Genomic DNA, 57,345 nt, shown 5'->3' with positions numbered 1-57,345 from the left:
AAAGATTTCAAGGGCATTGCCATGCGAGCCGGGAAGACCGACCACAACTTCGCCGCTATGCTGCATCTCTGCATGAGCGTCATCAATTCGAAATGAATATCAACAGGCCCTAGAGGCCAGCCGGCCAAGCGCCGCACAGAAAAGCCGCCGCACCCAGAGAGTGCGACGGCTTGCATCGGGCTTTTGACCGATCAGCTCGACGCGCCGCCCGCCAGAAGGCTGGCATTGCCGCCGGCGGCCGTCGTGTCGACGCAGAGATGGCGCTCATACATCACATGGCCCGTGTCTGGCCGGCCGGTGACCAGCGGCACGATCGGCCCGTCGCGATCGGCGAGCGCCTTGGCATAGGCACGGGCCGTCGCCTCGTCGCCCCACCAGATCGCCGCCCCGAAGAGCGGCAGACTCGCCAGCGCTTCCGGGGTCAGCTTGTCTTCCACCGCAATGGCGCGCCCGCCGAGCGTCTCGACCTCGGCCACCTGCTCGCGCACCGCCGCAACGCCTGGGCCCAGGCAGAGCACCGGCGGGCGCGGATGGAAGAACAGGCGGTTGAGCTCGCCGGTCGGTCCCGGCATCAGCCGCGAACGGGCCGCGGGGCGCGGACTTGCGGCCGAGAGCGCGCTGGCGATGCGGGCCGGGTCGATCGGTTTGGCCTTTTCCTCGCCATGGGACGAGACGGCGCGCCTGGTGAAGCGGGTGAGATAGTTCGGCCCGCCCGCCTTCGGCCCCGTGCCCGACAGGCCCTCGCCGCCAAAGGGCTGGGAGCCGACGATCGCGCCGATCTGATTGCGGTTGGCATAGATGTTTCCGGCCTTGACCTTGTCGGCCATGGACTGGACGCGGTCGTCGATGCGGGTGTGGAGGCCGAAGGTCAGGCCATAGCCGGTGGCGTTCACCTGATCGATGACCTTGTCCAGATCCTTGGCCTTGAAAGTCGCCATATGAAGGACCGGGCCAAAGACCTCGCGTTCGAGATCCTTGATGCCGGACACCTCGATCAGCGCGGGCGCCACATAGCTGCCGGTCGTCGGCGCCTCGACCCTGTGGATCAGCTTGCCCTTCTTCTTGGCCGCATCCACATGGCCCGAAATATCGGCCTGAGCGGCCCGCGTGATGACAGGGCCGACATCGGTCGACAGATCCCACGGATCGCCGAGGGTCAGTTCGTTCATCGCCCCGACGATCATCTCGCGCATCGTCTTGGCGATGTCTTCCTGGACATAGAGGCAGCGCAGGGCCGAGCAGCGCTGGCCGGCCGACTGGAAGGACGAGGCGACGATGTCGCGCACGGCCTGTTCGGGCAGCGCGGTCGAATCGACGATCATGGCGTTGAGCCCGCCGGTCTCGGCGATCAGGGGCGTGCCGGGCTCGAGATTGTCGGCGATGGCGCGCTGAATGCGCCGGGCCGTCGCGGTCGAGCCGGTGAAGGCGACGCCCTTAATGCGCGGATCGGAGGTGAGCGCCGCCCCGACGACGGAGCCGGCGCCGGGGAGAAGCTGCAGCGCCGTCTTCGGGACACCCGCCTCGTGCAGGCGCCGGACCGCCCATGCGGCGATTGCAGGCGTGGCTTCCGCCGGCTTGGCGAGAACGCCATTGCCGGTGGCAAGCGCCGCCGCCACCTGGCCGGTGAAGATCGCCAGCGGGAAGTTCCAGGGGCTGATGCAGGTGAAGAGCCCCCGCGCCGGCTCCGACAGTTTTTCCGCTTCATTGGCGTAATAGCGCAGGAAGTCGACCGCCTCGCGCAACTCGGCGACGGCGTCGGGCAGGCCCTTGCCGGCCTCGGTACCGAGCAGGGCGAAGATCTCGCCGAAATCGCGCTCGAAGAGGTCGGAGGCCTTGCGTAGGATATCGGCACGCTCGTCGACGCGGGCATCCCAGGCTTTCGCCGCCGATAGCGCCGTCTCGACATCGGCCTCGCTGGCGGTCACGACCTCGCCGATCGCCTCGCCCGTCGCCGGATTGATGGCTTTTTCCACTTCACCGCTCTTCACCTCGCCGGCGATGATCGGCTCGACGCGGAAGGGCTCGGGGCGGGAGCGGACTTTCGCAATGCGTTCGAGCTCGGTCACATCGTGAAGGTCGAAGCCCATCGAATTGCGACGACCCTGGCCGAAAAGCTCAGGACCGGTGCGCACCACCGGCTCGAAGCGGCCCGGCTCGCCTTCCAGCATCTCGAAAGGACAGGCCGCGACGGCCCGCGCCGGAACGGACTTGTCGACGATGCGATTGACGAAGGAGGAGTTGGCACCGTTTTCCAGAAGGCGGCGCACCAGATAGGCGAGAAGGTCGCGATGGGCGCCGACCGGCGCATAGATGCGGCAGCGCGTGTTCTGGTCTTGATGGACGATGTCGTGCAGGCTCTCGCCCATGCCGTGAAGGCGCTGGAACTCGAAGGCTGAGCGATCGAGCCCCTTGGCCATTTCCAGAATGGCGGCCACCGTATGGGCGTTGTGGGTGGCAAATTGCGGATAGAGCCGGTCGGTCATGCCGAGCAGCTTTCGGGCATTGCCGAGGTAGCTGACATCGGTCGCGGCCTTGCGCGTGAAGACGGGGAAATCCGTCAGCCCTTCCACTTGGGCATGTTTGATCTCGGTGTCCCAATAGGCGCCCTTGACGAGGCGTACCATGATCCGGCGGTCGTAGCGCTTGGCCATTTCATAGACGCCGTCGATAACGTCGGGCGCCCGGCGGCCATAGGCCTGGACCACGACACCGAAGCCGTCCCAGCCGGCCAGCTCAGGATCCTGAAGAACAGCTTCGATCACCTTGAGCGACAAAGCGAGCCGATCGGCCTCCTCGGCATCGATATTGAGGCCCATATTGCCGCGCGCGGCCTGCCGGGTCAGATCGCGCAGAACCGGAACGAGCTCGGCCATGACCCGATCGGTCTTGGCCACCTCGTAACGCGGATGGAGCGCGGACAGCTTCACCGAAATGCCCGGATTGGCGCCGATATCATTCGCGCGGCAGGCCTTGGAGATGGCGTCGATCGCGTTGGAATAGGACTTGGCGTAGCGCTCGGCGTCACGCGCCGTCATCGCGGCTTCGCCCAGCATGTCGTAGGAATAGGTGAAGCCCTTTTCCTCTTTGATCCGGGCCCGCTCCATCGCAGCGTCGATGTCCTGGCCGAGGACGAATTGCCGACCCATCTCGCGCATTGCCCGGCCGACGGCCGTGCGGATCACCGGTTCGCCGAGGCGGCGCACCATGGATCGCAGCGTGCCGGCAACGCCCGGCCGATCGGCATCGAGCACCTTGCCCGTGAGAAGAAGGCCCCAGGTCGACGCGTTGACGAGGGGCGAGGAGGAGGCCCCCACATGGGTACTCCAATCCGAGGGCGCGATCTTGTCCTCGATCAGCGCATCGATCGTTTCCGCGTCGGGGACGCGAAGAAGCGCCTCGGCAAGACACATCAGCGCGACGCCCTCGTCGGTCGACAGGCCGTATTCGGCAAGGAACACGTCCATCATACCCGGCCGCGCTGCGCTGCGAATACGCTCGACGAGCCCCGCGCCGCGTTCAACGATCTGGGCTCTGGCGCCCGCATCGAGATCCGCCATCGCCGTTAAGGCGTTCAACGCCTTGGCCTCGTCCAATCGCTTATTCGCGTCCCAGCGCGGGTCGAGATCGATCATGCACGTCATCCTGTCAATCGATGCGATGAAGCCGCAAGCGCACTCATAAAGCGCGCCGCAAGCATTCGTTGTCTCCCCGCTTTACCTCTCATTGCGAAAGGGTTGACGCAAGGGTGGCGGCTGAATTCGCCCCTCTTCCGTCGCGGCGAGCGATTGGAAGCAGCGTTCGTCTGCACATTTGATATGAGGCGCGTTCACACGGAATTGACGATACGCAAGGCCGATACTTCCTGTCGGAGGATTTCATGGCCGATGCTTGCAATTTGACCGATCTCCTTGACGGCTCGGACACGGGCGAAGCGCACACTTTCCTCATGTCAAGACCAGAAGGGGGAAATGAGATGCAAAAGATCGTGAAAAGCCGGGGCGAACTCGCCGAGATGCGCTTCGTGATGGAGCAGCGCTGCGACTTCGCCACGCGGACCAAGGCCGACCGGCATGTCGGGCGTTGGGCCGCCTCTCGCCTCGGTCTCGATGAGAACGAGGGCGAGCGCTACGCCCAGACCATCGTCGATACCAGCATCCGCTCGAAAGATGGGCGCGGCGGCTTCAACCGGGTCGTCGCCGATCTGGCGCCTCTCGGCACCCATATCGAGATGGTCCGCACCCAATACAGTATCGCCATTTCCGCGCTGACGCAGTCTTCGGCGATCTCTCTTGCCCAAAACTACGACGCATCGCGTCTCGATGCTTAAGCTGGGACCTAGAGGGCTCGTTATCCACAGAGAAACCTTTGACGGCCGCTCCGGCGCAACCTGATCTTCATGAATTCGGCGTTTCTTCAAGCCTGAACAAATGACAGTCGTGCGGAGGGTTCCATGCCGCTCAAAGATACGCTCGAACGCATTGTGGCCGACCGGGAGCGCCGCGATTTTAGGCCCGAAAAGGCCGAGGCCGCTCCTGCGGCTTCGGCAGCAGCCTCACTCGCCGATATCCAGCGCAAGCTCGATACGCTCATGAAGGACAAGGCGATCTCGGCCTATGTGGATCTGCATGCCCGGATCGATCGCGAGCGAAGGGGCGGCAATGTCGCCCATATCCGGACTCGTGGCCGCATGGCCTACGTGGTCACGCCGTTTCGCGACGACTTCCTTCTCGATGAGAAGCGGGGCGTCGAATTTCCCGAATCCGTCGAGCTGACCATGGCGGAAGTGCGCCGAGCGCTTGGCAGCCAACCGGTCGCCGATCGTCTCCGCGCGCTCGACAAGGCCGGCATGGGTTTTCAGCTCCTGAGCGATCCGGACGACCGTCCGATCCTAGGCTTCGACTATGACCGTCTGCTGTCGCCCCGCGCGCGCTCAAACCGCGCCGGCGAGCTACGTCGTTGGACTCGAAGCGACAGCTGATACGAAATCCGTTGGATCGCTTCGTGATACGGATTTCGAAAGCCGTTCAAGCGCCGTGCGGGCTTTGATACGGAGCCCGCCTGAACCAGTCGGACCCCGTTTGACGGGAGGCAGAAGGCGTTCGCCTTCTGAAGATCTGGAGCACTGACCGGCTTAAGAGGTGCAAATCCCGAACGATTGAAACCGCTGGCCCCCGATGCGCGGGGGCCAGCGGTTTTTCTTTCACTTTGATATGGCAGGCGCGCACCCGCCGTCTGGCGCGCCTGTCGTCACATCGCCTCTTTGCCGCGAGACAGGGCTGCCACCCCCGTCCGACATACCTCGACGAGGCCCAGCGGAGCCATGATCGAGACGAAGCGATCGATCTTCGTCGGTTTGCCGGTTATCTCGAAGACGAAGTGCTCGATCGAGGAATCGACGACCTTCGCGCGGAAGATATCGGCAAGCCGCAAGGCTTCGACGCGCTTGTCGCCCTGCCCCGCCACCTTGACGATCGCGAGCTCGCGCTCGATCGGCCCGCCCTCGGGATGGTCATGGGCGGTCTGAGTGAGATCGACGACCCGATGGACCGGCACAATGCGATCAAGCTGGCTCTTCAGCTGTTCGATGACATGGGGAAAACCGCGCGTGACGATGGTGATCCGCGACAGATGCTTCTCATGCTCGGTTTCGGAGACGGTCAGGCTTTCGATATTGTAGCCACGACCCGAAAAAAGACCGATGACCCGCGCCAGCACGCCAGGCTCGTTGTCGACGAGAACCGAAAGCGTGCGCGCCTGGGTCTCCTCCTTCTCCGGAGTAATGAAATAGGCCGATGCGGGCGGCTGGACCGAGGTATTCATGACAGGGCTCTAAGCTCGAAATGCAAGGCTGCGCACCATAGCCGGGACGCCTCAAAAGAAAAGCCGCCTTCGCGCATTCTCTGGACGAGCGTCACCGATACGGCATCTAAGTCCCTTAACCTCGCCGCATGACGGCTGAAACCTGAGCAAGGGGAACGATGATGAGGACGAAAACCCATGCCATCGTGGCCGGCGGCGCTTTGGCGTTGCTCTCGCCGGTGACCGCCGCGACGGCCCAGCAATGCGCGAATGTGCCGAACGCCGCCGGAATCGAGTTGATGATCACGGTCGAAGGCGTTCCGGGGCAGCATCGCCTCACCTGCCGCGACGGAGCGCTCGTCGCCGTGCCCAACGAGGCCTCCGAGCTCGGCGGCACGCCGACCATGGGCCAGCGTATGAGCGAGAGCGTCGCCCGGACCGCCGAGGAAATCGTTGACGCACCAAAGACCGGCGCCGACGCCAGCTCCGAGACGAGGACCTCCCAGGACGATGCCGGCGCCGAGCCAGCGGTCGAGGCTGCAATCGAGGAGACGGCCAAGACTGCCGCCCAAGCGATCAAGGACGAAGTCGATCTCGATACGGTCCCCGATGCCCTCGAGAGCGAAGGCGGCGCGAGCAAACCGGCCGGTCCAACCGGCGCCGAAGCGAGCGCGGCGACACAGGATCATGGATCGACCTCCGCCGAGGGCGCGATCGAAGACAGCGCTTCAGAGGCCGCGTCTGAAATCAAGTCGGGCAGCGACCTCGACAGCGTGCCTGAGCCTTTGAAGGACGGTGAAGAGAGCAGCCAAAGCTCGCCGAAATCGGCACCAAAGGCGGCGGCGAACAATGCCGCAGAGGTGATCGAGAAGAGTGCCGCCGAAGCAGCCGGCGATCTCCAAGGTGAAACCCGGCTGGAAAGCGTCCCAGAGAGTTTGTCGCAAGAGGATGCTCGCAGCGACGGACAGGCTGGGACACGCCCAAGCGCTCAGACGAAGGATGAGACCGACCCCGCCGAGACGGCCGCCAATCTCGCAGGCGTTTCCGGCCAGTCACCCTCGAATGCCAAGGGCGACACCGCTTCGCCCGAGATGCCGAACGACGCGCCTGAGGTCGCCACGGTCGACAGAGCCACCGGCACCACGGACGAGCCACCGGTCGTCTCTCCGAACATGGTGGGCGAAGCCCCGATGACGGGTGAGCCGGGCGGCAATCGCGAAGATCAGAGAAGCAGCACGCAAAGTTCCGACGATCGGCCAGACCAGCCGGTCACGCCGGACCGCCAGGCTCAGACGGATGCGCAGGCCGACATGGTCGCCGTCCCTCTGGCCGTCATCGCCAGTGCGGAACTCGCCCTTCCCGGCGCCGACTTCGAGGCCGTGTCCATTCGCGGAGACGATGCCGATCGCGTTTACGCGCTTCGAGGAACGACCTGGGACGGAACGCCGGTCTCCGTCACCGTCCAGGCCGACGGACGGGTGACCCGTGTCGATCGCCGCGTCGATCCAGGCGCCGTGCCCGGCCCCATCCGACGCATCGCCGAAGCGCTTCTGCCGGGTGCGGCGATCGAGCGGGTGCTTCTCTCCAGCCGCGACAATTACTCGAGCTATTTCGTCTATGAGGGAACGGACGAGCGGTCTCAGCCCTTCGCGCTGGAAATCCGCTCGGACGGACGAAGCGTCCAATTCAAGCGCGCCAGCTGATCACGGGCCAAAGCCGGTGGAGCCGCGTCAGGACGTCGAACGCTCCGGCGACGGGCCGATCCGCTCGATCGAGCCGGTGAGATTGCCGGCAAGGCGCAGGGCGGCGCCGAGCCCGACACACATTTGGGGCAGGAGCAGCCATTCGAGCGTCCAGGCCGCGCCCGAGCGCTCTTGTTCATGAATCAGCGATTGGTGCATGCCGGCGAGCAGAGTGGCCTCGAACCGGGCGAGCGAGACGAGCACCTCGGCCTTCACGGGATTCGGCTTGTGCGGCATGGCTGAGGAGCCGCCGCCCCCTGTCAGGCCGATCTCCGCGATCTCGTTCTGGGCCATCAAGGCGATGTCCTGACCGAATTTGCCGAGACTGCCGGCCGTCAGCGAGATCCAGGCGGCGAATTCCGCGATCCGGTCGCGCTGGGCCTGCCATTGGCCTTCCGGACGCCCGAGCCCCAATTCGCGCGCGAGGGCCTCGGCGACCTTCGGCCCCCGCTCGCCAAGGACATGAAGATTGCCGGCCGGCCCGCCAAATTGAAGGACCAGCAACCTTGGTTCAAAATCGGCGAGACGTTCGAGTGCCCTCTCCAAAGGGGACAGCCATGCGGTGATCCGATCGGCGGCGCTGATGCGCACGGCAAGCTGCATCCGCGTGCGCCCTGGCATCATGGTCGCTCCAAAACGGAGGCGCAAATCCTCCAGCCCCGCAATGAGCCGCTCCAGATCCTCGCGGTAAAGGCCGATCAACGCGCGAAGACGCAAAATGAGGCTCGTATCGACCACATCCTGGCTGGTCGAGCCGTAATGGACATGGCGCCCATGGGGCGCGCCCACATGGAGCTTGAGTTGGCGGACGAATTCGGGAATCGCGACCCCGTCGCGCTCGACGCCTGCCCCGATCGCCGCGACATCGGGTTGAAAGACATCGGCCGCCCGCTCGATCGCCGACGCCGCTTCCGGATCGATCACCCCGCAGCTGCTCTCGGCCCTGGCCAGCGCGACTTCGAAGGCCAGCATGGCATCGAGATCGGCGCGAACCGAGAACAGCGAGGCCGCGCGCGCATCGCCTAAGAGCGGCGCAAGCAGCGGTGCCTGAAACGGCGTGAAGGACATGGCGCGGCCTCAAAGGTCATGGCTCCGACAGAGCATGGCCATTGGATGCGGTTCGCCCAGAACGCTCAAACAGCCATGCGGCAGGACCCGACCCAATGCGGATCGAGGCTGAGAGCCAGATCAGGGCGCGTCCTTGACGAAAGGGAATAGCCTTTCGACGTCGCGCCTAGCTGACCTTTCGCATCGCCGCTAGCGCAAAGCATCATTCGAGAGACGTTGCCGTCTCGCCACTGCCGAGAAGACGTGTCGCCTCGGACAGATCGACGATCACCGAACGGGGGATCGGCGGCAGAATGGCATTGCCCTCCGCATCCTCGGGAAGCGCGAAGACATCGCCGCTCTTCAGCCCCACCCGAAGCGCCGCTTGAATCGTTGGGTCGCGCTCCATGTCATAAACCGGGCTTCGCCGAACGGGCTTCGCAAGGGCGGTGGCATCCTCGCCGGTCACGGCCGGGATGGCGTCCGCTGGCGGAAGGGCCGCCTGCGTTGGCGTTTGGACGCGCGAAGACCTGTCCGCCGCGGGGTCGGCGATGGAGCGCAGCGCGGGTGTCGCAGCAGCTCTCAGCCCCGGCTCGGAGAGGGCTTGGCTTTGTACGGGGAGACTCGCCTGCAAGGACGGATAACCATAGGCACTCTCGCGCCGGATCTCGGCCATATCGGCGCCGCCGCCGCAGCCGGACATGACCAAAGCAGCAATCACGAGCGCCGAGAGACCGATGACACGCACACCGCCCAACCGTTTGAAATGAAGTCGTTTATCCAAGACACTCTCCGCCGCTCGTCGCGGGAAGTCGATTAAACGAGATTCAAGGCGTCTTCGAGGAGATTGGCGCCACAAGCTCGAAATTATTGAAAATGCGTTAAAATCCCACACAGCGGCGATCAATCTATTTTTGCGTGCGAAGAGTTGCGAGGACACGCAAAGGCCTTGCTGCACTGCCACCCCACTGACGCGAAGGGTGTAGCCGGATATATGCCCGTCTCGAACGCCGATCTTCGGCGAGAGGGCCGGCGACCAGTGTTGCAAGACCTTAATCGAAGCGCAGGGAGCGGTCGGACCAGAGCATGATCGTCGACATCTATCTCATCATCCTTGTCGGCACGGTCCTGATCCTTTTCGCCGCCTTTTCGAGCCTTTTGGCCTTTCGGTTCGGCGCCCCCCTCCTTCTCATCTTCTTGTCTGTCGGGTTGCTCGCCGGCACGGACGGCTTAGGGCTCGAATTCGACAATGCGCCACTCGCCTATTTCGTCGGCACCGTGGCGCTCGCCATCATCCTTTTCGACTCCGGCTTTCAGACGAAGCTCTCGACCTTCAAACAGGCTGCCGCCCCGGCGCTGACGCTCGCGACGGTCGGCGTCGTCGGAACAGCGGCCCTCTTCGGCTGGGCGGCAAGCCTGCTTCTCGGGGTCAGCTTCCTCGAAGGGTTCCTTCTTGGCTCCATCGTCGGCTCGACGGATGCGGCGGCGGTGTTCTTCCTTCTGAAGACCGGCGGCATCACGATCAGAGACCGGGTCCGGTCCCTCCTCGAGATCGAATCTGGGACCAACGACCCAATGGCGATCTTTTTGACGATCACGCTGGTCGAACTCGTCTCCTCGGGCGTCAGCCTTTCCGATCTCGGCGGCGACGTCGTTCTCGGCTTCCTTCAACAGATGGGTCTCGGCCTTGGCTTCGGACTGGCCGGCGGCTGGCTGATCGCATGGCTCGTCGCCCGCCTGGCGCTCGATCGTGGCCTTCTGCCGATCGTGACCCTGGCGCTCGCCTTTCTGATTTTCGCCCTGACCGGGGCGATCGGCGGTTCGGGCTTTCTCGCCGTCTATGTGGCGGGGCTTTATGCCGGCAATGCGAGGCTGAAATCGGCCGCGACGCTCAAGCGGTTTCAGGACGGCATGACTTGGCTTGCCCAGATGGCGATGTTCCTGATCCTCGGGCTTTTGGCGACACCACGCGAATTCGACGCGATCGTCTGGCAGGCCATTTTGTTGGCTGGCTTCCTGATCTTCGTCGCCCGACCCGTTGCGGTGTGGCTGTGCCTCCTGCCCTTCAATTTTCAGCGGCGCGAAACGGCCTTCGTCTCCTGGGTCGGCTTACGCGGTGCGGTCTCGATCCTTCTGGCGATTCTGCCGCTGATCGAAGGGCTCGATGCCTCGCGCACCCTGTTCAACACCGCCTTCATCATCGTTCTCGCATCGCTTCTCGTTCAGGGCTGGACGCTGGCGAGCGTTGCCAAACGCCTGCGCCTTACGGTGCCGCCCAAGATCGGGCCGATCGAGAAGTTCGAACTGGAATTGCCCGGCTCGCCCGACCACGAGCTTCTGTCCTACCGGGTGGTCGAGAACAGCCCCGTCGCCAAGGGCGTCAGGGTTCCGCGCTGGGCCCGGCCCTCGCTCGTCATTCGTGAAGGGCGCTCGATGCGCTACCAATATGCCGGACGGCTGCGGCCGGGCGACTATGTGTTCCTGTTCATCTCACCGCGCTTTCCGCCCCTTCTCGACCGGCTCTTCGCCAGTCCCGCGCCGGTCGAGGAGGACGATCGGGAGTTCTTCGGCGACTTCGCCGTCGATCCAACGCGCGACGCCGGCTCCCTTGCCGATGCCTATGATGTTCCCTTGAGCGAGGACGACCGGGCGCTGACCATTGCCGAATTGATGACGCGCCGTCTGGGTGGCCAGGCCGAATATGGTGACCGGGCGATCATCGGTCCCGTCGAGCTCATTGTCCGCGAGACCGATCCGAATGGAACGATTACGAGCGCCGGCCTCTCGCTCTCGCCCGATCCGTCCTCATCGGGTCAGATTCCCTTCTTCTTCAACCGCCGCGACCTTGCATCGGCATTGCGGAAATTGCGCGCGCGAAAGCCATCGAAATCATGATGAGCCCATGCCTTACGCCGATCGTCCGTTTCAAAGGAGACGTCAGCGATGGGCGTTCGCTTCCAAGGCTTGAAGCTTGCGGCTTGCCGTTGCAGGGGAACGGGCCCTAAACAGGGCGCCAATGATCGATCCGCGAACAGCGCGGGCGGCAGACGAGGCAGGAGACCAAGAGAGCGATGAGCACGAAGTTCAAGACACTCGACGATGCCGATGTGACGGGAAAGCGCGTTCTCCTGAGGGTCGATCTCAACGTCCCGATGAAGGATGGGAAGGTCTCCGACAAGACGCGGCTGGAGCGGATTATTCCGACCATCCGGGAATTGTCGGATCGGCATGCGCGGGTCATCCTGCTTGCCCATTTCGGGCGCCCGAAGGGACAACCCAATCCCGAAATGAGCCTTGCGCCCGTTGCGCCGGTCCTGTCCGAGCTTCTGAACAAGCCCGTCGGCTTTTCCGATCATACGATCGGCCCGGTCGCCGCCGGCATCGTCGAAGCGCTTCGCGACGGCGACGTGGTGCTTCTGGAAAACACGCGCTTCCATGCCGGCGAAGAAGCCAATGAGGAAGGCTTCGTCGAAAGTCTCGCCTCGCTGGGCGATGTCTTCGTCAATGATGCCTTCTCCGCCGCCCATCGGGCCCATGCCTCGACCGAGGGCCTGGCACGCCTCCTGCCCTCCTATGCCGGCCGGACTATGCAGGCCGAACTGGAAGCGCTCGAAAAAGGTCTGGGCGATCCCAAGCGCCCGGTCGTCGCCGTTGTCGGCGGCGCCAAGGTCTCCACCAAGATCGACCTCCTGAAGAACCTCGTCTCCCGCGTCGACGCCCTGGTGATCGGCGGCGGCATGGCCAACACCTTTCTTGCCGCGCGCGGGATCGATGTGGGCAAGTCGCTCTGCGAGCATGACTTGGCCGAGACAGCCAAGGCGATCGAGGCGGCCGCCAAGGCGAGCGGCTGCGCGATCGTCCTGCCGGTCGACGCGGTGATCGCGCGCGAATTCAAGGCCGGCGCCGCGAGCGAGACGGTCGCCGTCGAGGCCGTTCCGTCTGATGCGATGATCCTCGACACCGGGCCGGACTCGGTCGAGGCGGTGAATGCGTGGCTCGACAAGGCCAAGACCCTTGTCTGGAACGGGCCACTCGGCGCCTTCGAGATCGAGCCCTTCGACAAGGCGACGATGACAGCAGCCCGTCACGCCGCCGAATTGACCAAGGCCGGCAAGCTGACCTCCGTCGCAGGTGGGGGCGACACCGTGGCTGCCCTCAATCAGGCTGACGTCGCCGATGATTTCACTTATGTTTCCACCGCGGGCGGCGCATTCCTCGAATGGATGGAAGGCAAGGCCCTTCCCGGTGTGGAGGTTCTGAAGGCATGAGTGCGACCGAGACCCGTTTCGACGCTTTGACGCCGATCTTCGGCGATAGCGACCCCGGCGGACTTCGGGCCTCGTTCAAGACCGCTATTCTGTCCTGGCTGCTCTTTCCGGTCTATGTCTGGCAGGGCCTTGCTGCTCGGCGGCGGATCGAACGGATGCGCCCGCCAGCTGGACCGTCTTGCGGCCTGGTCGGCGCGGACCAAATTCGCGAGGCGGCGGTCCGCCTTCTCGTCATCGGCGACTCCTCGGCCGCTGGCGTAGGCGTCGACCATACGAGCGACGCGCTCGGATCGAAACTCGCCGAGCGCATTCATGCGATGACCGGCCGTTCCGTGTTCTGGCGTCTGGCCGGGTCGAATTCCGCGGTCTCCGCCGATGTGCGTGATCATGTTGTGCCCAATCTCGCTCGTGAGGCCTTCACCCATATCGTCCTGATGATCGGCACCAACGACGCCAAGAATTTTCACGGTGCGGTGAGATTCAAGAAGAGCTTCGGCACGCTGCTTTATGCGCTTCGCGCGAAATGGCCCGAGGCGCGCATTGTCTGGTCACCCCCGGTCGATCTGAAGCGCGTGCCGGCCCTCCCCCGTGGCCTTGCCCATGTGCTGGAGCTTCGAGCTCGGATCATTCGGAGAATGGGCGCCCGCCTGTGCATCGAACGTGGGGCGGTGGTCTCTCTGACCCTGCCCCGGGTCGAGCCTGCGGGCTTTTCCCGCGACGGGTTCCACGCTTCGATCGAAGGCTACGCCTATTATGCTAACCATCTGATGGACTATGTCCTGCCAGATCGTCGGCAAAGCGAAATGACTGCGGCTTGAAGGACTTGCCGATGTTGCGTCCGCAACATGGCCGTGGCATGACCGACCGGGCCCCAGTGGCCACCCTGCAACAGTCGCTCCGCTGAATCGGAGCCGCTCATCTTAACGATTCGACTCTGCTCGGGGAGAGACATTTACTCCCTGACAGGGAACGAGCGTCCATTCACTCGCCGCAAGAAACGACGGTGAGGATGGTCGCAATGGAGAGGCGACATGACACAGACGGATTGGGAAGGCCGAACCGACAGCGTATCGTCTGACATCTTCTCCGGGTTTGGAGAGTGGGCTGAAAAGGTTACTCGAAACTTACCGGGTGTCGAATTTCTTCGGCTCGCTCTGGTGTGTGGAGTCGCCATCGGAGCCTATTCCCTCTTCGAGACCAATTTCGCGGATGCCGGCATCGAGCCCTTATCGAAAGCCGACTTTGCGCAGCTCACGCATTCCGCCAACGATCTGGCCGTCAAAGGCGACAGGCCGAAGGCAACAGCCAATTTCGCCGAGCGCTGGATGGTGCCGGCGAGCTTCTCCCCCGCCGCCGGCCCGAAGGAGACGGGCGCCGATCCGAGCCTCGCGCTTCCCGCCGCCGCGCTTTGCAAGGCCTTGGGAGGCGATCGCGCCTCCGAGTGGAAGCCGAGCCCCCTCTTCCCAGGCGAGAGCGAATGTCTCTCCCGCGAAAGCGAGGACGGATATTCGATCGCCCAGGTGGCGCGCGGCCCAGCCGCCCGGCGTGTCGATCTCGTTCGCCTGACGCTCGACGTCTCTGAGACGGCCGATCGGGAGGAAGGGGCGAAGGCCCTTTCCGAGCGCTTCGCAACGGCTGTTAAGGGTCTCGGTCTCGGCAGCGAGGACGAGCTCCAAACGCGGGTTTCGGCCCTCGAGAGCTTCGACGCTGATCTCGGGCCGTTCGAGGTCAGCCTTTATGTCGACATCGCCGACCCGGATCGCTTCCATCTGGTTCTCGACCGCGAGCAGAACCCCTTCATGATGAGCGCTGTCCAGCAGTAACGCATGCGGCCGGGCGCCCGCTCCGGCTGAGACATGCTCGCAGCGTTGGGGTGCCTTGCCCCTATCGATCCTAAGCGGACCATGATACCGGGCCCTGTTTCGTCAGCTCCAAGGCGGCCATGTATCCCATTCTCGTCGTCGGCGGCGCTGGCTATATCGGCGCCCATACCTGCCTCGATCTCGCAAGCCGGGGCTTTCTGCCCGTTACCTACGACAATCTGTCGACCGGTCATGATGATTTCGTCCGCTGGGGTCCTTTGGAGATCGGCGACATTCGCGACGGTGCGCGGCTCGACGCGGTGTTTCGGCGACATCGACCCATCGCGATCGTGCATTTTGCGGCGCAGAGCGAGATCGGTCGCTCGGTCGCCGATCCGCTCGGCACTTTTGACATCAATGTGGGAGGCACTGTGTCGCTTCTCGCGGCAGCCGAGCGCGCAGGCATCGACAAGCTCGTCTTCTCCTCGACCTGCGCGGTCTATGGCCGGCCACAGGCCTCGATCCTTTCCGAGAACCATGTTCGCGAGCCCATCAATCCCTATGGCCGCTCCAAGCTGATGATCGAGGAGATCATCGACGATCTCGGACGCCTGAAGGGGCTCCAAGCCGTCGTTCTGAGATATTTCAATGCGGCGGGCGCCGATCCGGAATGCCGCATCGGAGAGCGCCATGATCCGGAGACCCATGCGATCCCGCTCGCCATTGCCACAGCGCTCGGTCGGCGCGAGGGTTTCACGATCTTCGGCACGGACTACGACACGCCGGACGGAACGGCGATCCGGGACTATGTCCATGTCCTCGATCTGGCGGCCGCCCATGGCCTTGCCGTAGAGCATCTGATCGCTGGCCGGAAAGGTCTTGCGGTCAATCTCGGCACCGGCACCGGCACCAGCGTTCGCGAGCTCGTCGAGACGGTCGGGCGCATCAGCGGCCGAGGCCTCAGCGTCGTCGAGGGTCCTCGTCGAGCCGGCGATCCCTCCATGCTCGTCGCCAACAATCAGCTCGCCCGAGACGCCCTTGGATGGACGCCGCGTCACGACCTGTCCGCCATGGTCGAGACCGCTTATCGATGGCACGCAAGCCAGAACCGGTGACAATCGCTCGTCTGCTCACCTCCCGAACCGGCGCAACTGCGAGCCTGCCGGCCCTGCTACCTTTGGCCTCACCCCGGCTTGATCGCTCTCATGCAACAACCGGTATGGGTTCCTCGTTGCTCGTCCGACATCAAACGATAACAACAAAGGAGACCGTCTTTGGCCGAGAAACTGAACGAAACGGAAGCGCGCCAGGGAAGCCGCGGACGTCCCGTCCTCCTCGTTCTCATCGCGGGCGTCGCCCTCATCGTCATCGGCTATTTCGTGGTCGGTCTAATTGGCTATTCGACCTCGCCTGACGGCACCTTGATGGAACCTCAGACCCTCGAAGCGCCGAGCGGCGAGCAGACCGAGACTCAGGGCGACGTCGTCACACCGAACGAATCCGAGCCACAAACCAATGACGGCGTGCAGGTTCCGGGCTGATCTCAGCCGCGCCGAACAGCACGATCTGAAAGGGTTCGACCTCTTGAGACGCCGGGAGCCAATGGTTTCCGGCGTTTGTCATAGTTGACGGACGAGGGCGACAGGGCAGCCTTTCCTACTCGTCATACAAAACCCGTTTGATCGCGTCGCGATAGGGCTTTTTAAAGCTGCTCAAGCGCCGCGCGGGCTTTGATACGGCGTCGACTGAATCAGTTGGACACCGTATCTCGCAACAACCTATTCGGCCTCGTCCTCATAGCCGACGAGATGCAAGGGGCGCGCCCGACGACCTGACATCTCGCACCAACGCACCAGTGCTTCCTCCCGCCCGTGGGTGACCCAGACCTCTTCGGGACCAACATCCGCGATCGTTTGGGTGAGTTCGTCCCAATCGGCATGGTCGGATAGGATCAGAGGCAATTCCACACCCCGTTGCCGCGCTCTTTGGCGCACGCGCATCCAACCGGAGGCAAAGCTTGCGACGGGATCGGGAAAACGCCGTGCCCAGCGATCGGCGAAGGCCGAGGGAGTGCCGACGATCAGCGCGCCGGCGAAATCGCCTTTGCGCCCGCCTTCGATCGTCGCCGGCCGCAGCTCGCCGAGATCGATGCCCTTGTCCTGATAATAGCCGCAGAGCTTGGCAAGAGCGCCGTGAATATAGATCGGCTCGTCATAGCCAGCGATGCGAACCTCCCGAATGACCCGCTGTGCCTTGCCCAGAGCGTAAGCGCCGACGAGATGCGCGCGCTCCGGAAAGCGCTTCATCGAGGCGAGGAGCTTCTGGATCTCCGCACCCGTATCGGGATGGCGGAAGACCGGCAGAGCAAAGGTCGCCTCGGTAATGAAGACATTTGCGGAAACCGGCTCGAAGGTTTCGGCAGTCGGATCGCGCCGACGCTTGTAGTCGCCGCTCGCGACGATGACGAAGCCTTTCCAGGCCACGCGAATTTGCGCCGAACCGAGAACATGCCCGGCCGGATGAAAGCTCACATCCACCTCGCCGATGCGGACCCTTTCGCCGAAGGTCGCCACCTGCCGCGTCTCGGCGAAATCCTCGCCATAGCGCAAAGCCATGATGTCAAGCGTTTCGCGCGTCGCCATCACAGACCGATTGCCGGGCCGGGCATGATCGGCATGGCCATGGGTAACCAGCGCCCGATCCACCTTTGCGACCGGGTCGATATAGAAGTCGCCGGGCGGGCAGTAGAGGCCGCTAGGCGTCGGGCGCAGGAGATCGTCAGGCTTCATGAGAGGCAAAGATAGGTCGGCGGCGGCCAGCCGCGAGGCCTCGCCTTTTCAAACTCTTCGCCTGGGCATAGGATTTGCTGCAGCGCAGCGGCGAAGGGCTCGCTCAACGGCCGTACCGCTTTCGCGAAAGAAGGATTGCAAGGAATGAACAGGACGGGTGCAGGCATGGCTTCGAGCGACGAAACGCCTGAGAATACGCCCTCGCCCGCCGGTTCGACGTCGCCAGAAACGGAGCTGCGTCCAATCCGCTGGCGCTTCGGGGATTGGCACGCCACATCAACACACCACACCCCGCTCGAAGATGCACAGGCCATCGTTACCGGTACGGTTCTGGCAACGCTCGGGATTGCGATCCTGTCGCATCTCGGCTTTCTGACGAGCGGCGTCGCCGGTCTTGCCCTCATCACCTCCTATGCCTTCGGCATCAATGTGGGCCTCGCCTTCTTCCTGATCAATCTCCCCTTTTACGCGCTCGCCATTACGCGGATGGGCCGGGCCTTCACCATCAAGACATTCATCGCCATCGCCCTTCTTTCAGTGATGACGGCCGTGCAGCCGGATTTCCTAACGTTTGCCGACATTCATCCTCTCATTGGCGCAGTGACGGCGGGGCTTCTCATCGGCTTTGCGCTCCTTGCCCTCTTCCGCCATCGCGCGAGCCTCGGCGGCGCCGGCATTCTGGCGATCTTCCTCCAAGACAAGCTAGGTTGGCGGGCCGGACTGACGCAGCTTGCCATCGATCTCTGCATTCTTGGTCTCGCCTTCACCGTGGTCGACAGACGGGCAGTTCTTTATTCCATCCTGGGCGCCGTTTGTCTGAACGGATTCCTCGCGATCAACCACCGAACCGACCGCTACATCGCAAAATAGCCAAGCCCGCACCGAGCCCCTCGTTTCGAGGCCCCCGCGCCCCAATCATTCGCGCCCATGTGAAGCGATTTTCAATCTGTCGAGCCAGTCCGTCGCAGGTCTTACGAAGCAGAAAAACGTATTTCGTATATCGTCTTAAGAGTTTTTCAGCCTGACCCGTCTATCGTTCGGCTAGTGCCACAACGTCTCGGCAGCATCGCTGATGGGGCGGTTCTGGGGAGACCACCCTTGACGACGAGGACAGTTCGATGAAACGCCACGCAGGATGGACGGCGCTTCTGGCGACCGCTTTCGCTGCCGTCACGCTTCAATCGAGCGAGGCGGCGGGCCTTTGCCGCGGCTATGGCCCTCAGGCGCCCCGAGACATTTCGATGAAGCGCGGTGCGAACGCGCAGTTTTTCAATATCGCGCCACCGGCCGAAAAGCTCAATCTGTGCAACATCCACGCCCATGCTAATGCCGAACATAGGGGACCTGGCTTCGAGATCTACGCGCCGAGCAGCGGCCCCAGCGGCTATCAATGCAACACGACCGGAACCTTGTCGTTGAAGGAGTTGGAAGACCCGGCTCACGGGCATGGGGCCTTTCATGGCGCCAAGCCGGGCGACACGGTGGAGGTCCACTGGGTCTATACGTCTTGCAACGTCACGCCGGGCCCAGGTCTCGGCGCCTGCCTTTCGGAAAGCTGCGCCAATCCGCAATTGCGGGTTGAATCCCAAGTCTTTCTTCTGGCGAACAACCCGGAAGAGGGCCTCGATTTCAACGATTTCATCTATGAAGGCCCTTCGCCCGATGGGCATCACCAGCCCAAAGCTCTGCCGAGCGGCACCGGCGAGCCGGTCGTCTTCGCTGGCTCGACGACGGGTCCGAAATACAGCCAGTCGGTCTGCTCACCGCTTCAGGTGACCTGGAGCGTCAGACCCAATTGCGCCAAGCTCGACATTCAGTCGCTGCATGAATGGGCCGCCGAAGGCAATATCTTCGAAGAGAACCACGCCCATGGCGTGCGCCCACTTGTGACAGCGCCCGAACTTCTCTCCGCGATCGAATAGATCAAGGCACAAAGAGAGGCGGCGGCCCTTCGGCCCCGCCTCCGCTTCGATCAGCCATGGCATGCCTGTGACGGCGTCGGCCATCACCCGCCATATTCGGGGAGCGTCTCGATCTGCTCTTTCGTCAACTGAGTGCGAAGCTTGCCCATATCGAGGGAAACATCGTTCAACATGAGGATGACGTTCTTTTCGCCGACGCCGAGAAAGCCGCCGACCTCGACGACGACCGCCTTGGGCTGACCGGTCTGATCGCCCAGGACGTCCTCGACCTCGCCAATGGCCTTACCGTCGGCACCGATCACATCGAGATCCTCGACCTGATCCACCATCAGATTGAGCGAATTGACTGGAACATCGTCCTTCTCGATCGGCACGAGGACATTGGCCGATGCCGACGGCGTGGCCGTTCCGCTGGTCTGATCCTGCGCGGCGGCCTGCTGCGCGCTGGCCATGGTCAGGCCAAAAAGGGCGATTGCGACAGTCATACGCTTCATAGAAGCTATCTCCATTCCGTTGGAAAACGATCCTTTCATCTCCAACGGTTTCGGACAAAAAACGCTCCGTATCGCGAACCGGAATCGGAAAAATCCGCGAGTGCAGGCGATTCATACCGCCAGCCAAATGTATTGCCCCTTCCGGTCGATCCTCGTCCGGTGACTTGCGCAAACGACGCTCAAGCTGCCTGCGGATCTTTGAACGTCTCGGCGGCTCAATGCGTCAGCGTCTTTAGCCGCCGTTTTCTCGGCACGTTCCCGATTTGCTGGAATCCCTTCGCCCCATCTCGCAATGAAGACCATGGAGCCGGAAATTGCCGTCGGGCCTTGGCAGATCAGCCGGTGAACGCTGCCTGAAGGCGCTGACGGAGAATCCGCACCCGGTTCTGAGTGCGTTTGCGGCTCGCAAGGCCTTTCGCCGCCCGATCGACCGCATCATGGAGGCCCGGTTGGAGGCCGACGACCAGCGTGCCAATGTCGATGCGATCCTGCCAGAACCGATTCATGACGAAATGATCGGGAACGGCGCAGGAATCGGCGCGCTGCACCGTCGGATCGGCGATCAGCGCGCGGGTTGCCTCGGCCATGATCAGATGGCCCGGCGATACCTTGGCGAAGCGCTCGTCATAGGCGCTCTTCCAGGCATAGGCCTCCCCGTCGTCGACAAGGATCACGAGGCTGGCAATCGGTTCATCGCCCAGCCGGAGGCTGAAGATGCGGGCCTTGTCCTTGGCCGCCAAAGCGTTGAGGGCTTCGCGGGCGAAGGCGGCGCGGAAGCGATCGGAAATCAGAGCGCTGCGCGCCTGCCCCTTCCAGCCGCTGGCTTCCAGAATGAAGAAGTCTTCCAAGGCGAGGCGGAAGGCCTCCGGTTCACGGGCAATCGAAACCGAAACGGTGCCTTGCGCCTCAAGCCGCCGGCGGCATCGTTCAAGCTCGCGCCGTCGCTTGCTTTCGGGGCGCTGACTGAGCGCCGGCAGGCCGCGTTTTTCGAGAGCCGCCCGGCTGGTGCGATTGGTGGTTACAATGGGAAGGCCGAGGCAACGCGCCGCCTCATCCATCACGGCGGCCATGGCCCCATTCGTACGCACATCCGGCAGAACCAGGATCTGCGGCCAACCGAGGGCGGGGTTCGCAAGGCCGGTCAGAAAATCCGTCACCGTCCCGACTGGGTCGTCGCCATCGAGCGGAAGCGTCCCCAGCGGTCCGAAGGGATGGCTCCAGGCGCGAATGGTCGAGTGGCGACCGAAAAGGCCGGCTTTCTCGATCGAAAAGGGCATCAGAAGCCGAAGCCGGCTGCGGCCCGGGGCCTCGTCTCGCATCACCAGAAGCCGCACGGCGCGCTCGTCGAGACGCGGCATGGCCGGAACCAGAAAACGCGGATCGAAGAAGACGTTCTTCTCGATCGATCGATTCGCGAGATGGACGAGTTCATCGACGAGATCGAAGGCGTCGCCTGGCTGATAAACCGTCAGGCGCCGGCCCTTCCGGGCTCCCTCCGGCTCGAAATCGATAAGAGGCAAGGGCGCCGACGTCCCCACCAACGGATCGCCAGCCGACGGAGTCGCGGCTGGCAAGACCTTGGCGGCGAAAAGCGGTACGGCTCCCATCGGTATTTCGACCCTCGTCCATAGACGGTCAGACGTTCGAACCCGAACGCCCGACAGTCTCGATTCCGTTGGCGACGCGGCGGATGGCCGAGAATGTCGGCACCCATGTCCTCGCCCCGCGCTCTCATCCAGACGGCACGGGCGCAATCACGGCGCCCCACCAAACGCAGGATGCCGCTACGACCTTAAGATTTCATCGACGCTGCCTTCTTTGCATGTCGACGTCCGCCGAGCCGAGAGCACGCAAACCAACGGAGCTTAGAAGGTATTGCTTGCAAAGGTCTGCCGGTTTCAGCCGGCAAACCCGCCTTCGGAGAGAAATGCCTCTTCTTCCTGCCGCGAGGTGCGCCCGAGCACGTCGTTGCGATGGGGGAAGCGACCGAACCGCGCGACGATATCGCGATGATGCCGGGCGAATTTCACATTCTCTTCGGTTCCCACACGCTCCATCCATTCGATGCAGGCTTCCTGATCGGCGAGATCTTCCGAATGCATCAGCGGCATGGCGAGGAACTGGTTCACGTCCTCCGCGACCGTTTCATGGTCGCCGCGCTCCAGAGCCCGTTTGGCGATGGCCAGAGCCTTGTCGTCGGTCGCATAGACGCGCGGAGTGCCGCGAAACATGTTGCGCGGGAATTGATCGAGGAGAATGATCAGCGCCAGCGCACCCGTCGGCTCTTCCAGCCAATCATCCAGCAAACCCTGCGCGGCGCGCTCATAAATGTCGAGGAAGCGGCTTCGAATCGTCTCGTCGAAAGCCTCGTCCTTCTCGAACCATTTTTCCGGTCCGGCCTCGCGCCAGAATTCGACGATGGTATCCGGCTCGATCGCGTAGTCGCTCATCCGCACTCCCTTTATGCCCCAGAGCATCAGGCGACCAATCGGCATCGCCATATGCTCTCGATTACCTTGATGTAGCACCGGGCGGCCGAAAAATCGGTATTCACTCTTTTGCCTGGCGCTTTAGCCATGATCGATGCGGATCGTCGGGCCGTCGAAGCCCTTCCGCCCCTGATCGCTCGTCCGCTAAATGGGGATTCGTTTCGGAGACGCCATGACCCAATCCCTCGACCTTCGCGGCCTCAAGTGCCCTTTGCCGACGCTCAAGACGCGCAAAGCCTTGCTGACGATGACGAAAGGCGAACGCCTGACCATTCTCGCCGACGATCCGATGGCCGCGATCGACATTCCGCATTTCTGCAACGAAGCCGGCCACCGCCTCGTCGAAATGACCCGCGAGGGCGAGAACCGCTTGTGCTTCGTCATCGAGGCGACGGGACACTGACGGGACCACCCCGCATCCCATTCGACATCGAGCGTCACCCGCCGAAGCGAAAGCCTGGGATCGCCAGGGGATTGTCCTCGACCGCGGCCCGGTCGGGCGCGTCGGATCGAAGCCCGCCGGTAAAGGCCGCAAAGAGATCGCGGACCCGTCGCTCGTCCAGATTCTCGCCGATCAGGACGAGACGCGCGCCGTCCGGCTCGCCGCCCGGCCATGCGGGAAGCCGGGCCGGCGGATGGAGGAAGCCCCGGACGCCGTGGAGGACCAGGGGTCGCTCGGGCTGACGCCGGGTCTGAACCACCGCTTTCATGCGCAACAGCCGATCGCCCTCGAATGCCGACAATAGTTCGAGGAAGGAGGCGAGCGCTTCTTCTTCGATCGGCCCGTCATGGCGCAGCGAGAACGACCGGACATCGCCGTGATGGTGGTGACCATGTTCATGATGGGGATCATGGTCGTCCCGCACCGGGCTTTCATGATCCTCGTCGGACGCCGGCTTCTGCGCCATCGCGTCCCGCGCATCCGATGGGGCGTGCCCGGACACGACGCCGAGCCAGGCTCTGGGATCGGCGAGCGTGCCATCGGCGCGCGCGAGACCGCAATCGAGAATGCGGGGGGCAAGCATCTCCGACGTCTCGGACGACAGGCGCACCGCCGAAGCGTTGATTCGAGCTATCAGCGCGTCCAGACGAGACAGGGCTTCCGGCTCCGCGAGATCGCGTTTGGTGAGCACGATGCGATCGGCCACCGCAAGCTGTCGTCTCGCTTCGGCACGGCTCATCAGATTGTCCGGGCCGGCCAGCGCGTCCACGACGCAGACGACACCGTCGAGCACGTAATGACGCTGGAGATCGGGATCGGCCATCAGGGCGGCGAGGATCGGAGAGGGATCGGCAAGGCCGGTCGTTTCGACCACCACCCGCGCCAGGGTTCCACGCTCGCCAAGCCGGATTAGGGTCTCGACGAGCTCGCCGCGCACGGAGCAGCAGAGGCACCCGTCGGACAATTCGATCAGCCCATCGCTGGTCTCGGCCTCGACGAGCATCTGGTCGATGCCGATCTCGCCGAACTCGTTGACGACAACCGCTGTGTCGGTCAGCCCTGGCTCGGCGAGAAGGCGATTGAGGATCGTCGTCTTCCCCGCCCCCAGAAAGCCGGTCAGGAGCGTGAGACGAATGGGTCGGGCGGCAGATGCGGTCGAATGGTCGGACATGAGGCCGCAAATGGCGGTTTGCCAGCCCAAAGGCAAGCGCTCGCCAGCGGTGTCGAGTCAAGATGCGGCTAACGGCTCGCAGCCGATGCCGCTAGCGGCTCGGACGCGGGCGCGGCAGGGGGATGCCGTTGTGGGTGGCCTCCAGATCGGCACCGGACGCGTTATCGTGGGCTTCGCCGCGATCGCCGGCTTCCGCCTCTTGGCCCGGCACGTCTACGCTCTCGCGCAGCATGGCCGCCGCAAGGAGATTCTCGTGATCCTGGGGCTGGGCCGGCCGCCAACGAGGCAGCGGAATGCCGTAGCTCGGGATCATCGTAATGCCGGCATCGAAATTCGGCCCGGCCGCCGCGCCGCCGAGAGACACGCGGACCGTCTTCGGAGCCCGCTTCAGCTCGGTCAGATAGGGTGAGCCATAGACCTCATCGGGATCGTTGCGGTCCTCAACCCGGTCATTGGCTCGCGCCGTGCGTCCGGCCCGAGAGCAGATATAGTCACTGATATCCACCGTTTCGCCATTGTCGATGGGCAGCTGCTTCACGGTCTTCTCGGCGTTTGCCGGATCGGTCTTGAAACCAGCCTCCAAGATTTCGGCCGAGCGGCTTTCGCGCTCGATCGTGCCGTTTGCACCTAGAACGACGGCCACCAGCGTGCGGTCGCCGCGCGTGGCCGAAGAGACGAGATTGAAACCTGAGGCGCAGATATAGCCGGTCTTCATGCCGTCGGCCCCGTCATAGCGGCCGAGCAGCTTGTTGCCATTCTTCATGACGGCGTTGCCATAGGCGATCGCCTCGGTGCCAAAATAGTCGAGATAGCCCGGAAATTCCTTGCGGATTGCCATGGCCAAAATAGCGAGATCCTTGGCGCTGGAATGCTGTCCCTCGCCCGGCAGACCGTTCGGATTGACGAAGGTCGTGTCGCGCATGCCGAGGAGCCCGGCCGTGCGATTCATCATGGCGACAAAGGTCTCCATGGACCCGTTGCCGAGCGTCTGGCCAATAGCGTAGGCGATGTCGTTCGCCGACTTGACCAGCATCATGCGCAACGCATTGTCGAGGCGCATGACCGAGCCTGGCTCGAAGCCCATCTTGGAGGGTGCTTCCATCGCCGCACGCCGCGTCATGACGACGGGCGTGTCCATATTGACGCTGCCCACATGGAGCGCCTTCAAGACGAGATAGGCGGTCATCAGCTTCGTCGTGGAAGCCGGATAGCGCCGCTCCGTGGCATGGTCGGCGGAGAGGACCTTACCGCTTTTAAGGTCGACGACGATCGAGGCCATGCTCGATGGTTCGGGCTTGGCGGCGTCAGCCGCGATCGCATGGCCCGAAAAGGGCCCGATCAGGCCGATTGTGAGAAGAAGGACGCTGAAACCGGTGGTCGCCCTACGGACTATCGCATTCGACAAGTCTGAGTTTCCTTTCGGGACGGGCATCATCTTCGCGCTTTCGGATTGATCGCGCCCATATCCGCAAGGTGTGACGCAAGAATGGCAGGGGACACCCGGCCGAAGGAGACAATCGAGGCGAAATTGCCTATCGTCGAGCCGCATCGAGACCCCACCGTATCACGCAAACCTTCAAGCGGAAGCCCTTCAGAATGCCTGTGAACAACCGGATCGCGGAAAGCACGGCCGAACTCGCTCAATGGCGCCAGCATCTCCATCAGACGCCGGAACTGCTCTACGACGTCGAGGAAACAGCGGCTTTCGTCGCCGACAAGCTGCGGGCATTTGGCTGCGACGAGGTTCAAACGGGGCTGGGGCGGACGGGCGTCGTCGGGCTGATTCATGGGCGCGACGGGGCCGGCGGACCGATCGTCGGCCTGCGTGCCGACATGGATGCGCTGCCGATCGTAGAGGAAACCGGCCTGCCCTATGCCTCGAAGCGTCACGGCTTCATGCATGCCTGCGGCCATGACGGGCACACGACCATGCTCTTGGGCGCGGCGCGCAGCCTGGCCGAGACCCGCAGCTTCAACGGCTCGGTCGCGGTCATCTTCCAGCCCGCCGAAGAGGGCGGCGGCGGTGGCAAGGCGATGATCGACGACGGGCTCTTCGAGCGTTTCCCGGTGTCTTTCGTCTATGGAATGCACAATCTTCCCGGCTTGCCGGTCGGCCGTTTCGCCATGCGTCCCGGGGCGACAATGGCCTCGACCGACGAATTCGTCGTGCGTCTGCGCGGGCGCGGCGGCCATGCTGCTCTCCCCCACATTGCCAGCGATCCGATCGTCGCCGGCGCGGCCGTCGTGCAGTCGCTTCAGAGCATCGTCTCGCGCAATGTGGATCCACTGAAAAGCCTCGTCCTCTCTGTAACCGAGTTCCATGCGGGCTATGCCCACAACGTCATCCCCGACGAGGCTGTCCTCTCCGGCACGGTTCGAGCCCTCGACCGTTCGCTCAGGGCTTTCGCCGAGGAGCGTGTGCGCGCCGTCGCCTCGGCGGTCGCAACCGCCCACGGCGTGGAGGCGATCGTCGAATGGGACGCGAACTATCCGCCCACCGTGAACGATGCCGAGGAAGCGGCCTTCTGCGCCGAGATCGCGACCGAGATCGTCGGCCCCGACCGCGTCGATCCGGCCGCGCCGCCGCTGATGGCCGGAGAGGATTTCGCCTATATGCTGGAGGAAAAGCCCGGCGCCTATATCTTCATCGGCAATGGCGACAGCGCGATGCTGCACAATTCGCGCTATGATTTCGCCGACGATGCGATCGCCTTCGGCGCGAGTTATTGGGTGCGGTTGGCGGAGCGGGCTCTGGAACGGGTCGCCGGCTGACACCAGCGGCGTTTGCACAGATGGCCCGACGAGAACGGGCTAGAAGGAGGCAACTCATACGGAATTCGGCTGTTTCAGACGGATTCCGTAGCAAAGCCCACGCGGCGCTTGAGCGGCCTTGAAATCCGTATCGCCAAGCGATTAAACGGATTTCTTATCTTACGAAGTCCGCTTGATCATTTCATGATAGCGGACTTGAAGGCGCTCAAAAGCCGTGCGGGCTGCCGCATCGGCAAAGCCCTCAGCGCTCAGGTGGCGAAACGGCGCGCGGAAGCGAGCGGCAGGTCTTCGCGCAACTCATAGTCTTCCAAGTCGCCGCTCGGATCGTCGGCCTGGCACACGCGATCGCGACCGTGTGTCTTGGCCTGATAGAGCGCGGAATCGGCGCTGGCATAGAGCCTGATATGGGGGATCGCACTGGTTCGCGCGGTCGAGACGCCGATCGAGAATGTCACCGACAAGAGCCGGTCGGCACTACCAAGATTGGCTGAGCCCGTCACCCGGCGAATGCGCTCGGCGACCTTCACGGCCGCCGCCCGGCCGGCACCCGGCAAGAGGACGCAGAACTCTTCCCCTCCAAGCCGAAACACGTAATCGGCATCGCGCACATTCTGTCTGAGAACGAATGCAAGACGTTTGAGAACGCGATCGCCGGTCTCGTGGCCATGGGTGTCGTTGATCCGCTTGAAGTGGTCCACATCGAGAAGCAGCATGGAGAGCGGAACGCCCTGTCTGGCGATCGCAGCAAGCTCGACCTTCAAGAGGGCCTCGAAGGCACGGCGATTGCCGAGACCGGTCAAGGGGTCCGTCAGCGCATCGATCCGAAGCTCGCCTTCGCGTCGACGCAAGCGATCTTCCCGCCGCATCATCAAACCCAGGGACAAGACCGCGATAAGGCATGTTAGAAGCGTCGATGAAAGAACCGACACGCCGGACACGCTGACCGAAGAGCCGAGCGCGCCAAAAAACATGATGTTGGCCGCCAGCATCAAATAGAGCGAAACGAAATCGAAGGCCGAGCCCCCGGCCTGCGGACGCGTGAAGCGGCGCCATGCGAGGCCGATAGCGGCCGACCCGCAAATGGTGAGGACGGCAGAGGCGGCTTCCATATCCCCGACGAAGTAGAACGCGATCGAGGCCATGAACCCGGCGAGTGTGGCACTGCGCCATCCGGCAAAGCCGGCGGCAAGGGCGACGATGACGGAAGGCAAGCTGAAATAAGAGCCTTCGAGCGGCGATGTGGCGCCCCCCAGCGTTGTGGCCACCGCGCCGAGGCCGAAGACCAAGCCGATCGCCTCGGCATAGCCCCGCCCCCTATTCAGCACTCGACCGATCGAGCCATAGGCGAGCGCCAGAAGAGCCATGAGGCCCATTCCGTCGATCAACACCATGAACACGCTTGGATCCAGCAATGAAAGGTCCGCCGAGCTTACGAGGAAACGCCAAATTAAGGGGCGCGAAGCAATGCGGAAAAAGGATTGCGAAAGGAAGTTTATGAAGGTCTAAACTACGCGTCATCCCGAAGCACAAACAGATGAGCCACCAATCAAACTGTCGATTTGGACAGGATATTCGAGATCCGAAACATAGGAAGGTATAATTCATCACTCGCGTTGAGAAAGTCGCCTTCGCATGATTCTACAACCTTCAAATGCATTTTTTGCTTTGTTTTCACAGTGCTGGTTCGATCCTGCTGTGGCGTCCGGATGCTAGGCCTTGAACGATCCGGAAAAACACTATCTTTGCTCGGTCACGCGAATGTGTTCGCCAAAGGCTCAAGACGCCTGTCGATAGCGGACCGCCATCGGACGCATTCGTCTTTCGTGGGGATGATGGACGGGACCGATCGTTTGCGCTTGCCGAGCCGTTCACATCGTCCCAAGACGCTTTAGGCTGAGGCCGCCGACTGCATGGCCGGGACCACGACAGGAGCATATCGATGAATCCAGTGGAAGGCGCACTCGTCAAGCGCCTGGATCTGATCGCTGAACTCACCGATGAGGATCGCGAGGCTCTGGCAGCCTTGCCCATCACGCTGCGGAGCGTCGAGGCCGGCGCCGATATCGTCGAAGAGGGACAGCGCATCCGCGACTGTTGCCTGCTCCTCTCCGGCTTCACCCATCGCTATCGCACGCTGATCGAGGGCAAGCGCCAGATCATCGCTTTCCACGTGCCCGGCGATATCCCGGATCTGCACAGCCTCCATATCAACGTCATGGATCATAGCTTTGCGGCGACGGTGAATTGCGAACTCGCCTTCATTCCCCATGAAGCGATCTGGCAGCTTTGCACGAAGCGGCCGGCTGTCGCCGCCGCGCTCTGGCGCGAGACACTGATCGACGGTTCGATCTTTCGCGAATGGATCGTGGGGCTCGGCCGGCGGACGGGGCTTCAACGGACCGCGCATCTTCTCTGCGAGATGGCGATGCGGCTCAGGGCGATGGGCCATAGCGACGGGCTGCGCTATCATCTCCCGCTCACCCAGAACGTCCTGGCCGATGCCCTCGGCCTCACCGTCGTCACCGTCAATCGCGTGCTGCAGGAATTGCGGCAGGCCGACTATGTGGAACGCGAACGCTCGCGCATGACCATTCACAACTGGCCGGCTCTCGCGCGGCTCGCCGAATTCGACGGGGGCTATCTTCATATGCGCCAGCCGCCCAATATGTCGGTGGAGATGCGGCCAGAGGACGCCATCTGACGGTTCTGCTTCAAGTTCGAGGAATAGGTCATAGCCTCAAACAGCCGCAAATCCGTTGGTGACGCGCATCGACGACATGGGACAAGTGTGGCGTCTTCGCCTAACGCCCTTTTAGCCCCGCAAAAGAGCGCATGGCCGTCGTCTCTCTTCTGCGACTTCGCACCGCTCGGCAAGTTTGAGTTGCGCACATCAAATTTGCGTGCTTCAACTGAGCCATGAGCGCTGTGCCCACCCTTTCCGATGTCGCCAAGCGTGCCGGCGTGTCGCTGGCCACCGTCGATCGCGTCATCAATAAACGCCCCAATGTGAAGCCACGAACGGTGGAGCGGGTGCGCCAGGCGATGGCCGATCTCAACTATCGCCCCGATCCGATGGCAGCAGGCCTTGCCCGGCGCAAGCGCTTTCGCCTTCTCTTTCTGCTTCCGACCGGCACGAACGCTTTCATGGTCGATCTCGCCTCGCAGATCGAAGGCATGGAGGCCTGGCTCGCCGCCAGCCGCGCCAGTGTCGAGACCGTTCATGCCGACGTCTTCGATCCCGGCGCTCTTGCCGCCGCGATCGATGCGCTGGATCGCTCGGCTGACGGCGCGGCCATCGTCGCCCTCGACCATCCTGAAGTGCGCGCAGCGCTCGATCGGCTGGCCGGCGACGGAGTTCCCTTCGTTACGCTGGTTTCGGACGCCCCCGCCTCGCGCCGTGAGCGCTTCGTCGGCGTCGACAATGCGGCCGCTGGCCGAACCGCCGGCGCGCTGATCGGGCGCTTCGCGGCGGGGCGAAAAGGAACTGCCGGCCTTCTCGTCGGCTCCTTGTCTTTGCGCGATCACATGGATCGCTGCTTCGGTTTCTCCCAGGTCGTCATGCGGGACTATCCCAATCTGACGATCCTGCCGATCGTCGAGACCCGCGACGATCGCGAACGGGCGGAGGCGGCCGTGCGCGACCTTTGCGCGGCCCAGCCCGACCTCGTCACCCTCTACAATGCGGGTGCTGGCAATCAGGGGGTCGCCCGCGCTCTGGCGCAAGCAGAAGCGTGCCGGCCGATCTTCGTCGGCCATGAGCTAACCGAGAGCTCTCGAGAGGCTCTGCGCGAGGGCACCTTCGATGCGCTCCTGGCTCAAAATCCGGGCCACGAGGTGCGCTCCGCCGCGCGCATCCTCCTGGCCAAGGCCATGGACACCAGCATCATCGCCGAGCAGGAACGCATTCGCATCGACATCTTCATCCGCGAAAATCTCCCCTTCTGAAGCCGGCTCCACGTGTTTTTTTGAGGGACGCACTTCAAAAGCTCTGCGAGCTATGCCAGTCTGATTGTATCAACCCGGCGAGCGGAGAGGCGCCGCCGGATAAAGGCCTGACCGGCGCTAAGCCGAAGACAGGCTGATCGGGAGGACATCGATGCAGACGATGAAGGGGCCGGGGATCTTCCTCGCCCAGTTCGCCGGCGATGACGCGCCATTCAACGACTTCAAGGCGATCTGCGCCTGGGCCGCGGGTCATGGCTATAAGGGCGTTCAAGTCCCGACCTGGGACGGACGACTCTTCGATCTCGCAAAGGCCGCCGAATCGAAGACCTATTGCGACGAGGTCTCAGGCATTGCGCGCGATGCCGGTGTCGAGATCACCGACCTGTCGACCCATCTTCAGGGCCAACTCGTCGCCGTTCATCCGGCTTTTGACGAAGCCTTCGACGGCTTTGCGGCACCGGAGGTGCGCGGCAATCCGAAAGCGCGGCAGGAATGGGCCGTCGACCAGCTGAAGAAGGCGGCCAAAGCCTCGGCGAATTTCGGCTTCAAGAGCCATGTCACATTCCCGGGGGCGCTCGCATGGCCCTTCCTCTATCCATGGCCGCAGCGCCCCGAAGGCCTGATCGACACGGCGTTCGACGAACTGGCCAAGCGCTGGGTGCCGATCCTCGATGCGTTCGACGAAGCCGGCTGCGATGTCGGCTACGAAATCCATCCGGGCGAAGACATTTTCGACGGCGCGACCTTCGAGATGTTTCTCGAAAAGACCGGCAACCATCCGCGCTGCCAGATCAATTACGATCCGTCTCACTTCCTTCTGCAGCAGCTCGATTATGTCGAATTCATCGACATCTATCACGAACGCATTTGCGCCTTCCATGTGAAGGATGCCGAGTTCAACCCGACCGGTCGCCAGGGCGTCTATTCCGGCTATCAGCCCTGGCTGAAGCGGGCCGGACGCTTCCGCTCCCTTGGCGACGGACAGGTCGACTTCTCGGCGATCTTCTCCAAGCTCGCCGAATACGACTATTCCTCCTGGGCCGTTCTCGAATGGGAATGCGCCATCAAGAGCGCCGAACAGGGCGCGGCGGAGGGGGCGCCCTTCATCGCCAGCCATATCATTGAGGTGACCGACAAGGCCTTCGACGACTTCGCGAGCGGTGGCACCGACGAGGCCGCCAACAAGCGCATGCTCGGCATCACGAACTAAGCCAGGAAGCGAGCTCATGACCATCGAAGGACGCGACGAAAAACGCGGAAACCGCATTCGCCTCGGCATGGTGGGCGGCGGTCAAGGTGCCTTCATCGGGGGCGTTCACCGCATTGCGAGCCGGATCGACGACAAGTTCGAGCTGGTTGCCGGCGCGCTCTCCTCGACGCCGGAAAAGGCCCGTGCGTCCGCCGCCGAGATCGGTCTTGATCCCACGCGCAGCTATGCATCCTATGAGGATATGGCCGAGGCGGAAGCCGCCCGCGACGACGGGATCGAGGCGGTGGCGATCGTCACGCCCAACCACATGCATTTCCCGGTCGCCAAGACCTTTCTGGAGGCCGGTTTCCACGTCATCTGCGACAAGCCGATGACGACGACGCTGGATGAGGCCAAGCAGCTGGCCGAGATCGCCAAGCGCTCCGGCAAGGTCTTCGTCCTGACCCACAACTATACCGGCTATCCGATGATCCGGCAGGCCCGGGCGATGGTTGCGGCCGGCGAACTTGGCGACATTCGCCTGGTCAATGCCACCTATATTCAGGGCTGGCTTGCCACGCGCGCCGAGGACGAAGGCTCCAAACAGGCCGGCTGGCGCGTCGACCCCGCCAAGGCCGGCGCCGGCGGCGCCATCGGCGATATCGGTACCCACGCCCATAATCTCGCCTGCTATGTCTCCGGTCTGAAGGTGGAAAGTCTCGCTTGCGATCTCGACAGCTTCGTCGAGGGCCGTCGTCTGGACGACAATGCCCATATGATGCTGCGCTTTCAGCCCAAGAAGGGCGTGACCGCCAAGGGCATGCTTTGGGCGAGCCAAGTGGCCGTCGGCAACGAGAACGGCCTGTCGCTGAAGATTTACGGCACCAAGGCCGGGCTCGAATGGCATCAGGAAGAGCCGAACCGGCTTTGGTTCCAGCGTCTCGGCGAGCCCAAGCAATGTCTGACGCGCGGCGGCGAAGGCGCTTGGCCCGAGGCGACCGCCGTGACCCGCATCCCCGCCGGCCATCCGGAAGGTTATCTCGAAGGCTTCGCCTCGATCTATTCCGAAGCTGCCGATCTCATCGCCGCCCATGAAGCCGGCGGTGAGGCACAGTCCGGCCTTGCCCTCCCCTCGATCGAAGACGGCATCGATGGTCTCGCCTTCATCGAGGCCTGTGTGAGATCGTCGAAGGACAATGGAGCATGGACGAAGCTGTGACCATGCCTGTCGCCCGATCCGCAGTTTTGGACCCACGGAGTAGAAAAGCGGAGGCGATCGCCTGTCAGGCCACGATCGCTTGGCGTGCGAGGTCAGATCTTGGCCGTTGATCGTCCCGCCCCCATCCTCGAGGCGAAAGGGCTTCGCAAGAGCTACGGCCCCGTCGAGGTCCTGCACGGTATCGATTTCGCTCTGAGGCCCGGCGAAGTGCATGCGCTTGTTGGCGAGAACGGTGCTGGCAAATCGACGCTGATGAAGTGCCTGACCGGCTATCAGCCGGCGTCGAGTGGCGACATTCTGCTCGGCGGCGAACCGGTTACCTTCGCATCCAGCGAGGAAGCCGAGGACAGAGGCGTCGTCCTCATCCACCAGGAGTTCAATCTCGCCGAACAGCTGTCGGCCGAGGCGAATGTCTTTCTCGGTCGCGAGTTGAAGAAGGGTTTCTTTCTCGACTGGAAGAGGATGCGGGCCAAGGCGAGCGAGCTCCTGAACGAATTGGCGACGCCGATCGATACGCGCCTGCCCGTCTCCAAGCTCTCGGTTTCTCAGAAGCAGATGGTGGAGATCGCCAAGGCACTCGTCCGCAAGGCGCGCGTCCTCGTCATGGACGAGCCGACGGCGGTGCTGACCAGCCGCGAGGCCGAGGTTCTTTTCGAGCAGATCGCCCGGCTGAAGGCCGAAGGCGTCGCGATCCTTTACACCTCCCACAAGCTCGACGAGATCGTGCGCATCGCCGACGAGGTCACGGTGCTGCGCGACGGAACGCTCGTCTCCAACCGGCCATCCGCCGAGACCGATCCGGACCGCATGGCGCGCGATATGGTGGGCCGCGAACTCGACGAGATCTTCCCCCCTAAAGCTGCCGCCAAGACCGCCAAGCGCGCTCTGGAGGTCGAAGGGTTTTCGGTTCCGGGTTATGTCAAGGATGCGAGCTTTTCCCTGTCGGAGGGTGAGATCCTCGGTTTCGCCGGCCTTGTCGGGGCCGGGCGCACCGAGCTGATGGAAGGCATCATGGGCCTTCGGCCATCGAGCGGCACGATCCGCCGCTCGGGGACCGACATCCGCATCAAATCGCCCAAGGATGCCGTGACCCACGGCCTTGCCTATCTCACCGAAGACCGAAAGGGCCGTGGCCTTCTTCTGCGTTATGGCCTTCGCGAAAATCTGACCCTGCTCGGCCTCGACCGCTTCTCCTCCGGCCTCTTCGTCGACGAAGCGGCCGAGCGCGAGGCGTTGTCGCGCGCGATCGAGCGCTTCGACATTCGCGCCGCCTCCAAGGAAGGGCCGGTCGGAAATCTTTCGGGCGGCAATCAGCAGAAGCTGCTTCTCGCCAAGACCATGCTGGTCGAGCCGCGGATCGTCATTCTCGACGAGCCGACCCGCGGCATCGACATCGGCACCAAGCAGCAGATCTATCGCTTCATCCACGATCTGGCGGCCGAGGGCCGCGCCGTCATCGTCATCTCGTCGGAAATGTCCGAGGTCATCGGCCTGTGCCACCGGGTCGTGGTCATGCGCTCGGGCCGCATCACCGGCGAATTGTCCGGCGACGCCATCACCGAAGAGGCCATCGTCCGCCGCGCCATGGGCCTCGACGCCGAAACCCTATCAGAGGTCGCCTGAATGTCCGCCGAAGCCAGTCCAGCCCCGAAGACGAAGGCGAGCTTCGACCTCCATGTCTGGGGTCCGGTCCTTGCCCTTCTCGCTCTGGTCGCCTTCGGGGCGCTGCTCAATCCGAACTTTCTGTCGGCGGGCAATGTCACCAACGTCCTTGCACGCTCCTCCTTCATCGGGATCATCGCGGTCGGAGCGACCTTCGTCATCACCATCGGCGGGCTCGATCTCTCGGTTGGCTCCATGTCTGCCTTTCTGGCCGGGCTGACGATCATCGTCCTCAACGCTCTCGCTCCCTCCCTCGGCATCGGCTGGGGAACGATCCTCGTCGGCATGGCGGCCTGCCTCGTGATGGGTCTCGGCGCTGGCCTCCTCAACGGCTTCCTGATCACGGTCGGGCGGATCGAGGCCTTCATCGTCACCCTCGGCACGCTCGGCATCTTTCGCTCGCTCGTTATCTGGCTCGCCGATGGCGGCACGCTGTCGCTCAATTTCGAACTGCGCGAGATCTACCGGCCGGTCTATTATGGCGGCTTCTTCGGCATCGCCTGGCCGATCATCGTCTTCGCCATCGTGGCGATCGTCGGTGAGATCGTCATGCGCAGGACGTCCTATGGCCGCCATTGCGCGGCGATCGGTTCCAACGATCAGGTCGCCCGCTATTCGGCCATCCATGTGGAGCGGGTTCGGCTCGTCACTTACATGCTTCAGGGCATGCTCGTCGGCATCGCTACCATCATGTATGTCCCGCGCCTCGGCTCGGCCTCGTCGACCACCGGCCTTCTCTGGGAGTTGGAGGCGATCGCCGCCGTCATCATCGGCGGCACGGTCCTCAAAGGGGGCTTCGGCCGGGTCTGGGGCACCGTCGTCGGCGTCCTCATCCTCAGCCTCATCGACAACATCCTCAATCTGACGGACCTCGTCAGCCCCTATCTCAACGGGGCGATCCAGGGCGTCATCATCATCCTGGCCGTCGTTCTGCAGCGCGGCCGGAAAGGCGGTGCATGAGACAGCACCGCAAACTCGGGAGGAAAATCATCATGAAGACCATGACCAAATTCGCGGCCGGGGCGCTCGTCGCCGCAAGCCTTGCCTTGCCCGGCGCGGCGAGCGCCCAGGACGGCGACAGCGCGACCATCGGCGTCTCCATCCCGGCGGCGACCCATGGCTGGGCCGGCGGCGTCAACTTCCACGCCCAGGAGGCCATCGACGCGCTGGAGGAGACCTATCCCAATCTCGACTTCGTCCTGGCGACAGCCGGCGATCCCGGCAAGCAGGTCTCCGACATCGAGGACATGATGGCGACGCGCAATATCGACGCGCTGGTTGTCCTGCCCTTCGAGTCCGATCCGCTCACCGGCCCGGTCAAGCGCGTCGCCGATGCGGGGAAATTCGTCACCGTCGTCGATCGGGGTCTCGCCCAAGAGGGGATCGAAGACCTTTACGTCGCCGGCGACAACACCGCCTTCGGCCGCGTCTCCGGCGAATATTTCAAGGAAAAGATGCCCGATGGCGGCAAGATCGTCGTCTTGCGCGGCATTCCGACGACGATCGACAATGAGCGCGTCGAAGCCTTCCAGGCCGCGATCGAGGGCTCGGGCATCGAAGTGCTCGGCATGGAGCACGGCAACTGGAACCGCGACGACGCTTTCGAGGTGATGCAGGACTTCCTGTCGAAATATCCTGAGATCGACGCGGTCTGGGCTTCCGACGACGACATGGCGCTCGGCGTCATCGAGGCGATCAAGCAGGCCGGCCGCGACGACCAGATGTGGGTGCTCGGCGGCGCCGGCATGAAGCAGATGATCGAGCGGGTGAAGAATGGCGACACCATGGTGCCCGCCGACGTCACCTATCCGCCGGCCATGATCGCCACCGCCATTCGCCTGACCGCCAACCGCTTCGTCTCGAGCGCCCCGATGGAAGGTCGCTTCATCATCGGCTCGGTTCTGGTGACGCCGGAAAACGCCGATCAGTATTACTATCCGGCCTCACCCTTCTGATCTGGATATTTTGAACGGGCCCTCCCCCTCCAAGGGAGAGGGCCATTCGAACGCCAACATCCGGCGCAGGACGACAGATCAAAAAGACGCTCGGGCCGCACTGGTCCAACGCCCGTTTATTCCAGGCTCGCTTGGCTAAAGCCCCGGCTCGCAGCCGGCCCGAAAGGGCTCTATCCCCATTCCGCTTGCCCGCCGCTCAAGCGACGGCGCTTGAAAGGGCTTCAGGCCGATCGACCGGCTGGCCCGCCCATGACAGATCGAACCACAAGAAAAGATACCGGACATGGCCTCGAACTTCTTCGACCACACCGCCACCATCGCCTATGAGGGCCCGGACAGCACCTCGCCCCTGGCCTATCGCTTCTATGACAAAGATCGGATGGTCATGGGCAAGCGGATGGAAGACCATATGCGCTTCGCCGTCTGCTATTGGCACTCCTTCACCTGGCCGGGCGGCGACCCCTTCGGCGGCGAAACCTTCAACCGACCCTGGATGCATGGCGACGACGCGCTCAGCCTTGCCAAGCAGAAGGCCGATGTCGCCTTCGAAATGTTCCGCATCCTCGACGTCCCGTTCTTCAGCTTCCACGACGTGGATGTCGCACCGGAAGGCGCCTCGCTTTCCGAATCCAACGACAATCTGAAAGCGATCACCGATATTTTCGCTCAGAAGATGGAAAGCGCGAAGGTCCGCCTCCTTTGGGGCACGGCGAACCTCTTCTCAAACCGCCGCTACATGGCGGGCGCGGCCACCAATCCCGATCCGGACGTCTTCGCCTATGCGGTCGGCCAAGTGAAAGCGGCGATCGACGCCACCCATCGGCTGGGCGGCGCGAATTATGTCTGTTGGGGCGGACGCGAGGGCTATGAAACCCTCCTCAACACCGACATGGCCAAGGAACTCGACCAGCTCGGCCGCTTCCTGTCGATGCTTGTCGATTACAAGCACAAGATCGGCTTTTCAGGCCCGATCCTCATCGAGCCGAAACCCAAGGAGCCGACCAAGCACCAATACGATTTCGACGCCTCGACCGTCATCGGTTTCTTGCGCAAATATGATCTCGTCAACGACGTGAAGCTCAATCTTGAGCAGAACCATGCGATCCTCGCCGGCCATTCCTTCGATCACGAGGTGAAGGTCGCCTATGCCAACGATCTCTTCGGCTCGCTCGATATCAATCGCGGCGACGATCTCCTCGGCTGGGATACCGACCAGTTCGCCATGGACGTCAAGGAGATCGCCCTCGTCTTCCACGAGATGCTGAAACATGGCGGCTTCTCGACGGGTGGTCTGAACTTCGACGCCAAGATCCGCCGCCAGTCGATCGATCCCGACGACCTTTTGATCGCCCATGTGGCCTCGATGGATGCCTGCGCGCGCGGGCTTCTGGCCGCCGAGAAGATGCTGGCCGAGGAAGCACTGACCAAGCCGCTCGCCGAGCGCTATGCCGGTTGGGACAAGCCGGAAAACCAGGCGATCCTCAAGGGCGAGACGAGCTTCGAACAGGTGGCCGAGCGCGCCCTTGGGCTCAATCCGCAGCCGCGTTCCGGTCGGCAGGAATATCTCGAAGGCGTCGTCAATCGTTATGTGTGATCGGCTCGTCGCCTGAGTTGGTCGCATCGTCGCCATCGATCGTGTCGCGGGCCAGCCCATAGGCAAAGCCCGCGCGCATCATGGCGGCGATATCCTTGTCGCGGCGCGCCATCCGCTCGCGGCTGCGCCACGGGCCGAGACGCCGCCTTTGCGCGTAGCGGGCGGCGGCTTCGGCCTCGGTGGTCTCGTCCTTCTCCAGCGCCTTGCCGACCGCCTCTTCCGGCACGCCCTTCTGCCCGAGCTTGGCTTGGACCATGCGCTGCGAGAGCCCTTTCCGTCGCAAGGATCGGGTGCGCGCCTCCGCATAGGCCTCGTCGTCGAGAAAGCCGAGTTCCTCGAACCGAGCGACGATCTCTTCGATCAGCGCGGAGAAGTCCCCCGCATCCTCGCCGCGCGCAAGCGCACGCTTCAAGACTTTTCGCGACAGGACCCGTCTGAGATTTTCCGAGGAGGACGCATAGCGCTCCAGATAATGGGCGGCCGCGCGCATCAGCCATTCGCGGCTGACGGGTTTGGGCGGCTTGTCCGATCTCGTTCGCATGGGTCTCGGGGATGGAGTCCTGTTTTTGGGCCACGCTTTCAGGTGATGTGATAGCCGCCATCGACGGGCAGCACGACGCCGGTGACGAAACTCGCAAGCGGCGACGCAAGAAAAAGGGCCGCGCCGACGAGGTCCTGCGGCTTGCCCCATCGCTTCATCGCCGTGCGCGCAACGATCGGTCCGCTTCGCTCCGGGTCCTCGACCAGCGCCTTGGTGAGCGGCGTCTCGATCCAGCCCGGCGCGATGGCGTTCACGCGAATGCCCTCGGCGGCGTAGGCGATGGCGAGCGACTTCGTCAGCTGCACGACGCCGCCTTTCGAGGCCGAATAGGCCGGCACGAGGCCGCCGCCGAAGAAGGAGAGCATCGAGGCGGTGTTGAGGATCGTCCCGCCCGGCTCGGCTAGGAGAGGCCGCGCGGCAGCGCAGACCCGCATCGTGCCGTTCAGATTGACGTCGACGATCGCCTGAAAGACCGCCGGATCGTGCTCTTCGCCTCGCCGGATCGCACCGGCGCAATTGACGAGATGATCGAGCCGATCGAATTCACCGAGAAGCGAGGTGACGGCCTCCGCGTCCCGCACGTCGAGCCGGCGAAAGGTGGCAGACGGCATCACCGCCTGTCCCGCTTCGAGCTCGGCATCGCTCAGCGCGGTCACCGTCACTTTCGCGCCCTGCGCGAGGAAACCCGCTGCCAGCGCGCCGCCAATCCCCGAGGCGCCGCCAGTTACGAGAACATTCGAGCCTTCGAAACAGCCGACCGGCCACAAGCCATGCGATCCCGCTTGCGCCAAACGGCCAGCCTCAGCGGATGAAGTGGTCGACATAGTCCGCCCCAAGCCCGACCTTTTCGAAATGTGCGCGGCACATGTCGATCTTGGTGAAGACGTCCTCATAGCCGAGATGATTTCCCCAGGGATCGACGTAATACATGATGCCGTTGACCTGGAAGAAGGTGATCATCTCCTCGACATCCTCGGGGACGACCAGCGTGTGGGTCTCCCCTGGCGGTTCGAAGACATAGCCGCCCTCGCGCGCTTCCCAGTCATGTTCGAGATAGCGCCAGCGGCCTTTCAGGACGAAGCCATGGACCGTATTGGGGTGGCGATGGCGCGACAGGACGCCGGCCTTGCGCACCTTCAACAGGTTCATCCAGTAACCCTGCGACCGGTTGAGGCAGAGCGGCCGAAACCAGACGTTCTCGGCCTGCGGCACCCAGAGCCGATCATCCTCAGGGATCGCATCCGGAATGACGATCTCGGGCAGTGCGTCGCGCGGCATTTCCAATTGATAGGGCATGCGCGCGTTTTCGTCTTTCGCGACGGCCATCGTCCCTCCTCCCTTTTCTTTCTCTTATGGATCGAGGGCGTAGCACCCGGCTCCATGGCCCGCAACGCGCCGCCAATCGACTGCCTCTATGGCGGCAAGTCGACACGTCCCCTGTTTGACGGCAAATACGCCACCCGAACGATTGCAGCATGCGCCCCAAATCATTATGAGGCGACTGAAATTCGCGCCCGAACAGTCAAGCGAGCGAGGCGCGTTGCAAACGGCACGTCGTCTGATCTTCAAAGATACATAAAAACGACAAGGGCTCACCCGGAGCATCTGGCATGGCAGGTTTGTTGTCACTCTCACGCGCGATCGACCGCGTGACCACCTTTATCGGACGCGGCATATCCTGGCTGGTCCTGATCGTGGTCCTCGTCAGCGCAGGCAATGCGGTCATCCGCAAGATATTCGACGTCTCGTCGAATGCCTGGCTCGAATTGCAATGGTATCTCTTCGGCGCGATCTTCATGCTCTGCGCCGCATGGACGCTTTTGCGCAACGAGCATATCCGCGTCGACATCATTTCCAACCTGATGACCAAGCGCCAGCGCGACTGGGTGGATTTTCTGGGCCACCTCTTCATGCTCCTGCCCTTCACCCTTTTGATGGTCTGGCTGCTGACGCCCTATGTGATTTCCTCCTTCGAGCGGCAGGAATATTCGCCCAATGCCGGCGGCCTCATCGTCTGGCCGGCCAAGGCCCTGCTTCTGGCGGGGTTCCTCCTGCTTCTGGCTCAGGCGATCTCCGAACTCATCAAGCGCGGTGGCGTGCTGTTTGCCGGCATCGAGGACACGACGCCGATGGCGACCCATGCCGCCGAAGCCGTGGAGGCCGGGGCTCTTGCGCCCGATACGCCGCAGGGCGGCGCCGACACGCCCAAAACCGCTGAAGAACAGGCCCAGCGCGAGGGCGCACGCAAATGATCGAATTCGTCGCCCACAACCTCGCGCCGATCATGTTCGGCTCGTTGGTCATCTTCCTCCTACTCGGCTATCCGGTCGCCTTCTCGCTGGCGGCGAACGGCCTTCTGTTCTTCGTGATCGGCGTCGAGCTCGCGCCGCTCTCGCCGGACATCAATCTCTTCTGGCCGCTGCTCGGCGCCCTGCCCGACCGCTTCTTCGGCGGCATCATGTCGAACGACACGCTGCTCGCCATTCCCTTCTTCACCTTCATGGGTCTGATCCTCGAACGCTCCGGCATGGCCGAGGATCTTCTCGACACGATCGGCCAGCTCTTCGGCCCCTTGCGGGGCGGCCTTGCCTATGCGGTGATTTTCGTCGGCGCGCTTCTGGCCGCAACGACCGGCGTCGTCGCCGCTTCCGTCATTGCCATGGGCCTTATCTCCCTGCCGATCATGCTGCGCTACGGCTATGATCGCCGGCTCGCCTCGGGCGTCATCGTCGCCTCGGGAACGCTCGCCCAGATCGTGCCGCCGTCCCTCGTCCTGATCGTTCTCGCCGATCAGCTCGGCCGCTCCGTCGGCGACATGTATTCCGGCGCGCTCGTTCCGGCGCTCGTCCTGACCGGGCTCTATGTCACCTATATCTTCGGCCTGACGATGTTCAACGCCAAGTCGGCACCGGCGCTTCCGCCCGAAGCCCGCACGCTCGGCGGCGGCGTAACCTCGCTAATTGTTGCACTCGTGCTGACCATCGCCGTCTCCTGGGTCGCCTCGATCTATCTGGAGCCGGAGGTCCATCAGGGTGCGGTGATCTGGGGCGCGGTGATCGGCGTTCTTCTCATCTACAGCGCGGCGGTCATCAACAAGGCCTTCAAGCTGACGATCATGTCCTATCTCGCCCAGCAGGTGATCATCGTCATGATCCCGCCGCTGGCGCTGATCTTCCTCGTTCTCGGCACGATCTTCCTTGGCGTCGCGACACCGACGGAAGGCGGCGCGATGGGCGCCGTGGGCGCGCTCATTCTCGCTTTCGGCAAGCGCAAGCTGAATATCGACCTGATGACCCAGGCGATGGAATCGACGGCCAAGCTCTCGGCCTTCGTGCTCTTCATCCTCATCGGCGCGCGTGTCTTCTCGCTGACCTTCTATGGCGTCAACGGCCATATCTGGGTGGAAGAGCTTCTGACGGCGGTGCCCGGCGGCGAAACCGGCTTCCTGATCGTCGTCAATATCCTCGTCTTCTTCCTCGCCTTTTTCCTCGACTTCTTCGAGCTCGCCTTCATCATCGTTCCGCTGCTGGCGCCGGCGGCCGAGAATCTCGGCATCGACCTCATCTGGTTCGGCGTCCTTCTCGGCATCAATATGCAGACGAGCTTCATGCATCCGCCCTTCGGCTTCGCGCTGTTCTATTTGCGCTCGGTCGCGGCCAAGGTGCCTTATCTCGACCGCATCACCGGCAAGCGGATGGAGCCCGTCACCACAGGCCAGATCTATTGGGGCGCGATCCCTTTCCTCTGCATCCAGCTGGTGATGGTCGCTCTCACTATCATGTTCCCGGGCATGGTGATGCGCTACAAGGGCGAGCAGGCTCCGGCGGAGCCCGCCAATATCCAGATCCAGCTGCCCTCGATCGGCGGCGGCAACGGTTTCGGCCTCCCCCCGCTCGGGGCTCCTGGCGGCACCGGAGCCTCACCGTCCGGCCAGAACAATCCGCTCGGCCTGCCGCCCCTTGGACTGCCAGCCCCCGCGCCGGGAACCGGCTCGGCGCCCGCCGGCGGCGCCGCTCAGCCGAGCCTCGGCCTGCCGCCGCTCCAGCTCGGCGGCCCGGACGCGAATGCACCCGCTACAGGAGCAAACCCTGCGTCCGGAACAGGATCGGATACCTCGGCTCCGACGTCCGGCGCGAACGAGCCGAATGGCAGTTCCTCGGCGCCCGCCATCGATCTGTCCCAACCGCCTTCGTTCAACTGATCGGACGCGGCTGACCCCTTCTCGCGGCTCGGGTTTCGAGACGTGACGAACCAATCCCAACAATGCCACGAGGCCGGATGCGACAGGGATCGCATCCGGCCTTTCTTTTGCTCTCGACTCCCTGCCGCACGCCGCGATCGAGACACCTGTTCGACATCTCGGACAACCGTCGCCGACGCCATCAAGCGCCCATGCGAATACCCTGAAATCGTCACAGTTGGGTAAGGACCGCTTAACGACCAAGGCGCAAGGTTTTCAGCGAACAGCAATCGAACGCACATCTCCTGCCTCCGACCGTCCTCGATGGCTCGGATGGGCTTTGGCGTTCGACGAGACGATTTTTCGAGGGTTGGATGTCTGGCTTCTTCATTCCCTCCGCCATTGCGGACAATATTGGCTGGTCGCTCGGCGTTGCGGCATTCTGCTTCGCCCTGCGTCTCGTCGGAGAAGCCTTGGCGCGGCGAAGCGGCGATCCGCTCATCATGCGCAAGCGACGCTTCACCGTGCGCGCGGTAACCAATGCGCTGCTCGCGCTTGCCCTCCTCGTCATCTGGCTTTCGGAAATCCAGAACGCCCTCTTCTCGTTGACGGCGGTTCTCGTCGCCCTGGTCGTCGCGACCAAGGAACTCATCCTCTGCGTCTCCGGTTCGGTGCTGCGCTTCGGCGGCCACCTTTTCAAGGTGGGGGATCGGATCGAGCTCTATGGCATTCGCGGCGAGGTGATCGATCATGGACTGTTCTCGACGACGATCATGGAATTGTCGCCGCGAGAAGAGGGCGCGATGGGCACCGCCCGGACCGTCATGCTACCGAATTCGATGCTTCTGGCCGGCCCCGTCCGCGTCGAGCCCCAGCCGCGCCATTTCGCGCCCCATCGCTTTACGCTGACCATGGAAGCGCCGGTGCCCGCCAGCGAGACCGCGCGGCTCGTCACGCAGACGGCCGAGCGCGTTCTATCCGCCGACCGCGAACTTGCGGCCCGCTTCCACCAATTTGTGGCCCGCAAGGCCGGGACGGAGATCGCCGGCCCGCAAAGCTCGGTCACGGTGGGAACCAGCGAGATCGGCAAATTGCAGTTCCACGTGATGATCTATTGCCTCGTCAAGGATGCGCCGGCCCTCCAACAGGAGATCACACTCGCCCTCTTCGACGCCCTCGAAAAGCGCTCAGGCAGAATGCGGGATGGCGAAGCCAAGGCTTGGAGCGAGATCGCCCGCCAGCTGAAAGAAGGCGCGGCGACGAAGCGCGAAGCGGCGTGAGGGACCCCTGACGCGTCTCGGCACCTGGGAGGGTCAGACGCTAGCAGACGATCGATTTTCTGGCGTCCTACTCAAGGCATGTGGGAAGATAGGTGAATGTCGTCGGCTGACAGCAAGGAGCACGACCGTCTCCTCAGTCTGTAAAAATGAAGTGCTCGGCACATCGCAATGCCTGGCGGCGCCTTCGTCGCGCTCGTCACGCCCGGGCATCGTCGCTACGACATTCACACATTTTCTCGCTGACGATTAAGAGAGCCCGGCATGGACGCTTCGGCTTCTCCCCCAGGGGGAGAAGTGCCGGCGGGCGATGAGGGTTAGGCCACGGCTTCTATAGGAGAGATGCCGATCGGCGAAAACCTTGATATCGAAGAGAAAATCCACCTCATCCGCCCTTCGGGCACCTTCCCCCCGTGGGGGAGAAGTCGTCGGCGCTTGCTGCCGACTTCTGAGACAAGTCGCCGAGGGCATTGTCACGACCGTAGTCGATTGCAATCCCCTGCGATACAACTCTTCGCAGGATGTGTGAACCTTGTAGAGCTACGTCGCGAGAATCCAGGGGCCGGCGAGGTCAACGTTTTGATATGCTTCCGGATTCTCGGCACGGTGGCCGAGACAGACGAAGCTGTCAGCTTCGCAATCAGTCGCCCCGTCGGCATCTCGCTGAGACGAGGCCGCGCACATATCGAAAAGCGAGAAGAAAATCGCTCGCTCGACCCAAAGATCGAACCTGAACGATCGGTACCACCAGCCTCGTCATCGAGGAAAATGGTGGTACGCCCAACGGGACTCGAACCCGTGTTTCCGCCGTGAAAGGGCGGCGTCCTAGACCGCTAGACGATGGGCGCAGCGAGGGGACACATACGGTGAGTCGCGGGGAGACGCAACCCATTCCGAGGAAGTTCGCGACATAAAAATGTCGCAGGGAATTCACCCTCTCTTTGCCTGATGCCAAAACGTGACGGCATCTCCTCGAACGGCAAAGATCGGTGTCCGGCACCGGCTTAGCGGCGCCGACGGCAGCGCCAGTTCCAGTCGCGTTTCGGGCCGACATCGACGTGGATCGCCTCGGTGTGGCAGTAGGTGCCGACGCCGCCGCGTCCCGGCAGGGCCCGGACAAAGGCCGCGACCTTCAGATTGTCCACATTCGGAATGACGATATCGGCGGCCTTGCAGGCCATATGCTGGGAGCGCTTGGCGCCGCGCACACGGCGATTGTGCTCGGGGCTGCGATAGCCGGAGGTTACGACGACCTTCTGGCCGAAGCGCGATTCGATCGCGCGGATCATGCCGACGAGTTCGCGCGGGAAGCAGTCGGTGCGCACATCCTCGCGCGCGACCCTGAGGCCATTGGGGCTCATGCGGGCAAAACCGCCGCCGAGCGAGGCCATCTGATAGGAAGCATCCTCGATGGCGTCCTCTTCATTGGCCGAATTGCGTTGGCCGATCTCGAAGAGCGAACGGGGATCGACGCCCGGCAGCGCATCTCCGCCCGCCGATTGCGGCGCGCCGTCATGACGCAGAATGACACGGCGCCCCTTGCCCTTCTCGCCGTTGGCGATCGGGGTGCGGGCTTCCTGACGGGCGAAAAGCGAGGCAAAGAGCGAGCCGCCCGATCCGGTCGCGCCGGAGGCCGAGCCCCCCTCGCCCACGGAGCCGCCGGCATAGGCCGCAAGTCCTTCACGGCGGGCGGACGCATCGATAAGGGGACGCGCGCCTTGGCCGCCGGCCTGCGCATTTCCCTCCTCGGCGGCGCGGGCGACTTCGCGAACCTCTTCCTCCGAAACCGCCGGGATGGTCTTTTCACTCTGACTGTCTGCCCCAATGTCGCCCAGGCGAGAAACGTCCACTTCCGGCGCATTGGAGACGTCGAGCGGCGCGGCATTGGCGGAAACAGATCCTGACGGAGCGAAACCGAAAGCCGTAACGTCGCTCATGCTGGACATGCATCCGGCAAGGAGCGGCAGGAGACTGGCGGCGGCCAGCGGCGCCGCTCGAAGCCCGCGCAGCGATGCGGCCAAGCCGGTTCTGAAGGGCTTGCGGGCGGTCTCGGAGCGGAGACCGAGGCTCCTCTCGCGTGCCGGCAATCCGGCAACGTCTTCGATCGTCACGTTCGATCCCTCTTCCACGGCAGGTCCCGCCTGTCGTCTTCCTCGCCTGGCATACCCGGCGAACCATCGTCAGGACGATCGCCTCGGCAGCTGGCCTAAGACCCCTTCGACGCCTCGGGCAGAATGACCGACCAACGCTCGCGCGAGCCTGTCGTCCCTGCCCTTTCGGACCGATCGGCCGTCCCCTTGGCCAACAAATCCAGGCACTCGATCCCGATCAACTCAGTGAAGACTCGGGTCGGAACCGGAGTCAAACGATGTCGCAGGCCGCCTCATCGGTGCATGACCTGCGACATTCTTTCAGGACGCGCCTATGGCGCGATTGCGGCTTTGTCGTGATGCACCCAACACAGAAAGCTTTTCAGAAGCTTACCAGCTGCCGGTGTTTTCCATCGAGGCCCAGGGCTCGGCTGCTTCCTTTGAGGAACCCTTCTGCAACAGTTCGAAAGAAATTCCGTCCGGCGACTTCACAAAGGCCATGTGACCATCGCGCGGCGGCCGGTTGATCGTGACGCCTGCATCCATCAACTTTTGGCAGGTGGCATAAATGTCGTCCACTTCGAAGGCGAGATGGCCGAAATTGCGCCCGCCGGTATAGGTCTCCGGATCCCAGTTATAGGTCAGCTCCATCAGCGGCGCCTTGGTCTCCTTGGCTGTGGGAGCATCGTCGGGCGCGGCGAGAAAGACGAGGGTGAAGCGCCCTTTTTCGTTCTCCATCCGCCGGGTCTCGACGAGGCCGAGCTTATTGCAATAAAAATCCAGCGATTGATCCAGGTCGCTGACGCGGACCATCGTGTGCAGATAGCGCATTGGGTCTTCTCTCCGTCTAATACTGCCGGACGGGAATCGACCCAACGGATCAATTCTCGTCCGATCATTTGCTCAAACGCCCCTCGGGCTGCCAACGACCTTTTCAAAGCGGTGCGTTCAGAGGATCACCGTTGTCAGCGCGAACGGACCCGGTCGCCCTCTGGAAAAGATCGGCCGGGTTCGGGCATGGACCGGCGAGGATAGGGCCCCGCGCTTCAACGCCAAGGCCCAAGCAGCCGACGCCCGCAACCAAGCCACGAAGAGGTGATTGCCTCGGATAAGAGGTCGCATCGTCAGCCTGTCTTCCCCCGATCGGCGGACATCGTTTCCAAGACGAAAAAGGGGCCACGCGGGCCCCTTTACATCGGTCTTTCGCTCGCCACACCGGCATCCCGGTCGGCGATATCGGCGCCAATCGGCAGATCGGCGGAACAGTCACATCGACTGGCGCGCCTGTTCGACGGCTGCCATGCAGGCGTCCTCATTGCCGCTGTCGAGCGCCATTTGCGCCGCCGCGATATGGCTAGTCACCATGGTCTGGTCGCCGCTCATGCTCGAACCTTCTGGCGCGGACATGGAGGATGAGCCGTCCGTCGACGACGTCGTCATCTGGTCGTCCGAACCATTGCCGGATGACTGGCCGCTGGTTGAAGACGAGGACGCCGCGGCCTGTTCAGAAGCATCGTCATTGCCGCTCGCCTCGTCCGTCAGCGCTGCCGTCGGCGCAATGCCGCTCAGCGCACCGGTCGAGTCGGGGCGATCGCTCTGGCCTTCGTTGCTGCCGGCCGCCGTAAAGGTCGGATCGTTCTTCGTCACCGCCTCCTGATCCATATCGCCTGGCGTCTTGTCAGCGGCCATCTTCTGGCCGCCGTCAGCGGAATTCGACGACGAAGCGGAGCTGCCGCTCGCCGACGAATCGGCGCTCATGGTCGAATTTGCGTTGCTGTCACCGGTCGAGCTACCCGAAGCCATCGAGTTCGACGAGCCCGATGCCTGCGCTCCGCTTGCAGCGCTTCCCGCATTGGCCATCGATCCGACTTCGCTCTTGAGCTGGGCGAGTTCGTCGGCGCAGTTGGCCAAGGCGCCATTCGCCGCGAAAGCGGCGGCGGAAAGAGTCAGGGACGCGGCAAGAATATTGAGGCGTTTCATAGGCGTAACCTCCCATTGATCTGTGTGATCTGGTACCCGAGGCCCGAACCCAAGGAGTCCCGAAAAAGTTCCACATACTGATCTTTTTCGAATGTCACCCTGGCCAAACATATCCGACCTAAAGCCTCGGTTTGGCGGCCGTTTGGACCGGCAGCTTCAAGCAGTTGCAGGCTTCCACGGATCAAGGCGGCGCACATTCTTGCCCGGAGATTGATTTTCATGGGCAGAAACGCGCATCGGGTCTTGCCACGATCCGTAAGGTCAATGCTAAAGTCTCTCCATTCGGTTGGCGTAAAGGCGGAAACCCCCGAATGGCGGAGCGCATAACTCCACAGATGCAGGAATTCGGTGGCGATTCCGAGGGACAGTCCGGGCTCGTGGTGGGCGTGGTGTCCGGGCAGATCAAATGGTTCGACGTGGCGAAGGGCTTCGGCTTCATCGTTCCCGACGACCGGTCGCCGGATGTGCTGCTCCATGTCACCTGTCTGAGACGGGACGGCTACACGACGGCCCTCGAGGGGGCGCGCGTCGTCTGCGAGGTCCAGCGCGGCGAGAAGGGCCTGCAAGCCTTTCGCGTCCTGTCGATGGACCAGTCGACGGCGGTGCATCCCTCGCAGCTGCCACCGGCGCGAACCCACAATTCGGTGCCCACCACCAGCGACCTCGTCACCGCGACGGTGAAATGGTTCAACCGAACCAAAGGCTATGGCTTCCTGACGGCGGATGAGAGCGGCGGCGACATCTTCATTCACATGGAGACGCTCCGGCGCTTCGGCATGACGGAACTTCGCCCCGGTCAGCAGGTGCGCGTCCGCTACGGGATCGGCGACAAGGGACGCATGGCCGGCGAGATCCATCCTATCGACGGACAGGCGACACCCGCATCTCACTGAACCGGGACGACTCCGCGTCCTGACGCGCCTCGGACAAATGGAGCCGGGTCGCGTCGGTCGTGGCGCGCAACGGTCTCGCAGCGGCTCATTCTGGGGCTGCGTGCTTTCTCATGGCATGGCCATGATCTAAGGATAGCTTCAACGGCATCCCCCGAGCGCATCCTGCGCGCGGCGGCGAACGGCGAAGAAATGGAATCCGCGCGTTTGGCGGTCCGGTTCGCGGCCGATCGATTGAAGAAGTATCGGGGCGAAAACGACTCGTCCTGCGATGCGCCAAAGGACTGCGTTCAGCCATGACGACGAAAAGCCTCTTCTCCAAGTCTCTCATTGGACTTGCTGCGGTCTTCGCCCTGCTTGCCTATTTCGTCTTCCAGGCAAACGCCTCCGACGACTTGCGAATCGTTACGGACAAAGGCGCGGTGCCCATCACGGTGGAGATCGCCGACACCGATGAGGAGCGGCGGACCGGCCTGATGTTCCGCGAAGAGATGGCGGCCGATCACGGCATGCTTTTCGTCTTCGACGAAACACGCATGGTGTCGATGTGGATGGAGAACACCCTTATCCCGCTCGACATGTTGTTCATCGGCGAGGATGGCACGATCCGCACGATAGGACGCAACGCCAAGCCCTTGTCGCGCGATATCATCTCCTCGAAGGAACCGGTCCGTTATGTGCTCGAGTTGAATGGCGGGGCGGTGGCTCGGCTCGGGATCGCGGTCGGTGACAAGGTCGAGCATAAGGCGATCACCGGAGAAGCTGGCTGATCGCCGGCCATTCCATGGCCGATTCAAGGATTTGCTACTATGGTCGGCATTTCGTGGAGGTCGAGCATGGCCATACGCCTTGACTTTCAAGGCCGTTCTCGTCACATCGCTTCTGTCGAGGCCAACCGAGCCCCGCGGAGCGTAGCGCAGTCTGGTAGCGCATCTGGTTTGGGACCAGAGGGTCGCAGGTTCGAATCCTGCCGCTCCGACCATGGCTCGGGCGCGGCGGTCCAGTTCGGTCGTGTCGCCAATCGACGCGAGCCCATCGGAACGATCAACGCAAGGCGCTCAGGAAGAAAAGCTGATTCGGCGCCGGATCGGTGTCCGGGCGCGAGGATGGGGTCCAGATGGTTGCACGCATTTATCGGCCGGCAAAAACCGCCATGCAGTCGGGCAAGGCCAAGACCCATGAATGGCTGCTCGTCTATGAACCCCAGGAGCCCAAGCGGATCGATCCGTTGATGGGATACACCTCGTCAGGCGATATGCTGAGCCAGTTGCGACTGACCTTCGAGACGAAGGAACAGGCCATCGACTACGCCGAACGCAACGATATTCCTTACCGCGTCGAGGAAGAAAAAGCGCCGAAGCGCGTGCGCGTCGCCTATGCCGACAACTTCAAATACGATCGCCGCCAGCCCTGGACCCACTGAGCGGCCGGCTGGCCCGTAACGTAAGAGGTCCATAGCGGACCGCCTTTGGTAGCCGACGCCGCCTATCTTGGCACCTTTCGCCCATCACATCCGCTTCAAAACGACGGCTTAGGGCGAGATGGCAAGTCCCATTTATCGCATTTCCCTCTAAGCCTCACGCCTTCAAAAGGGCGAGCGCGATACGATGGGTCAGGTCAGTCGCCGCAAGGCACTCGGCCACCCAGCGTCGGCCGGATTCGATCAGGATGGGCATCGCCTCGATTCGATTGTCGCCGCCCTCGGGCAATCGCAAATATCCCCGTTCGGCCGCCCCTTTCAGAACATTTCGGACATGGGTACGCGAAGCGCCCGCCCGGGCGGCTGCCCGCGTCAAGAACGCGCGGTCCGAGCGATGCTCCGGGTCGCGCTCGGCCTCAGCCATCAGCATGACGAAAATCCGCGAGCCAACCGCCTCCCGGACGAAATAGTCTGCCGGCGGATTGCTGGTCATGATGTAATTGGCGACGGCAAAGACTTGAACCGACGCTTGGCGATAGGCTCTGTGATGCGCCTCGTCCCGCGCGAGCGCGACCTCGTAGGTCATGTTGGGATAGAGGCAATCCAGCGGCGCGTGGATGACCGAAAGCCATTCGCGGTCGAGCTCCAGCATGCGCTGAGAGGGAACGATGCGCCTGGCCCGGCGGTCAAGCGGCGACGGCTCAAGCCGGATGAGATCGTCCTCGACCAACGAACCCACGAAATCCATGATGGGACGGTCCGGCGCGATGCTCAATTGCGGCAGGATCTCACGCAGACGCGCCATAGTCAGCCAAGTTTCGGGCCGAGCCTCGTCTTCGACCGCGGCAAGACAAACGATCAACATGAAGCACACGGCGCGCTCATATTCGAGCATCGGCCGCAGTCTTGGGTCATGCGACCATAACCCGACCAACCCATCGACGAAGACGATGACAGCATCGTTGAAACGGGCATGCGCCAAAATCTCATCGACGGATCTGAACTCCGGAAGATGGCGACCATCTGAAAAGGCCGAAAGCAGCGACTGGTCGGACATGAACCCCTTCGAATGATGGATGAATTGCCGAAAACGGGAGGAAGACGGCTTTCACCGTGCAAGGCAAGCCGAGGCCGCAGCGGATAGAAGGTATGACCTTCGCGTCTCCATAAGCCCTTAAAGATCGAAAGCTAGCTTATAATGCGAATTTGTTTCATTGAAAGTCCGCTGTTTTCTTCCCATGAAGATTGTCGACTTCGCATGTCGCAGCAGTCGTCGATTGAGAAAAGTCGGCTTTCGAACAACATCTTGGCATCCAGAACCGCTCGCAGGGACGCAGCACCGATTGGCTGCGCCTGACCAGTCAAAGGGCGCCTCGACAACCGTTGTTCCAGGTCATTGTCGTCGATGCCTTTGCTGACCGGAGTTCGAACCTGTTCGTTGCTTGGATATGGTTCGCTGACTTTCTGCGTCAACTTTGAGGGGGAGCGCAGTTTGTCTGAAATGCGGACCGAATCGCCCGCTAATGGCGGATTTCTCAATTCGAAAACTGGAGACTAACGATGATGGCTCTGCCTGGGCGCTTCGAGCATAGCTTGACGGTAGGGATGGTCTATGCAGCCGAGACGGGGAGCGGTGTGTCTGCTGCGCCCGGTCCGCAGCCGACGATGGCATCGGTCACGGGCATCTTGTCCGAAGGAATGGATGCGAGCGCCGACACCGCGACGACCTATCGGATCAATGTCGGCAACGCCTTTCACGGCAATGCCGCCAATGGCGACGTGGACTATATCCGCCTCGAAATCGCGGAAACGGGCGTCTATACGATTTCGCTCAGCGGGCTCGGGGCGCTCGAGCAGAGGCTCGATAATCCCAATCTCCGACTGTTCGACCAGAATGGCAACCTGATCCAGGAAGACAAGGATAGCGGGCCGGGCCTCGACGCCATGATGGCTGGCCTCTCCTTGAACGCCGGCGTCTACTATATCGAAGCATCCGGCGATCGGTCCCTGGTGACCGATGCCGGTGGTGCCTATGGTCTGTCTGTCGTTGCAGGCCAGAAGGGCGGCTACGACCTCGCCATGCAGGCGTCGAACTTGATTCGTCCGGACATGATCGACGGAAAGGTGCTCTACGGGGCCTGGACCGCGAAGGCCGGAACTCCGGTCATCTTGACATGGGCAGCGCGTGAAACGCCAGGCACAGAGGGTGAGGCGTTTGCGCTGAGCACCTTCACGCCTCTGAATGGCGAACAAATCGCGAAGGTCCAGCAGATTCTCGCAATGACGAGCGAATATGTCGGCGCAACGTTCACGCAGGTCAATCCAACCGGCCTCAGCGACGCGGCGACGCTGCTCTTTGGCAGTTACAAGAACGATGGCGGACCCGAGGGAGCCTACGCCATCTTCCCAGGCACGCAGAACAATGCGGGCGCACCGGGAAACACAGCGCCCGAATCGACTGACGGCGATGTCTGGATCAATCTGACCGCGACCCAGTCGAGCAATATCACCGTTTCCGGCTATACCTATCAGACGCTCATTCATGAAATCGGCCACGCTCTCGGCTTGAATCATCCGGGCGACTACAATGCCGAAGCGGGTGTCCAGACCACCTACGAGAAGGACGCTCAGGTCGCGCAGGACTATTATACCTATTCGATCATGACCTATTTCCCCGATACTATCGGTGAAGAGGACCCGGCGAACCAGACCTGGGGCGTCGCCGACGTCCTGGCGTTGCAGCAGCTCTACGGGGCCAACATGACGACCCGGACGGGCGACACGGTCTACGGGTTCAACGCCAATGCCGGCGGCATCTACGACTTCTCGACCAACGCCCAGCCCTTCATGACGATCTGGGACGCCGGCGGCAAAGACACGATCGACCTGTCGGGCTATTCCCGCAGCCAGACGCTCGATCTCAATGCCGGTGCGCTCTCCAGCGTCGGCAGCGATTCGATCACCGCCAGCAACAATCTCGCCATCGCTTCCGGTGCGACGATCGAGAACGGCATCGGCGGGTCGGGCAACGACATCCTCATCGGCAACGAGGTTCGCAACATCCTCGTTGGTGGCAAGGGTGACGACGACATCCGCGGCGGCGGCGGGGTGGACGGCGCGCGTTTCGCCTCGACACGGGCCGAGGCTCAGGTCACCCATTCCGGAGACAACGGCACCGTCGTCTCGGCCGATGGCTCCGACACGCTGACGTCGATCGAGCGCGTGATCTTCACCGACGAGGGGATCGCCTACGACACCGGTGCGGACCAAGTCGCGGGCGTCGTCTTCCGCTCCTATCAGGCCGCATACAACCGAGCGCCCGACGAGCCGGGCCTCGGTTTCTGGATCAATGCGGGTGACAAGGGCATGAGCTTCGAAGAGATCGCGGCCGGCTTCCTGCGCTCGTCCGAATTCACCGCCGCTTATGGAAGCAATCCCAGCGCCGACCTCTATGTCTCGAAGCTCTACGAGAACATTCTCGGCCGCGCCGGTGAACAGAGCGGCATCGACTTCTGGAAGGGCGAACTCGCTAAGGGTGTATCGGAAGCCTTCGTGCTCTATCGCTTCGCGGAAGCCTCCGAAAATCTTGCTTTGACCGCGAATGCCGTTGCGAACGGCGTCGTCTACGATCTGGTTGGAGACATGGCGATCGCCTGATCGACATACCCGACCGATAAAACCCAGCCGGCGCCGTACGCCCCGCCTGCGCCGGCTGGGTTCGATCATCCGCTCGCAAAGAGCCGAAAGACGGAGACGTCGCGCCGCGCGCCCCTTTGAAGGGCGGTGCGGCCTTTTGCATCTGATCTCGAGCGAAGGCGCGTCGGGCTCAGTGCGGCAGCCCGAGCTGCTGACACATCGGCCCGCTGCAACGCGCGAGCGCCGCGCAGGCTCTGATACGGAGCCCGGCTGGACCCGTCGGACACCGTATCATTCGCTGCGAAAGCGGATATGAGGCCGTTCCGACGCATCGGCGGCGCTAACCGATGCCGCGACCCTAAAGACGCTGTGCAACAAGGCCTCCGTCAGCACGTCTCCGGGCGAGCCGCAGGCCACCAGCGCGCCATCCTGCATGACCACGATTCGGTCGCAGAACATCGCCGCGAGATTGAGGTCGTGCAGGGCGACGATGCTCGTCAGAGGAAGATCGCGCACCATTCGCAGGATTTCGATCTGATGATGGATATCGAGATGGTTCGTGGGCTCGTCCAAAAACATGACGATGGGCGATTGCGCCAGGGCGCGCGCGATATGGACGCGCTGGCGTTCGCCGCCCGACAGCGTCTGCCAGGCCTGGCCGCTGCGGCTTTGCATGTCGACCTGCGCCAAAGCGTTGGAGACGGCCGCCTCGTCCGCCGCCGACCAGCCCGCAAGAGCCGAGCGATGTGGCGTGCGGCCGAGTTTGACCACATCATGCACGCTGACATTGGTATCCGTCGCGGCATTCTGCTGCACGAAGGCGACCTGCCGCGCGAGCGCCCGGCGCGAGACCCGCGCCACATCCTGCCCGTTGATCCTCACATCGCCGGATCGTGGCTGCCGCAGGCCCGCCAGAAGGCGCAAAAGCGAGGACTTCCCCGACCCGTTCGGGCCGATTAGGCCAAGGGTTTCGCCCTTTTGCACCGACACTGAGACATCGCGCACGATCGTTTTGCGCCCGACACCCCAAACCAGATTGTGCGCCTCAATCGTCATGTCTGCGGCCGTGAGCGGTAAAGGATCAGGGCGAAGAAGGGAACGCCGACCAAGGCGGTCACCACGCCGATGGGCACCGTCTGTTGGCTCACGATCACCCGCGAGGCGATGTCGGCCAGCACCATGAAGACGGCGCCGATGGCCGCGGAGGCAGGAAGCAGGCGCAGATGCATCGGCCCCACGACGTAACGGGCCGCATGCGGCACCACGAGACCGACAAAACCGATCGCACCAACCATGCTGACGATCGTCGCCGTGATCATCGCGGTCAGCGCAAACAGCACCAGCCGGATGCGCGCGACGGGAACGCCGAGCGCCGCCGCATCCTCATCGCCGAAAGTGAAGGCATCGAGCGCACGGGCCATATAGAGGCAGACGCCGAGCCCCAGGACCACGACGATGATCAGGAGATGGAAATCGGGCCAGCGCACGCCGCCAAAGCTTCCGAGCAGCCAGAACATCACGTCGCGCGCCTGTTGAGCGTTGCCCGACGTCGTCACGATGTAGGAGGTGAGTGCATTGAAGAGTTGCGCCGCCGCGACCCCTGCGAGGATCGTATGGTTCGGCCCACTCGTCGCCCCATTGGACAGGATCGCGACGAGAGCAAAAGCGGAGAAGGCGCCCGTAAAGGCGCCCATCGAAAGCGACAGGCCGCCGCCGCCGATGCCCAGAACGATGACGCAGACAGCGCCAGTGGATGCGCCCGCCGATACGCCAAGGACGAAAGGCTCGGCGAGCGGATTGCGTAGGAGAGCCTGCAGGATCGCGCCGCAAATGGCGAGCCCGGCCCCGGAAAGCGCCGCCACGAGCGCCCGGCTGAGACGCAGGTCCCAGACGACGCTCTGCTCGATCGGCGAAATATCGGCGCCTGTCAGGCCGAGCCCGTTCGTGACCGCAAGAAAGACCGTGTCGAGACCGATGGCATAATCACCGATGGCCGTCGCAATGGCGACCACGAGCCCCAGCAGCAAAAGCGACAGCACCAAAAACAGGGCCAGCCAGCCAGCCCCGCTTCCGCCATGGTGGTGGGTACTCACGGAATGATGCACGCTCACGGAAGGTCGAAGGTCCTGAGCTGCTCGGCCAGTTCCTCGGCGCCATAGAGGGTGCGAATGCTCGGATTGGTCGCCGCCCCACTCATGACGGCGATACGCCCGGCTTTCACCGCTTCCATCTGGCTGACGGTGGGATCGGAAGTGAGGAAGGCGATCTTGTTTTCGGCCTCGTCGAGACCCCAACGCTTGCGGTCCACCTGGGCGGCGACGATGACGGTCGGGTTCGAAGCCATAATGCCTTCCCAACCCAATGCCGGCCACTCCGCTTCGGTCTTCAGGGCGTTCGAGCCGCCCAGAAGATGGGCGATGTAGCCCGACGGACCGTTGCCGCCAGCCAGATAAGCGTCGTCGGCGGGCGACGGGCTCGAGAACCAGAAGAGAAAGGTCAGGTCGTCGCGCTTGGGAAATTCCTCTTTCAGCGCCGCCTCGCGCGCTTGCAGATCGGCAATCAGCGCTTCGCCGCGATCGGCAACGTCGAATATGCGGGAAAGATCGCGGATCTCCTGATAAAGAAGATCCATCGACCACAGGTCCTTGCGCAGCCCGTAGACGCTCGTCGCAGCGCTGGCGCTGGCATTCTCCTTATCGGCCACCACGGTGCAGGCGCTTGGCGACAGATAGGTCGGAATGTCGAACTTCTCGAAGTCCTCGCGCTTGGCTACCTTGCTGTCCGGTCCCAGAAGAGTGGTCAGCATCGCGGCCACGAAGTCGGGCTTCTTCGCCAAGATCGATTCCAGGGTCGGAAATTCGACCGACAGGACCTCGACCTTGTCATTGGCCGCCTCAAGCTCGGGCAACACCTTGTTCGGCCAGAAGGCCGTGCCGACCATCCGGTCTTCCAGACCAAGCATGAACATCACCTCGGCGCTGTTCTGCCCAAGGGCGACGGCGCGCTCCGGGGCCTTTGCAAAGGTGACCT

At 63.0% G+C, this 57,345-nt stretch carries 51 protein-coding genes and 2 tRNA genes (2 of these 53 running past the window's edge); 31 read left to right on the top strand and 22 right to left on the bottom strand.

All coding sequences use genetic code 11. The features are described 5' to 3' along the window. Window positions 1-96, top strand: a protein-coding gene (locus B9A15_RS03990; protein WP_139798189.1) for an IS5 family transposase (it extends 665 nt beyond the left edge of the window). Within the gene, window positions 1-96 belong to an annotated coding region that runs on past the window's edge; the region does not span the whole gene. Between the two features lie 95 nt (window positions 97-191). Here the strand turns inward: B9A15_RS03990 and putA are convergent. Then, window positions 192-3,632 (bottom strand): bifunctional proline dehydrogenase/L-glutamate gamma-semialdehyde dehydrogenase PutA, encoded by a 3,441-nt coding sequence (gene putA, locus B9A15_RS03985; RefSeq protein WP_084408730.1) that lies wholly within the window; start codon window positions 3,630-3,632, stop codon window positions 192-194. Window positions 3,633-3,973: 341 nt separating this feature from the next. On the opposite strand from putA, the gene B9A15_RS03980 reads away from it, so the two are divergent. After that, entirely contained in the window at window positions 3,974-4,327 is a 354-nt protein-coding gene (locus B9A15_RS03980) for an ATPase inhibitor subunit zeta (protein ID WP_170923160.1), read from the top strand. A gap of 123 nt (window positions 4,328-4,450) precedes the next feature. Further along, window positions 4,451-4,978, top strand: coding sequence for a hypothetical protein (locus B9A15_RS03975; RefSeq protein ID WP_084408728.1), 528 nt, complete (start codon window positions 4,451-4,453; stop codon window positions 4,976-4,978). Window positions 4,979-5,247: 269 nt separating this feature from the next. Here the strand turns inward: B9A15_RS03975 and ilvN are convergent, their stop codons facing one another. Continuing rightward, window positions 5,248-5,820 carry an acetolactate synthase small subunit gene (gene ilvN / locus B9A15_RS03970; protein ID WP_084408727.1) on the bottom strand — a complete coding sequence of 191 codons (573 nt, stop codon included), beginning with the start codon at window positions 5,818-5,820 and terminating at the stop codon, window positions 5,248-5,250. Window positions 5,821-5,978: 158 nt separating this feature from the next. On the opposite strand from ilvN, the gene B9A15_RS03965 reads away from it, so the two are divergent. Beyond that, complete coding sequence (locus tag B9A15_RS03965; protein ID WP_084408726.1) at window positions 5,979-7,502, top strand: prolipoprotein diacylglyceryl transferase; 1,524 nt, start codon at window positions 5,979-5,981, stop codon at window positions 7,500-7,502. 27 nt (window positions 7,503-7,529) lie between these two features. On the opposite strand, the gene B9A15_RS03960 is transcribed toward B9A15_RS03965, so the two are convergent. Both B9A15_RS03960 and B9A15_RS03955 read right to left on the bottom strand, forming a co-directional pair. Further along, window positions 7,530-8,609: a 3-carboxy-cis,cis-muconate cycloisomerase gene (locus B9A15_RS03960; RefSeq protein ID WP_084408725.1), complete on the bottom strand. Its 1,080-nt coding sequence runs from the start codon at window positions 8,607-8,609 to the stop codon at window positions 7,530-7,532. Between the two features lie 202 nt (window positions 8,610-8,811). Continuing rightward, window positions 8,812-9,372 (bottom strand): hypothetical protein, encoded by a 561-nt coding sequence (locus tag B9A15_RS03955; protein ID WP_139798188.1) that lies wholly within the window; start codon window positions 9,370-9,372, stop codon window positions 8,812-8,814. Window positions 9,373-9,674: 302 nt separating this feature from the next. On the opposite strand from B9A15_RS03955, the gene B9A15_RS03950 reads away from it, so the two are divergent. From B9A15_RS03950 to B9A15_RS03925, 6 genes are all read left to right on the top strand, one after another. After that, window positions 9,675-11,483: a potassium/proton antiporter gene (locus B9A15_RS03950; RefSeq protein ID WP_084408723.1), complete on the top strand. Its 1,809-nt coding sequence runs from the start codon at window positions 9,675-9,677 to the stop codon at window positions 11,481-11,483. A 176-nt stretch (window positions 11,484-11,659) separates the two neighbouring features. Further along, window positions 11,660-12,856: a phosphoglycerate kinase gene (locus tag B9A15_RS03945; RefSeq protein ID WP_084408722.1), complete on the top strand. Its 1,197-nt coding sequence runs from the start codon at window positions 11,660-11,662 to the stop codon at window positions 12,854-12,856. Continuing rightward, window positions 12,853-13,674: an SGNH/GDSL hydrolase family protein gene (locus B9A15_RS03940; RefSeq protein WP_084408721.1), complete on the top strand. Its 822-nt coding sequence runs from the start codon at window positions 12,853-12,855 to the stop codon at window positions 13,672-13,674. Before B9A15_RS03945 ends, B9A15_RS03940 begins: the two co-directional genes overlap by 4 nt. Window positions 13,675-13,887: 213 nt before the next feature. Next, a complete protein-coding gene (locus B9A15_RS03935; protein WP_139798187.1) occupies window positions 13,888-14,679 on the top strand; it encodes a DUF6030 family protein in 792 nt (263 codons plus the stop codon). Between the two features lie 119 nt (window positions 14,680-14,798). Then, window positions 14,799-15,773: a UDP-glucose 4-epimerase GalE gene (gene galE, locus B9A15_RS03930; RefSeq protein ID WP_084408719.1), complete on the top strand. Its 975-nt coding sequence runs from the start codon at window positions 14,799-14,801 to the stop codon at window positions 15,771-15,773. Window positions 15,774-15,932: 159 nt separating this feature from the next. Beyond that, window positions 15,933-16,199, top strand: a complete 267-nt coding sequence (locus tag B9A15_RS03925) for a hypothetical protein (protein WP_084408718.1) — start codon at window positions 15,933-15,935, stop codon at window positions 16,197-16,199. 237 nt (window positions 16,200-16,436) lie between these two features. Here the strand turns inward: B9A15_RS03925 and B9A15_RS03920 are convergent, their stop codons facing one another. Continuing rightward, the gene (locus B9A15_RS03920; RefSeq protein WP_084408834.1) at window positions 16,437-17,447 is read right to left on the bottom strand and encodes a ligase-associated DNA damage response exonuclease; all 1,011 of its coding nucleotides are present in this window, start codon (window positions 17,445-17,447) and stop codon (window positions 16,437-16,439) included. A 144-nt stretch (window positions 17,448-17,591) separates the two neighbouring features. Between B9A15_RS03920 and B9A15_RS03915 the strand changes: the two genes are divergently transcribed. Together B9A15_RS03915 and B9A15_RS03910 are read left to right on the top strand one after the other, a co-directional pair. Then, window positions 17,592-18,317 carry a YitT family protein gene (locus tag B9A15_RS03915; protein ID WP_425292946.1) on the top strand — a complete coding sequence of 242 codons (726 nt, stop codon included), beginning with the start codon at window positions 17,592-17,594 and terminating at the stop codon, window positions 18,315-18,317. Window positions 18,318-18,565: 248 nt separating this feature from the next. Continuing rightward, window positions 18,566-19,369 (top strand): delta-class carbonic anhydrase, encoded by an 804-nt coding sequence (locus tag B9A15_RS03910; protein ID WP_084408716.1) that lies wholly within the window; start codon window positions 18,566-18,568, stop codon window positions 19,367-19,369. 83 nt (window positions 19,370-19,452) lie between these two features. Here B9A15_RS03910 and B9A15_RS03905 read toward each other — a convergent pair whose 3' ends face one another. The 3 genes from B9A15_RS03905 to B9A15_RS03895 form a co-directional block, all read right to left on the bottom strand. Next, a complete protein-coding gene (locus B9A15_RS03905; RefSeq protein WP_170923159.1) occupies window positions 19,453-19,863 on the bottom strand; it encodes a PRC-barrel domain-containing protein in 411 nt (136 codons plus the stop codon). 335 nt (window positions 19,864-20,198) lie between these two features. Continuing rightward, a complete protein-coding gene (locus B9A15_RS03900; protein ID WP_244556781.1) occupies window positions 20,199-21,383 on the bottom strand; it encodes a GNAT family N-acetyltransferase in 1,185 nt (394 codons plus the stop codon). Between the two features lie 378 nt (window positions 21,384-21,761). Further along, entirely contained in the window at window positions 21,762-22,313 is a 552-nt protein-coding gene (locus B9A15_RS03895; protein WP_084408833.1) for a DUF924 family protein, read from the bottom strand. A 211-nt stretch (window positions 22,314-22,524) separates the two neighbouring features. Here B9A15_RS03895 and B9A15_RS03890 point away from each other — a divergent pair, with 211 nt between their 5' ends. Continuing rightward, window positions 22,525-22,755 (top strand): sulfurtransferase TusA family protein, encoded by a 231-nt coding sequence (locus B9A15_RS03890; RefSeq protein WP_084408832.1) that lies wholly within the window; start codon window positions 22,525-22,527, stop codon window positions 22,753-22,755. 34 nt (window positions 22,756-22,789) lie between these two features. Here the strand turns inward: B9A15_RS03890 and B9A15_RS03885 are convergent, their stop codons facing one another. Beyond that, window positions 22,790-23,965, bottom strand: a complete 1,176-nt coding sequence (locus B9A15_RS03885) for a CobW family GTP-binding protein (RefSeq protein WP_084408831.1) — start codon at window positions 23,963-23,965, stop codon at window positions 22,790-22,792. Between the two features lie 91 nt (window positions 23,966-24,056). Next, complete coding sequence (locus B9A15_RS03880; RefSeq protein WP_244556780.1) at window positions 24,057-25,370, bottom strand: D-alanyl-D-alanine carboxypeptidase family protein; 1,314 nt, start codon at window positions 25,368-25,370, stop codon at window positions 24,057-24,059. Between the two features lie 191 nt (window positions 25,371-25,561). On the opposite strand from B9A15_RS03880, the gene B9A15_RS03875 reads away from it, so the two are divergent. Next, window positions 25,562-26,737 carry a M20 aminoacylase family protein gene (locus tag B9A15_RS03875; RefSeq protein ID WP_084408713.1) on the top strand — a complete coding sequence of 392 codons (1,176 nt, stop codon included), beginning with the start codon at window positions 25,562-25,564 and terminating at the stop codon, window positions 26,735-26,737. 248 nt (window positions 26,738-26,985) lie between these two features. On the opposite strand, the gene B9A15_RS03870 is transcribed toward B9A15_RS03875, so the two are convergent. Then, window positions 26,986-28,149: a GGDEF domain-containing protein gene (locus tag B9A15_RS03870; RefSeq protein WP_139798186.1), complete on the bottom strand. Its 1,164-nt coding sequence runs from the start codon at window positions 28,147-28,149 to the stop codon at window positions 26,986-26,988. Window positions 28,150-28,676: 527 nt separating this feature from the next. Here B9A15_RS03870 and B9A15_RS03865 point away from each other — a divergent pair. The 8 genes from B9A15_RS03865 to xylA all read left to right on the top strand — a co-directional run bounded on the left by B9A15_RS03865 (window position 28,677) and on the right by xylA (window position 38,301). Next, entirely contained in the window at window positions 28,677-29,438 is a 762-nt protein-coding gene (locus B9A15_RS03865) for a Crp/Fnr family transcriptional regulator (RefSeq protein WP_084408711.1), read from the top strand. A gap of 215 nt (window positions 29,439-29,653) precedes the next feature. Next, entirely contained in the window at window positions 29,654-30,682 is a 1,029-nt protein-coding gene (locus B9A15_RS03860) for a LacI family DNA-binding transcriptional regulator (RefSeq protein ID WP_084408710.1), read from the top strand. 151 nt (window positions 30,683-30,833) lie between these two features. Then, on the top strand, window positions 30,834-31,892 hold the full coding sequence (locus B9A15_RS03855) for a sugar phosphate isomerase/epimerase family protein (protein ID WP_084408709.1): 1,059 nt from the start codon (window positions 30,834-30,836) through the stop codon (window positions 31,890-31,892). 16 nt (window positions 31,893-31,908) lie between these two features. Next, entirely contained in the window at window positions 31,909-33,090 is a 1,182-nt protein-coding gene (locus B9A15_RS03850) for a Gfo/Idh/MocA family protein (protein WP_084408708.1), read from the top strand. 99 nt (window positions 33,091-33,189) lie between these two features. After that, a complete protein-coding gene (locus B9A15_RS03845) occupies window positions 33,190-34,713 on the top strand; it encodes a sugar ABC transporter ATP-binding protein (protein ID WP_084408707.1) in 1,524 nt (507 codons plus the stop codon). Beyond that, the gene (locus B9A15_RS03840) at window positions 34,714-35,712 is read left to right on the top strand and encodes an ABC transporter permease (protein WP_084408706.1); all 999 of its coding nucleotides are present in this window, start codon (window positions 34,714-34,716) and stop codon (window positions 35,710-35,712) included. A gap of 32 nt (window positions 35,713-35,744) precedes the next feature. Next, the gene (locus B9A15_RS03835; RefSeq protein ID WP_084408705.1) at window positions 35,745-36,707 is read left to right on the top strand and encodes an ABC transporter substrate-binding protein; all 963 of its coding nucleotides are present in this window, start codon (window positions 35,745-35,747) and stop codon (window positions 36,705-36,707) included. A gap of 283 nt (window positions 36,708-36,990) precedes the next feature. Continuing rightward, window positions 36,991-38,301, top strand: a complete 1,311-nt coding sequence (gene xylA, locus B9A15_RS03830; protein WP_084408704.1) for a xylose isomerase — start codon at window positions 36,991-36,993, stop codon at window positions 38,299-38,301. Here the strand turns inward: xylA and B9A15_RS03825 are convergent. From B9A15_RS03825 to B9A15_RS03815, 3 genes are read right to left on the bottom strand one after another with little or no spacing between them, the layout of a single operon-like run. Further along, window positions 38,285-38,842 carry a regulatory protein RecX gene (locus B9A15_RS03825; protein WP_084408703.1) on the bottom strand — a complete coding sequence of 186 codons (558 nt, stop codon included), beginning with the start codon at window positions 38,840-38,842 and terminating at the stop codon, window positions 38,285-38,287. The two genes, xylA and B9A15_RS03825, sit on opposite strands and share 17 nt — an antisense overlap. Window positions 38,843-38,880: 38 nt before the next feature. After that, window positions 38,881-39,666, bottom strand: a complete 786-nt coding sequence (locus B9A15_RS03820; RefSeq protein ID WP_084408702.1) for an SDR family NAD(P)-dependent oxidoreductase — start codon at window positions 39,664-39,666, stop codon at window positions 38,881-38,883. Next, complete coding sequence (locus B9A15_RS03815) at window positions 39,644-40,168, bottom strand: 2,4'-dihydroxyacetophenone dioxygenase family protein (RefSeq protein ID WP_084408701.1); 525 nt, start codon at window positions 40,166-40,168, stop codon at window positions 39,644-39,646. The genes B9A15_RS03820 and B9A15_RS03815 overlap by 23 nt, the downstream gene beginning before the upstream one ends. 284 nt (window positions 40,169-40,452) lie before the next feature. Here B9A15_RS03815 and B9A15_RS03810 point away from each other — a divergent pair, with 284 nt between their 5' ends. From B9A15_RS03810 to B9A15_RS03800, 3 genes are all read left to right on the top strand, one after another. After that, window positions 40,453-41,094, top strand: a complete 642-nt coding sequence (locus B9A15_RS03810) for a TRAP transporter small permease subunit (RefSeq protein ID WP_084408700.1) — start codon at window positions 40,453-40,455, stop codon at window positions 41,092-41,094. After that, complete coding sequence (locus tag B9A15_RS03805; RefSeq protein ID WP_084408699.1) at window positions 41,091-43,043, top strand: TRAP transporter large permease subunit; 1,953 nt, start codon at window positions 41,091-41,093, stop codon at window positions 43,041-43,043. Before B9A15_RS03810 ends, B9A15_RS03805 begins: the two co-directional genes overlap by 4 nt. Window positions 43,044-43,396: 353 nt before the next feature. Further along, the gene (locus B9A15_RS03800) at window positions 43,397-44,302 is read left to right on the top strand and encodes a mechanosensitive ion channel family protein (RefSeq protein WP_084408698.1); all 906 of its coding nucleotides are present in this window, start codon (window positions 43,397-43,399) and stop codon (window positions 44,300-44,302) included. Window positions 44,303-45,071: 769 nt separating this feature from the next. On the opposite strand, the gene B9A15_RS03795 is transcribed toward B9A15_RS03800, so the two are convergent. The 4 genes from B9A15_RS03795 to B9A15_RS23120 all read right to left on the bottom strand — a co-directional run bounded on the left by B9A15_RS03795 (window position 45,072) and on the right by B9A15_RS23120 (window position 48,078). Beyond that, window positions 45,072-45,147, bottom strand: a tRNA-Glu gene (locus B9A15_RS03795). A 156-nt stretch (window positions 45,148-45,303) separates the two neighbouring features. Next, complete coding sequence (locus tag B9A15_RS03790; RefSeq protein ID WP_244556779.1) at window positions 45,304-46,410, bottom strand: YcbK family protein; 1,107 nt, start codon at window positions 46,408-46,410, stop codon at window positions 45,304-45,306. Window positions 46,411-46,779: 369 nt separating this feature from the next. Next, window positions 46,780-47,220, bottom strand: coding sequence for a VOC family protein (locus B9A15_RS03785; protein ID WP_084408697.1), 441 nt, complete (start codon window positions 47,218-47,220; stop codon window positions 46,780-46,782). A 435-nt stretch (window positions 47,221-47,655) separates the two neighbouring features. Beyond that, on the bottom strand, window positions 47,656-48,078 hold the full coding sequence (locus B9A15_RS23120) for a hypothetical protein (RefSeq protein WP_139798185.1): 423 nt from the start codon (window positions 48,076-48,078) through the stop codon (window positions 47,656-47,658). Between B9A15_RS23120 and B9A15_RS23115 the strand changes: the two genes are divergently transcribed. The 5 genes from B9A15_RS23115 to B9A15_RS03760 all read left to right on the top strand — a co-directional run bounded on the left by B9A15_RS23115 (window position 48,065) and on the right by B9A15_RS03760 (window position 50,682). Beyond that, a complete protein-coding gene (locus B9A15_RS23115) occupies window positions 48,065-48,388 on the top strand; it encodes a hypothetical protein (RefSeq protein ID WP_139798184.1) in 324 nt (107 codons plus the stop codon). The genes B9A15_RS23120 and B9A15_RS23115 overlap by 14 nt on opposite strands. Window positions 48,389-48,680: 292 nt before the next feature. Further along, entirely contained in the window at window positions 48,681-49,262 is a 582-nt protein-coding gene (locus B9A15_RS03775; RefSeq protein ID WP_084408695.1) for a cold-shock protein, read from the top strand. 293 nt (window positions 49,263-49,555) lie between these two features. Beyond that, complete coding sequence (locus B9A15_RS03770) at window positions 49,556-50,029, top strand: DUF192 domain-containing protein (protein WP_084408694.1); 474 nt, start codon at window positions 49,556-49,558, stop codon at window positions 50,027-50,029. A gap of 135 nt (window positions 50,030-50,164) precedes the next feature. Then, window positions 50,165-50,241 (top strand) — tRNA-Pro (locus tag B9A15_RS03765). A gap of 135 nt (window positions 50,242-50,376) precedes the next feature. Continuing rightward, complete coding sequence (locus tag B9A15_RS03760) at window positions 50,377-50,682, top strand: ETC complex I subunit (protein ID WP_084408693.1); 306 nt, start codon at window positions 50,377-50,379, stop codon at window positions 50,680-50,682. Between the two features lie 154 nt (window positions 50,683-50,836). On the opposite strand, the gene B9A15_RS03755 is transcribed toward B9A15_RS03760, so the two are convergent. Then, the gene (locus B9A15_RS03755) at window positions 50,837-51,736 is read right to left on the bottom strand and encodes a hypothetical protein (protein WP_084408692.1); all 900 of its coding nucleotides are present in this window, start codon (window positions 51,734-51,736) and stop codon (window positions 50,837-50,839) included. 503 nt (window positions 51,737-52,239) lie between these two features. Here B9A15_RS03755 and B9A15_RS03750 point away from each other — a divergent pair. Next, window positions 52,240-54,336 carry a M10 family metallopeptidase C-terminal domain-containing protein gene (locus B9A15_RS03750; protein ID WP_084408691.1) on the top strand — a complete coding sequence of 699 codons (2,097 nt, stop codon included), beginning with the start codon at window positions 52,240-52,242 and terminating at the stop codon, window positions 54,334-54,336. Between the two features lie 270 nt (window positions 54,337-54,606). Here the strand turns inward: B9A15_RS03750 and B9A15_RS03745 are convergent, their stop codons facing one another. The 3 genes in view from B9A15_RS03745 to B9A15_RS03735 are tightly spaced (at most 14 nt apart) and all read right to left on the bottom strand, a layout consistent with a single transcriptional unit that may run on beyond the window. Continuing rightward, window positions 54,607-55,371, bottom strand: a complete 765-nt coding sequence (locus tag B9A15_RS03745) for an ABC transporter ATP-binding protein (protein ID WP_084408690.1) — start codon at window positions 55,369-55,371, stop codon at window positions 54,607-54,609. Beyond that, the gene (locus B9A15_RS03740; RefSeq protein ID WP_084408828.1) at window positions 55,368-56,408 is read right to left on the bottom strand and encodes a FecCD family ABC transporter permease; all 1,041 of its coding nucleotides are present in this window, start codon (window positions 56,406-56,408) and stop codon (window positions 55,368-55,370) included. Before B9A15_RS03740 ends, B9A15_RS03745 begins: the two co-directional genes overlap by 4 nt. 14 nt (window positions 56,409-56,422) lie before the next feature. After that, window positions 56,423-57,345, bottom strand: the 3' portion of a protein-coding gene (locus tag B9A15_RS03735; RefSeq protein WP_084408689.1) for an ABC transporter substrate-binding protein. Its footprint extends 118 nt past the window's final position; 923 of the gene's 1,041 nt are visible here — the last part of the coding sequence; the start codon falls outside the window, past its right edge; its stop codon occupies window positions 56,423-56,425.

Source organism: Fulvimarina manganoxydans (assembly GCF_900176465.1).
Taxonomy (GTDB): domain Bacteria; phylum Pseudomonadota; class Alphaproteobacteria; order Rhizobiales; family Rhizobiaceae; genus Fulvimarina; species Fulvimarina manganoxydans.
The sequence above is the reverse complement of the archived record's forward strand: the minus strand, read 5'-3'. Positions and strand labels throughout refer to the sequence as shown.

Excerpts from the sequence above, each read along its gene's own strand:
- putA (WP_084408730.1), bottom strand. The coding sequence starts at position 3,632 with ATGATCGATCTCGACCCGCGCTGGGACGCGAATAAGCGATTGGACGAG.
- B9A15_RS03980 (WP_170923160.1), top strand. The coding sequence starts at position 3,974 with ATGCAAAAGATCGTGAAAAGCCGGGGCGAACTCGCCGAGATGCGCTTC.
- B9A15_RS03975 (WP_084408728.1), top strand. The coding sequence starts at position 4,451 with ATGCCGCTCAAAGATACGCTCGAACGCATTGTGGCCGACCGGGAGCGC.
- ilvN (WP_084408727.1), bottom strand. The coding sequence starts at position 5,820 with ATGAATACCTCGGTCCAGCCGCCCGCATCGGCCTATTTCATTACTCCG.
- B9A15_RS03965 (WP_084408726.1), top strand. The coding sequence starts at position 5,979 with ATGATGAGGACGAAAACCCATGCCATCGTGGCCGGCGGCGCTTTGGCG.
- B9A15_RS03960 (WP_084408725.1), bottom strand. The coding sequence starts at position 8,609 with ATGTCCTTCACGCCGTTTCAGGCACCGCTGCTTGCGCCGCTCTTAGGC.
- B9A15_RS03950 (WP_084408723.1), top strand. The coding sequence starts at position 9,675 with ATGATCGTCGACATCTATCTCATCATCCTTGTCGGCACGGTCCTGATC.
- B9A15_RS03945 (WP_084408722.1), top strand. The coding sequence starts at position 11,660 with ATGAGCACGAAGTTCAAGACACTCGACGATGCCGATGTGACGGGAAAG.
- B9A15_RS03940 (WP_084408721.1), top strand. The coding sequence starts at position 12,853 with ATGAGTGCGACCGAGACCCGTTTCGACGCTTTGACGCCGATCTTCGGC.
- B9A15_RS03935 (WP_139798187.1), top strand. The coding sequence starts at position 13,888 with ATGACACAGACGGATTGGGAAGGCCGAACCGACAGCGTATCGTCTGAC.
- galE (WP_084408719.1), top strand. The coding sequence starts at position 14,799 with ATGTATCCCATTCTCGTCGTCGGCGGCGCTGGCTATATCGGCGCCCAT.
- B9A15_RS03920 (WP_084408834.1), bottom strand. The coding sequence starts at position 17,447 with ATGAAGCCTGACGATCTCCTGCGCCCGACGCCTAGCGGCCTCTACTGC.
- B9A15_RS03915 (WP_425292946.1), top strand. The coding sequence starts at position 17,592 with ATGAACAGGACGGGTGCAGGCATGGCTTCGAGCGACGAAACGCCTGAG.
- B9A15_RS03910 (WP_084408716.1), top strand. The coding sequence starts at position 18,566 with ATGAAACGCCACGCAGGATGGACGGCGCTTCTGGCGACCGCTTTCGCT.
- B9A15_RS03905 (WP_170923159.1), bottom strand. The coding sequence starts at position 19,863 with ATGAAGCGTATGACTGTCGCAATCGCCCTTTTTGGCCTGACCATGGCC.
- B9A15_RS03895 (WP_084408833.1), bottom strand. The coding sequence starts at position 22,313 with ATGAGCGACTACGCGATCGAGCCGGATACCATCGTCGAATTCTGGCGC.
- B9A15_RS03890 (WP_084408832.1), top strand. The coding sequence starts at position 22,525 with ATGACCCAATCCCTCGACCTTCGCGGCCTCAAGTGCCCTTTGCCGACG.
- B9A15_RS03885 (WP_084408831.1), bottom strand. The coding sequence starts at position 23,965 with ATGTCCGACCATTCGACCGCATCTGCCGCCCGACCCATTCGTCTCACG.
- B9A15_RS03875 (WP_084408713.1), top strand. The coding sequence starts at position 25,562 with ATGCCTGTGAACAACCGGATCGCGGAAAGCACGGCCGAACTCGCTCAA.
- B9A15_RS03865 (WP_084408711.1), top strand. The coding sequence starts at position 28,677 with ATGAATCCAGTGGAAGGCGCACTCGTCAAGCGCCTGGATCTGATCGCT.
- B9A15_RS03860 (WP_084408710.1), top strand. The coding sequence starts at position 29,654 with ATGAGCGCTGTGCCCACCCTTTCCGATGTCGCCAAGCGTGCCGGCGTG.
- B9A15_RS03855 (WP_084408709.1), top strand. The coding sequence starts at position 30,834 with ATGCAGACGATGAAGGGGCCGGGGATCTTCCTCGCCCAGTTCGCCGGC.
- B9A15_RS03850 (WP_084408708.1), top strand. The coding sequence starts at position 31,909 with ATGACCATCGAAGGACGCGACGAAAAACGCGGAAACCGCATTCGCCTC.
- B9A15_RS03840 (WP_084408706.1), top strand. The coding sequence starts at position 34,714 with ATGTCCGCCGAAGCCAGTCCAGCCCCGAAGACGAAGGCGAGCTTCGAC.
- B9A15_RS03835 (WP_084408705.1), top strand. The coding sequence starts at position 35,745 with ATGAAGACCATGACCAAATTCGCGGCCGGGGCGCTCGTCGCCGCAAGC.
- xylA (WP_084408704.1), top strand. The coding sequence starts at position 36,991 with ATGGCCTCGAACTTCTTCGACCACACCGCCACCATCGCCTATGAGGGC.
- B9A15_RS03825 (WP_084408703.1), bottom strand. The coding sequence starts at position 38,842 with ATGCGAACGAGATCGGACAAGCCGCCCAAACCCGTCAGCCGCGAATGG.
- B9A15_RS03820 (WP_084408702.1), bottom strand. The coding sequence starts at position 39,666 with ATGTCGACCACTTCATCCGCTGAGGCTGGCCGTTTGGCGCAAGCGGGA.
- B9A15_RS03815 (WP_084408701.1), bottom strand. The coding sequence starts at position 40,168 with ATGGCCGTCGCGAAAGACGAAAACGCGCGCATGCCCTATCAATTGGAA.
- B9A15_RS03810 (WP_084408700.1), top strand. The coding sequence starts at position 40,453 with ATGGCAGGTTTGTTGTCACTCTCACGCGCGATCGACCGCGTGACCACC.
- B9A15_RS03805 (WP_084408699.1), top strand. The coding sequence starts at position 41,091 with ATGATCGAATTCGTCGCCCACAACCTCGCGCCGATCATGTTCGGCTCG.
- B9A15_RS03800 (WP_084408698.1), top strand. The coding sequence starts at position 43,397 with ATGTCTGGCTTCTTCATTCCCTCCGCCATTGCGGACAATATTGGCTGG.
- B9A15_RS03785 (WP_084408697.1), bottom strand. The coding sequence starts at position 47,220 with ATGCGCTATCTGCACACGATGGTCCGCGTCAGCGACCTGGATCAATCG.
- B9A15_RS23120 (WP_139798185.1), bottom strand. The coding sequence starts at position 48,078 with ATGGCCGCTGACAAGACGCCAGGCGATATGGATCAGGAGGCGGTGACG.
- B9A15_RS03775 (WP_084408695.1), top strand. The coding sequence starts at position 48,681 with ATGGCGGAGCGCATAACTCCACAGATGCAGGAATTCGGTGGCGATTCC.
- B9A15_RS03770 (WP_084408694.1), top strand. The coding sequence starts at position 49,556 with ATGACGACGAAAAGCCTCTTCTCCAAGTCTCTCATTGGACTTGCTGCG.
- B9A15_RS03760 (WP_084408693.1), top strand. The coding sequence starts at position 50,377 with ATGGTTGCACGCATTTATCGGCCGGCAAAAACCGCCATGCAGTCGGGC.
- B9A15_RS03755 (WP_084408692.1), bottom strand. The coding sequence starts at position 51,736 with ATGTCCGACCAGTCGCTGCTTTCGGCCTTTTCAGATGGTCGCCATCTT.
- B9A15_RS03750 (WP_084408691.1), top strand. The coding sequence starts at position 52,240 with ATGATGGCTCTGCCTGGGCGCTTCGAGCATAGCTTGACGGTAGGGATG.
- B9A15_RS03745 (WP_084408690.1), bottom strand. The coding sequence starts at position 55,371 with ATGACGATTGAGGCGCACAATCTGGTTTGGGGTGTCGGGCGCAAAACG.